Origin of the sequence: Shewanella metallivivens (assembly GCF_028750675.1) — a bacterium.
Lineage (GTDB): Bacteria > Pseudomonadota > Gammaproteobacteria > Enterobacterales > Shewanellaceae > Shewanella > Shewanella metallivivens.
Map to the genome: position 1 here is coordinate 57672 of NZ_JAQQPZ010000001.1, position 57671 is coordinate 115342.

General features: G+C 43.7%; 53 protein-coding genes (1 of these 53 only partly in view). 41 read left to right on the top strand and 12 right to left on the bottom strand.

What is annotated here, in order from left to right:
• Positions 1–401: 401 nt before the first annotated feature.
• From PQR79_RS00245 to PQR79_RS00255, 3 genes are all read right to left on the bottom strand, one after another.
• Positions 402–1403 (bottom strand): LacI family DNA-binding transcriptional regulator, encoded by a 1002-nt coding sequence (locus PQR79_RS00245; protein ID WP_238106090.1) that lies wholly within the window; start codon positions 1401–1403, stop codon positions 402–404.
• A gap of 66 nt (positions 1404–1469) precedes the next feature.
• Positions 1470–2798: a glycoside-pentoside-hexuronide (GPH):cation symporter gene (locus tag PQR79_RS00250; protein WP_238106089.1), complete on the bottom strand. Its 1329-nt coding sequence runs from the start codon at positions 2796–2798 to the stop codon at positions 1470–1472.
• An 86-nt stretch (positions 2799–2884) separates the two neighbouring features.
• The gene (locus tag PQR79_RS00255; RefSeq protein WP_238106088.1) at positions 2885–4216 is read right to left on the bottom strand and encodes a GH1 family beta-glucosidase; all 1332 of its coding nucleotides are present in this window, start codon (positions 4214–4216) and stop codon (positions 2885–2887) included.
• 346 nt (positions 4217–4562) lie between these two features.
• On the opposite strand from PQR79_RS00255, the gene PQR79_RS00260 reads away from it, so the two are divergent.
• The 8 genes from PQR79_RS00260 to PQR79_RS00295 all read left to right on the top strand — a co-directional run bounded on the left by PQR79_RS00260 (position 4563) and on the right by PQR79_RS00295 (position 14100).
• Complete coding sequence (locus tag PQR79_RS00260) at positions 4563–5876, top strand: sugar MFS transporter (RefSeq protein WP_238106087.1); 1314 nt, start codon at positions 4563–4565, stop codon at positions 5874–5876.
• Between the two features lie 9 nt (positions 5877–5885).
• Positions 5886–8525, top strand: coding sequence for a glycoside hydrolase family 3 protein (locus tag PQR79_RS00265; RefSeq protein ID WP_238106086.1), 2640 nt, complete (start codon positions 5886–5888; stop codon positions 8523–8525).
• 109 nt (positions 8526–8634) lie between these two features.
• Positions 8635–9705 (top strand): glycoside hydrolase family 16 protein, encoded by a 1071-nt coding sequence (locus tag PQR79_RS00270; protein ID WP_238106085.1) that lies wholly within the window; start codon positions 8635–8637, stop codon positions 9703–9705.
• Between the two features lie 328 nt (positions 9706–10033).
• Complete coding sequence (cysQ, locus tag PQR79_RS00275; RefSeq protein WP_238106084.1) at positions 10034–10834, top strand: 3'(2'),5'-bisphosphate nucleotidase CysQ; 801 nt, start codon at positions 10034–10036, stop codon at positions 10832–10834.
• Positions 10835–10892: 58 nt separating this feature from the next.
• Entirely contained in the window at positions 10893–11798 is a 906-nt protein-coding gene (mak, locus tag PQR79_RS00280) for a fructokinase (RefSeq protein WP_238106083.1), read from the top strand.
• Positions 11799–12218: 420 nt separating this feature from the next.
• Positions 12219–12995 (top strand): YdcF family protein, encoded by a 777-nt coding sequence (locus PQR79_RS00285; protein ID WP_238106082.1) that lies wholly within the window; start codon positions 12219–12221, stop codon positions 12993–12995.
• A complete protein-coding gene (locus PQR79_RS00290) occupies positions 12996–13670 on the top strand; it encodes a DUF2982 domain-containing protein (RefSeq protein WP_238106081.1) in 675 nt (224 codons plus the stop codon).
• A gap of 16 nt (positions 13671–13686) precedes the next feature.
• Positions 13687–14100, top strand: coding sequence for a GFA family protein (locus tag PQR79_RS00295; RefSeq protein WP_238106080.1), 414 nt, complete (start codon positions 13687–13689; stop codon positions 14098–14100).
• 14 nt (positions 14101–14114) lie between these two features.
• On the opposite strand, the gene PQR79_RS00300 is transcribed toward PQR79_RS00295, so the two are convergent.
• The 3 genes from PQR79_RS00300 to galE all read right to left on the bottom strand — a co-directional run bounded on the left by PQR79_RS00300 (position 14115) and on the right by galE (position 16158).
• A complete protein-coding gene (locus PQR79_RS00300; RefSeq protein ID WP_238106079.1) occupies positions 14115–14498 on the bottom strand; it encodes a bactofilin family protein in 384 nt (127 codons plus the stop codon).
• An 85-nt stretch (positions 14499–14583) separates the two neighbouring features.
• A complete protein-coding gene (gene napF, locus PQR79_RS00305; RefSeq protein ID WP_238106078.1) occupies positions 14584–15069 on the bottom strand; it encodes a ferredoxin-type protein NapF in 486 nt (161 codons plus the stop codon).
• Between the two features lie 66 nt (positions 15070–15135).
• Positions 15136–16158 (bottom strand): UDP-glucose 4-epimerase GalE, encoded by a 1023-nt coding sequence (gene galE, locus PQR79_RS00310; RefSeq protein WP_238106077.1) that lies wholly within the window; start codon positions 16156–16158, stop codon positions 15136–15138.
• Between the two features lie 247 nt (positions 16159–16405).
• Here galE and phhA point away from each other — a divergent pair, with 247 nt between their 5' ends.
• The 6 genes from phhA to ompW all read left to right on the top strand — a co-directional run bounded on the left by phhA (position 16406) and on the right by ompW (position 22420).
• Positions 16406–17200: a phenylalanine 4-monooxygenase gene (phhA, locus tag PQR79_RS00315; protein WP_238106076.1), complete on the top strand. Its 795-nt coding sequence runs from the start codon at positions 16406–16408 to the stop codon at positions 17198–17200.
• Between the two features lie 79 nt (positions 17201–17279).
• A complete protein-coding gene (locus tag PQR79_RS00320) occupies positions 17280–17621 on the top strand; it encodes a 4a-hydroxytetrahydrobiopterin dehydratase (RefSeq protein ID WP_238106075.1) in 342 nt (113 codons plus the stop codon).
• Positions 17622–17779: 158 nt separating this feature from the next.
• Entirely contained in the window at positions 17780–19318 is a 1539-nt protein-coding gene (tyrR, locus tag PQR79_RS00325) for a transcriptional regulator TyrR (protein ID WP_238106074.1), read from the top strand.
• Between the two features lie 240 nt (positions 19319–19558).
• Positions 19559–20545 carry a fumarylacetoacetate hydrolase family protein gene (locus PQR79_RS00330; protein WP_238106073.1) on the top strand — a complete coding sequence of 329 codons (987 nt, stop codon included), beginning with the start codon at positions 19559–19561 and terminating at the stop codon, positions 20543–20545.
• Positions 20546–20664: 119 nt separating this feature from the next.
• Positions 20665–21315, top strand: a complete 651-nt coding sequence (gene maiA, locus PQR79_RS00335; RefSeq protein ID WP_238106072.1) for a maleylacetoacetate isomerase — start codon at positions 20665–20667, stop codon at positions 21313–21315.
• A 457-nt stretch (positions 21316–21772) separates the two neighbouring features.
• A complete protein-coding gene (gene ompW / locus PQR79_RS00340) occupies positions 21773–22420 on the top strand; it encodes an outer membrane protein OmpW (RefSeq protein WP_238106071.1) in 648 nt (215 codons plus the stop codon).
• 364 nt (positions 22421–22784) lie between these two features.
• On the opposite strand, the gene PQR79_RS00345 is transcribed toward ompW, so the two are convergent.
• A complete protein-coding gene (locus PQR79_RS00345; RefSeq protein ID WP_238106070.1) occupies positions 22785–23528 on the bottom strand; it encodes an SDR family NAD(P)-dependent oxidoreductase in 744 nt (247 codons plus the stop codon).
• 336 nt (positions 23529–23864) lie between these two features.
• Between PQR79_RS00345 and metA the strand changes: the two genes are divergently transcribed.
• The 15 genes from metA to PQR79_RS00420 all read left to right on the top strand — a co-directional run bounded on the left by metA (position 23865) and on the right by PQR79_RS00420 (position 40682).
• A complete protein-coding gene (gene metA, locus PQR79_RS00350; protein WP_238106069.1) occupies positions 23865–24812 on the top strand; it encodes a homoserine O-acetyltransferase MetA in 948 nt (315 codons plus the stop codon).
• Between the two features lie 300 nt (positions 24813–25112).
• The gene (locus PQR79_RS00355) at positions 25113–26303 is read left to right on the top strand and encodes a thiolase family protein (RefSeq protein ID WP_238106068.1); all 1191 of its coding nucleotides are present in this window, start codon (positions 25113–25115) and stop codon (positions 26301–26303) included.
• A gap of 164 nt (positions 26304–26467) precedes the next feature.
• The gene (locus tag PQR79_RS00360; protein ID WP_238106067.1) at positions 26468–27961 is read left to right on the top strand and encodes a CoA-acylating methylmalonate-semialdehyde dehydrogenase; all 1494 of its coding nucleotides are present in this window, start codon (positions 26468–26470) and stop codon (positions 27959–27961) included.
• A gap of 187 nt (positions 27962–28148) precedes the next feature.
• A complete protein-coding gene (locus tag PQR79_RS00365; RefSeq protein ID WP_238106066.1) occupies positions 28149–29306 on the top strand; it encodes an acyl-CoA dehydrogenase family protein in 1158 nt (385 codons plus the stop codon).
• Between the two features lie 77 nt (positions 29307–29383).
• On the top strand, positions 29384–30166 hold the full coding sequence (locus tag PQR79_RS00370; RefSeq protein WP_238106065.1) for an enoyl-CoA hydratase: 783 nt from the start codon (positions 29384–29386) through the stop codon (positions 30164–30166).
• Positions 30166–31284, top strand: coding sequence for an enoyl-CoA hydratase/isomerase family protein (locus tag PQR79_RS00375; protein ID WP_238106064.1), 1119 nt, complete (start codon positions 30166–30168; stop codon positions 31282–31284). The genes PQR79_RS00370 and PQR79_RS00375 overlap by 1 nt, the downstream gene beginning before the upstream one ends.
• A 14-nt stretch (positions 31285–31298) precedes the next feature.
• Entirely contained in the window at positions 31299–32198 is a 900-nt protein-coding gene (gene mmsB, locus PQR79_RS00380) for a 3-hydroxyisobutyrate dehydrogenase (protein ID WP_238106063.1), read from the top strand.
• Between the two features lie 12 nt (positions 32199–32210).
• Entirely contained in the window at positions 32211–32969 is a 759-nt protein-coding gene (locus PQR79_RS00385) for an SDR family oxidoreductase (protein ID WP_238106062.1), read from the top strand.
• 148 nt (positions 32970–33117) lie between these two features.
• Positions 33118–33324, top strand: a complete 207-nt coding sequence (locus PQR79_RS00390) for a hypothetical protein (RefSeq protein WP_238106164.1) — start codon at positions 33118–33120, stop codon at positions 33322–33324.
• A gap of 23 nt (positions 33325–33347) precedes the next feature.
• A complete protein-coding gene (locus PQR79_RS00395) occupies positions 33348–34316 on the top strand; it encodes a DMT family transporter (protein ID WP_238106061.1) in 969 nt (322 codons plus the stop codon).
• A gap of 26 nt (positions 34317–34342) precedes the next feature.
• Positions 34343–35263, top strand: coding sequence for a M14 family metallopeptidase (locus tag PQR79_RS00400; RefSeq protein ID WP_238106060.1), 921 nt, complete (start codon positions 34343–34345; stop codon positions 35261–35263).
• A 276-nt stretch (positions 35264–35539) separates the two neighbouring features.
• On the top strand, positions 35540–37132 hold the full coding sequence (locus PQR79_RS00405) for an ABC-F family ATPase (RefSeq protein ID WP_238106059.1): 1593 nt from the start codon (positions 35540–35542) through the stop codon (positions 37130–37132).
• A gap of 128 nt (positions 37133–37260) precedes the next feature.
• Positions 37261–37626, top strand: a complete 366-nt coding sequence (locus tag PQR79_RS00410; RefSeq protein ID WP_238106058.1) for a hypothetical protein — start codon at positions 37261–37263, stop codon at positions 37624–37626.
• A gap of 39 nt (positions 37627–37665) precedes the next feature.
• Positions 37666–38478: an alpha/beta fold hydrolase gene (locus PQR79_RS00415; protein ID WP_238106057.1), complete on the top strand. Its 813-nt coding sequence runs from the start codon at positions 37666–37668 to the stop codon at positions 38476–38478.
• A gap of 203 nt (positions 38479–38681) precedes the next feature.
• The gene (locus PQR79_RS00420) at positions 38682–40682 is read left to right on the top strand and encodes a methyl-accepting chemotaxis protein (protein ID WP_238106056.1); all 2001 of its coding nucleotides are present in this window, start codon (positions 38682–38684) and stop codon (positions 40680–40682) included.
• 134 nt (positions 40683–40816) lie between these two features.
• On the opposite strand, the gene PQR79_RS00425 is transcribed toward PQR79_RS00420, so the two are convergent.
• Both PQR79_RS00425 and PQR79_RS00430 read right to left on the bottom strand, forming a co-directional pair.
• Positions 40817–41362 carry a DUF1415 domain-containing protein gene (locus PQR79_RS00425; protein ID WP_238106055.1) on the bottom strand — a complete coding sequence of 182 codons (546 nt, stop codon included), beginning with the start codon at positions 41360–41362 and terminating at the stop codon, positions 40817–40819.
• A gap of 17 nt (positions 41363–41379) precedes the next feature.
• Positions 41380–41985, bottom strand: coding sequence for a LysE family translocator (locus tag PQR79_RS00430; protein WP_238106054.1), 606 nt, complete (start codon positions 41983–41985; stop codon positions 41380–41382).
• Between the two features lie 189 nt (positions 41986–42174).
• Here PQR79_RS00430 and PQR79_RS00435 point away from each other — a divergent pair, with 189 nt between their 5' ends.
• Positions 42175–42735, top strand: coding sequence for a DUF4136 domain-containing protein (locus PQR79_RS00435; RefSeq protein ID WP_274408347.1), 561 nt, complete (start codon positions 42175–42177; stop codon positions 42733–42735).
• 100 nt (positions 42736–42835) lie between these two features.
• Here the strand turns inward: PQR79_RS00435 and PQR79_RS00440 are convergent, their stop codons facing one another.
• Together PQR79_RS00440 and PQR79_RS00445 are read right to left on the bottom strand one after the other, a co-directional pair.
• On the bottom strand, positions 42836–43657 hold the full coding sequence (locus tag PQR79_RS00440; RefSeq protein WP_238106052.1) for a DUF2797 domain-containing protein: 822 nt from the start codon (positions 43655–43657) through the stop codon (positions 42836–42838).
• Between the two features lie 104 nt (positions 43658–43761).
• Complete coding sequence (locus PQR79_RS00445) at positions 43762–44259, bottom strand: glycine cleavage system transcriptional repressor (protein WP_238106051.1); 498 nt, start codon at positions 44257–44259, stop codon at positions 43762–43764.
• A gap of 311 nt (positions 44260–44570) precedes the next feature.
• Between PQR79_RS00445 and PQR79_RS00450 the strand changes: the two genes are divergently transcribed.
• The 8 genes from PQR79_RS00450 (at position 44571) to PQR79_RS00485 (ending at position 54245) form a co-directional block, all read left to right on the top strand.
• Entirely contained in the window at positions 44571–46826 is a 2256-nt protein-coding gene (locus PQR79_RS00450; protein ID WP_238106050.1) for an ABC transporter permease subunit, read from the top strand.
• Between the two features lie 58 nt (positions 46827–46884).
• Positions 46885–48546: a phosphate ABC transporter permease PstA gene (gene pstA, locus PQR79_RS00455; protein ID WP_238106049.1), complete on the top strand. Its 1662-nt coding sequence runs from the start codon at positions 46885–46887 to the stop codon at positions 48544–48546.
• Between the two features lie 29 nt (positions 48547–48575).
• Positions 48576–49394 carry a phosphate ABC transporter ATP-binding protein PstB gene (pstB, locus tag PQR79_RS00460; protein ID WP_238106048.1) on the top strand — a complete coding sequence of 273 codons (819 nt, stop codon included), beginning with the start codon at positions 48576–48578 and terminating at the stop codon, positions 49392–49394.
• 57 nt (positions 49395–49451) lie between these two features.
• On the top strand, positions 49452–50156 hold the full coding sequence (phoU, locus tag PQR79_RS00465) for a phosphate signaling complex protein PhoU (protein ID WP_238106047.1): 705 nt from the start codon (positions 49452–49454) through the stop codon (positions 50154–50156).
• Between the two features lie 290 nt (positions 50157–50446).
• Entirely contained in the window at positions 50447–51592 is a 1146-nt protein-coding gene (locus PQR79_RS00470) for a putative sulfate/molybdate transporter (protein ID WP_238106163.1), read from the top strand.
• 134 nt (positions 51593–51726) lie between these two features.
• On the top strand, positions 51727–52308 hold the full coding sequence (locus tag PQR79_RS00475) for a DUF502 domain-containing protein (protein ID WP_238106046.1): 582 nt from the start codon (positions 51727–51729) through the stop codon (positions 52306–52308).
• A 184-nt stretch (positions 52309–52492) separates the two neighbouring features.
• Positions 52493–52855 (top strand): YajD family HNH nuclease, encoded by a 363-nt coding sequence (locus PQR79_RS00480; RefSeq protein WP_238106045.1) that lies wholly within the window; start codon positions 52493–52495, stop codon positions 52853–52855.
• Positions 52856–54029: 1174 nt separating this feature from the next.
• Entirely contained in the window at positions 54030–54245 is a 216-nt protein-coding gene (locus PQR79_RS00485; RefSeq protein WP_274408349.1) for a hypothetical protein, read from the top strand.
• A gap of 78 nt (positions 54246–54323) precedes the next feature.
• Here the strand turns inward: PQR79_RS00485 and PQR79_RS00490 are convergent, their stop codons facing one another.
• The gene (locus PQR79_RS00490; protein WP_238106043.1) at positions 54324–54551 is read right to left on the bottom strand and encodes a DUF1289 domain-containing protein; all 228 of its coding nucleotides are present in this window, start codon (positions 54549–54551) and stop codon (positions 54324–54326) included.
• Between the two features lie 77 nt (positions 54552–54628).
• Between PQR79_RS00490 and PQR79_RS00495 the strand changes: the two genes are divergently transcribed.
• The 3 genes from PQR79_RS00495 to PQR79_RS00505 form a co-directional block, all read left to right on the top strand.
• The gene (locus PQR79_RS00495) at positions 54629–55915 is read left to right on the top strand and encodes a methyltransferase (RefSeq protein ID WP_238106042.1); all 1287 of its coding nucleotides are present in this window, start codon (positions 54629–54631) and stop codon (positions 55913–55915) included.
• A gap of 250 nt (positions 55916–56165) precedes the next feature.
• A complete protein-coding gene (locus PQR79_RS00500) occupies positions 56166–57215 on the top strand; it encodes a 3-oxoacyl-ACP synthase III (protein WP_238106041.1) in 1050 nt (349 codons plus the stop codon).
• Positions 57216–57274: 59 nt separating this feature from the next.
• On the top strand, positions 57275–57671 hold the 5' portion of the coding sequence (locus PQR79_RS00505; RefSeq protein WP_238106040.1) for an alpha/beta fold hydrolase. The gene runs 479 nt beyond the window's last position; the window shows 397 of its 876 coding nt (coding positions 1–397); its start codon is at positions 57275–57277; its stop codon lies beyond the right edge, outside the window.

Sequence of the window (57671 nt, forward strand, 5' to 3'; positions counted from 1 at the left end):
TTCTCCATCAACGCTCTATTCATTATTTATAATCATTGCCTTATAAAACAGCTAATGTAAGCGCTTACACAAAACTAGTGTAAAATGTGATAACAGTCAACAAAAACAAGTTTAAATTATTACATTTCATTAACTGGTTGTGCTAGGGGAGGGGTGTTGTTTAAACTTTATTGTTGTTTTTATTATAGTTTATTGCTAGGTAGAGTAAGTTAAAATAAATGTAAGCGCTTTCTTTTGTTGTGGAAGATGTTACAACTTAAGGTCAGTTTGACATGTGAATGCCTACGTAATACCGCTTGGCTCATGGCGAACTTAGTGCGAGTGAAACTTATGATGATAAAAGCAAAAAACCAGCAGATGCTGGTTTTGAGGCGATAATTAATAAGGTCAAACCTATCGATTTAGTCGATTTGTTTTGCCGAAGTGCGAATAAATAACTCAGGTTTAAATGAACTGTCAACAGTCATTTCTTGGTTATTGTAAACCTGTTGTAACACCCATCGAGCCGCCATTTTACCCATTTCATTAATAGGGTTACTTACGGTAGACAACTTGGGCGAAATATACTGTGGAAAAGGGATGTTATCGTAACCAATAAACGAAATGTCATCGGGTACACGTAAACCATGCTCTAAGCACACCGCAATTGCTCCAGAGGCCATTTGGTCATTGGCACACACTACAGCAGTAATGGGGGTGTTTAATGACAACAGATGTTCCATTGCATCGCTGCCGCCAGCCTCTTTAAAATCACTCTCATAATGAAGTGATTCGTCAAATGGGACATTGTATTGTGCTAAGGCGCGTTTATGGCCTTTTAAGCGGTCTCTTACGTCGAGTTTAAAGAGTGGTCCAGAAATATAAGCAACATGAGTATGCCCAAGCGACAAAATGTAGTCGGTTGCCATAAAGCCCCCAAGTTCATTTTCAAGGTAAACACAGCGCTCTTTAATGGCGTCAATATAGCGGTTAATCAATACTATCGGGGTTGGGCCTTTGCTGAGTTCAATTAGGTAATCATCAGACACGGCTTCGACATCTAAAATCAATGCATCACAACCCCGGCTCATTAAAAATTCAACGCTGTCTTTTTCTTGGGCTTCATCGCTGTGGCCCGCGGCAATAATTACGTGTTTATTGGCGCTTCGCAGTGCGGTTTCTATTTCAGTCATCATAGGGCCGTAAAACGGACCATCAAGTTGCGACACCAATACCCCAACACTATTAGAACAATTAGATGCTAAAGACTGAGCAATCGTATTGGGGCGATACCCTAAGGTTTGCATCGCATCCAATACTTTTTGCTTGGTTCTATCGCTGACTTTGGTGTTGTTGTTCATCACTCTAGACACCGTAGCCAGAGACACACCTGCCATTACTGAAACATCGTAAATCGTTGCCATATCGCCTTTTCTAGTTAATTAATTCAAGTTAGCCTTGGAATATCAATTTGCAAGACTAGCATGCTTTTATTTTACATCTCTATTTAATTCTAAGTGAATTTCATCAACCTTTTGGTTATCGAGTATGTACCAACGCATCACAAACGCCACCAAAATAGAGCCAATAGCAGGATAAATGGTAAACGACAATAAGATACCTTGCTGGGTGGCTTCTGTTTGCGCGGTATCGGCTTGATAGCCGTAACCTGCTAACAACCAACCCGCAGCAGCACCACCAATAGCAACACCTAATTTAATGAAAAATATCACCGACGAATAGATCATCCCTGTGATACGTACGCCATTTTTGTATTGGCCGTAATCCACTACGTCAGCCATTTTTGCCCATAACAGCGGGGTTGCCATGTTAAAGGTAAAGCCCCAGACAATAAACATAAAGAACGCTAACACCACTTGATCGCTTGGGACAAAGTAACTTAATACACATAACGCCGCCGCAATAATTTGCAGGCTAATATAGGCTTTGACTTTACAAATACGTTTAGCGAGCGGTTCGGCCAAGATACAACCAAAGATATTACCGACCATACCCAAGGTGATAAACAGGGTAATTGACTCTGGCATGTTGAGGTAATACTTAACGTAGTAAATGGCTAAACTGCTGCGCAATACCATGCCAGATAACAAACATACCGCGGCAACGGCCAGTACGCGCCATTGATCATTTTTAAGCATGTCGCCAAAATCTTTTTTAAAGCTAGATTGTTGATCAACAGGCGGGTGTAAACGTTCTTTTGTGCCCCAAAAACACACTAAAAACATCGCTACGCCCAAGATGCTCATGGCGGTAATCGTCAGTTGGTAGCCTTTGGCTTGATCGCCTTGGCCTAAAAATTCAACTAAAGGTAAGGTCAGTCCCGATACCAATAACCCGCCTAGCATGGCAAACACAAAACGATATGACTGCACAGACACGCGTTCTTTAGGATCGGCAGTTAATACGCCGCCCAATGCACAATAAGGAATGTTAATGGCGGTATAGACCATCATTAATGCTGTATACGTCACGAAGGCATAAATCATTTTGCCGTCTTCGGTTAAATCGGGTGTGGTAAAAGCCAACACACTGATAAAGCCAAAGGGCAGGGCAAACCATAATAAGTAAGGTCTGAATTTACCCCAACGGGTGTTGGTTCTGTCGGCCAGTGCGCCCATCAATGGGTCGGTTACCGCATCAATTAACCGCACGGCCAAAAACATGGTGCCGACAAACGCGGGTGAAATACCGAAAATGTCGGTATAAAAAAAGGTTAAAAACAGCATAACCGTTTGGAAAACGATATTACTTGCTGTGTCCCCAAGTCCGTAAGCGATTTTCTCTTTAATACTGATCATGCGAGCCTCAATAATTGTTGTTATATTTTTTAATTTGATGCGTTGACTAAAATAAAGCCGTTCACAAGAACGGCTCAGCAGTGTGGCTATTTTCTGTTAGCTAATAAGTCTTTGTAGGCATAAGCGCTTGATTTAAGCGTACGCTTTTGGGTGTCGTAATCGACATAGACAATACCAAAACGTTTTAAATACCCTTCGGCCCATTCAAAGTTATCCATGAGGCTCCAAGCAAAGTAACCCACCACATTTACACCTAGCTCTATTGCATTGTTGACAGCATTTAAATGAGCATCATAGTAAGCGAGTCGGTCTTGGTCATCTACTTTACCATCAATGAGCTTGTCTGCCATGGCTGCACCGTTTTCGGTAATGTAGATAGGCGGCAACGGATACAATGCATGCAGTGAGGTTAATAAATCGGTAAAAGATTGCGGGTAAACCTCCCAACCAATATCGGTTTTAGGGTTATCCACCATATCAATTTGGGCAAAACCTGTAACTGCATCTGCTTTATATACTGCACGGGTATAAAAGTTAATCCCTAAAAAATCGATAGGTTGCGCGATAATGTCAAAGTCACCTTCTTCGATGACCGGCACATCTTCTGGCTCAAAGTCGTTAATAATCTCAGGGTAGCAGCGGTCAAATAATGGTTTGATGTACCATTGGTTAAAATATTGGTCGGCTTTACTGGCGGCTTGCACATCATCGGCTGAGTCGGTTGCGCTGTAACAAGGGGTAAAATTAAGCACGATACCATTTTTTGAATGAGGGCTATTTTTTTGCAGCACCTTCATTGCTAAACCATGGGCTAGTAATAAATGGTGTGCAGATTGGCGGCCATAAGATTTTTTAGCTAATCCAGGCGCATGAATACCTATTTCATAGCCTAAATACGAACTGCAAAAAGGCTCGTTAAACGTGGCGTAAGAGTAAACTCGATCGCCAAAAGCCTGGGTGATTTTGTCTGTGTAATCTGCAAAAAGATAGGCGGTTTCACGGTTTAACCAGCCGCCTTTGTCTTCAATGTGTTGTGGTAAATCCCAGTGGTATAAGGTCACAAATGGTTTAATGCCACGGCGGTTAAGCTCGTCTAATAAGTCGATGTAAAACTTGACGCCTTGGTCGTTTAAGCTGCCATCTTTGTGTAACACGCGTGGCCAAGAAATAGATAAACGGTATGCATCTACGCCGAGTGATTCAATTAAATCAATATCGTCTCGCCATAATTTTACATGTTCACAGGCTTGCTCACCGTTTGAACCATCACGAATTTTGCCAGGTGTAGCGCAAAAAGTGTCCCAAATACACGGTAAACGTGAATCAGCTGCGCCTTCGATTTGAAACGATGCGGTCGCTACACCGTATGTGAACGCTTTTGACTGCATTTTCGAATCGGCTGGTAACATTATTTTCATATTAAATTTCACTTAGTATTGATTAAGTTTAAGTCTTTTGGGGTCAAAGTTTTGCGCTGAAACACCGATGATAACGCCATTAAGTCATTCAGCTCTTAGATGAAAAATTCTGTTCAAACATCTAAAAACCGTTGACATCAGTTATCGATATGTTAAAAATGAAAGCGCTTACATTGAGATTAGTGATTAATGATACAAAGGTCAATATTTGATTTAGCGAATTAATCACAACAGGCCTGAAGGGGGATATTGTTGACCCAGTTTTATACTGAGTGAACGATTTATGGTCATGTTTAGCTCGAGTAGTAAATAACCCAATATAACGACTTATAAATCAGGGGATGTCATGGCGACTTCACACAACCAACCAGAATTAACCCATGTTGATTCTACTCACCAACAAGGGGATTTTCGCTTTGCATTAGTAGCGTTAACCTCATTGTTTTTTATGTGGGGCTTTTTAACTTGCCTCAATGATATTTTAATTCCTTACCTAAAAAACATGTTTGAGCTTAATTATGCCCAAGCAATGTTAGTGCAGTTTTGTTTCTTTGGAGCTTACTTTATTGTGTCTATTCCTGCGGGGTCGCTTGTAGGTAAAATTGGCTATCAAAAAGGGATTATCACTGGGTTAGTTATTGCATGTGTTGGGTGTTTATTGTTTTATCCATCAGCAAGTTATGGCTCATACAATATGTTCTTGTTTGCTTTTTTTGTTTTAGCATCAGGCATTACCATTTTACAGGTTTCAGCCAACCCTTATGTGAGTGTGCTAGGTCCTGCTGAAACCGCATCTTCTCGTTTGACCTTAACCCAGGCGTTTAACTCGTTAGGGACTACTGTCGCCCCTTTCTTTGGCAGTTGGTTAATTTTATCGACCGTAGAACACGATGAGAAAATCACTGAAGTGGGTGAGGTGATTGGTCAATTATCTGTACAGCAACAAGCTAGTGCAGTGCAAACGCCTTATTTGATTTTGGCTGCGTCTTTATTTGCACTTGCTGTGATTTTTATGTTGTTAAAATTGCCGCTATTGGGCAAGAAGGTGGTGTCTAGCCAAAAAACAGTGGCCGGCAGTGCATGGCAATATCCTCACCTAGTGTTGGGCGCAGTCGGTATTTTTGTGTACGTGGGTGCCGAAGTCGGTATTGGTAGCTTTTTGATTAGCTTTTTAACTCAAGATGATATTGGTGGTTTATCAGAGTCGCAAGCCGCTCATTACATTGCTTATTATTTTGGTGGCGCCATGGTGGGGCGTTTTATTGGCGCGGGCGTGATGCAAAAAATCAAAGCAGGTAAAGTGTTAGCCTTTAATGCCTTGTGTGCTTGCGTATTGGTTGTGGCAGCGATGTTCAGTGCTGGTAGCGTGGCGATGTGGGCCTTATTGTTCGTGGGATTATGTAACTCAATTATGTTCCCGACCATTTTCAGCCTAGCGCTACAAGATTTAAAACAACATACTAGCCAAGGCTCAGGCATTTTATGTTTAGCCATTGTAGGTGGTGCAGTGTTACCGCTGTTACAAGGTGTTTTGGCCGACAGTTTAGGTATTCAATTAGCATTTATCGTGCCGCTAGTCTGCTACGGATTCATTGGTTATTACGGTTTAATCGGTTGCCATGCTGCGCGCCCTACCGTTAACGCTGAGCAACAAGGATAAGGACATCACATGACAACTATTTCTGTAAATACTGAGCGTAAATCTACCAAGTTAGCGACGGTAAGCTACTTAAGTTTAGCGGTTTTGTTTGGTCTAGGTGGTTGCGGCGAAGCGCAACAAGCCGCTCCTGCAAACACCGTTGCGCCAGAAGCGGTCGCCAAAGAAGAAACTAGTACAAAAAATACGCTTGATTTATGGCCTGCATTAACGCCTGCTATCACTAAAGATGCTGAGCTCGAAGCTAACATTACCGCGTTGCTGAACAACATGACGGTAGAGCAAAAAGTGGCGCAGATGATCCAACCTGAAATTCGCGATATCACCGTTGAAGATATGCGCAAGTATGGTTTTGGTTCATACCTTAACGGCGGTGGTGCTTATCCTAATAATGATAAACACGCTACGCCAGCGGATTGGATTGCGTTAGCGGAATCGCTATATCAAGCCTCGGTTGACGACTCTGTCGATGGTATTAATATCCCGACAATGTGGGGAACTGATGCTGTACATGGCCATAATAATGTCATTGGGGCTACGCTATTTCCACACAACATCGGATTAGGGGCAGCCAATAACCCCAAGCTGATTGAACAAATTGCGGCGATTACGGCTAAAGAAGTCATGGTTACTGGTATTGATTGGGTATTTGCACCTACGGTAGCAGTCGTGAGGGATGACCGTTGGGGCCGCAGTTATGAAGGCTATTCTGAAGATCCAACCATTGTTAGAGATTACTCTTTTGCCATTGTAGAAGGTTTGCAAGGCGCCGTGAGTGGTGACTTTTTATCTGATCAGCGCGTGCTGTCAACCGTTAAACATTTCTTAGGTGATGGCGGTACAGAAAAGGGCATTGATCAGGGCGACAATATTGCCAGTGAGCAAATGTTAGTGGATGTGCATGCACAAGGGTATGTTGGTGGCTTAAATGCAGGTGCACAAAGTGTCATGGCTTCATTTAACAGCTGGCATGGGGTTAAAAATCATGGCAATAAATATTTACTGACCGACGTACTAAAAGATCGCATGGGCTTTGACGGTTTTGTGGTGGGCGATTGGAATGGTCACGGGCAAATTCCGGGCTGTACTAATGAGTCATGTGCCCAGGCGGCCAATGCGGGTTTAGATATCTTTATGGTGCCTACTGCGGCATGGAAACCGTTATTTGAAAATACCGTCGCACAAGTCAACAGCAGCGAAATTAGTCAAGCTCGCCTAGACGATGCGGTGTCGCGTATTTTACGCGTTAAATTTAGAGCTGGTTTGTTTGACAAGCCAAGCCCTGCTAACCGTCCATTATCAGGTAAAACCGAGTTAATTGGTCATGCAAGTCATCGCGAGGTTGCCCGTCAGGCGGTTCGTGAGTCGCTGGTGTTACTGAAAAACAATCAAAATATATTACCGTTATCGCCTAAGTTAACGGTTTTGGTTGCAGGCGATGCCGCCGACAATATTGGTAAGCAGTCTGGTGGTTGGACGATTACCTGGCAAGGTACAGACAATAAAAATGCCGACTTTCCAGGTGCAACCTCGATTTATGCCGGTATTGAGCAAGTGGTTAAGCAAGCTGGTGGTCAAGCGCTGTTAAGTCCTACTGGTGAGTTAAGCGCACAACAAAAACCAGATGTGGCTATTGTGGTGTTTGGTGAAGAGCCTTATGCCGAAGGTAACGGCGACATTGATAATCTAGAATACCAACGCGGAGATAAGCGCGATCTTGCCTTGTTAAAGCAACTAAAAGCTCAGGGTATTCCTGTGGTGTCGGTATTTATCAGTGGCCGTCCAATGTGGGTTAATGCTGAATTTAACGCATCCGATGCGTTTGTCGCAGCTTGGTTACCTGGCTCTGAAGGACAGGGCATCGCCGATGTGTTGTTTACCGATGTAGACGGTAAGGTACAGCATGATTTTGTGGGCAAATTGTCATTCTCGTGGCCTGCTACACCACAACAAACAACGGTTAACGTGCCATTACCAACAGAATCTGCTGAGATCAAAGCGCAATATCAGCCATTGATCCCATTTGGTTACGGGCTAACTTATCAGTCGAAAGCAAGCGATGCAGTAGTGCTCGACCATTTGTCTGAAGACAATTTAGCTGCTGAGCAAACATTAGCTGATTTGCCATTGTTTGAAAGAGCCGTTAAGTCACCTTGGTCAATGTATATTGCCACTCGTGCAGAGCGTCAGGGGTTGTCTAGCAGTGTGGCGCAAAACAGTGCGTTAACGATTCGTACCATGGATCGCGTTGTGCAAGAAGATGCCCGTTTTGTGTCATTTAATGGTAGCGAGCAAGGTGTTGTTGGCTTAATTAGTAACTTCCCTCGTGACTTTAGAGCCTACAGTAATAGTGATTCAGCGTTGTCGCTAAGTATTAAATCGACCACATCATTACAAAAGCCACTTTGGTTAGGCATGGCTTGTGAAGGTGATTGTCTTCAGCAAGTTGATATTGCACAGCAAGTGAATAGCAAGTTGGGTGAATGGCAGAGTTTAAGTTTCTCATTGGCGTGTTTTGCTCGCGCCCCAATGGACTTTGGCAAAATTACTATGCCGTTTTATCTTGCGACAGAGGCTAAAGGTGACATCAGTTTCAGTGATGTAGTGATTCAAGCTCAGCCGAGCGACAACACGATTCAATGTAAAGAGTAAGTGACTCAAAAAAGCTCAGTCAGACTGACAAATCTGTAAGTCAGTTTGGCTAAGCTTGAATTTACATCTTGATGGATCCGAACATAAATTAAACAAGGTGAGCCCAAAGATGAACCGAGCCATAAATCAACACTCATTTTTACCGGGCTTAGCAGCATTGGCATTGTCTGCGTTAACCATAACGGGATGTCAATCGACTGATCACCTCCCTCAAATCCATGCGACTTCAAATCAATCGACTTTAGGTTGGCAAATGGTGTGGCAAGATGAGTTTGATGGCAATGAAATCAATGCCAACAAATGGAGTTTTGCGGTTGATTGTTATGGCGGCGGTAATCATGAAGCACAGTGTTATACCGCGAGGACTAAAAATGCGTCAGTTGCCGATGGTTTACTGACCATTACCGCGATTAAAGAGCGTTTTTCTGGGCCTGCCGTCAATGACGCTGACCCGAGTTATGATGTCAATGATACCAGTAAAACCATGGAATATACCTCGGCGCGTCTGGTGTCAAAAAATAAAGGCGATTGGAAATACGGTCGTTTTGAAATTCGTGCTAAGTTGCCTCAAGGCCAAGGTACTTGGCCAGCTATTTGGATGTTGCCGACTGATTGGGTTTATGGGCCTTGGGCGGGTTCTGGCGAAATCGACATTATGGAAGCGGTAAATCTTAATGTCGTTGTTGAGGATAGCGCGCCGGTTTCAGCCGTACACGGCACATTACATTATGGCAAACAATGGCCTAATAATGTGTATACAGGTCAGGAGTATCATTTAGCGAATAATGCTAATCCCGCAGATGATTTTCATGTTTACGCAGTTGAATGGCAACAAGATGAAATACGCTGGTATGTGGATGATGTTCATTTTGCCACGCAACGTTCATCTGGCTGGTATAGCCAATATGTCGATGGTAAGGGCGAAACCGTTAACGCGCCCAATGATGCGCCTTTTAATCAAGCATTTCATCTGTTGCTAAATCTTGCTGTGGGTGGCGATTGGGCAGCAAATGTGCATAACAAAGGCATTGATCCAGCAGTATTTCCACAATCGATGTTAGTGGATTATGTTCGGGTTTATCAATGTGCAAATTCACCAAGTACTGGTGCAGGCTGTGAAACCATTCATGATAATGCGGTGTTGGTTTCTGGCAAAACGTTAGCCAGCGCAGCACTATAGCCTTGATTATTGCTATTGGCACTCATTTTTTAGCCGGTTAACTATATCGCGACCCCAGTGCTTTTGGGCTTTCACGCGATGAGAATAGCGATAGCGGGATTGAATACGAATGCAAAGATGCACTGTTTGCTTTGAGCAGAGCTAGGCTTAGATTAGTATCGAGCAACAATGCATAGTGTTACTGATTTGTAATCATATGAAGTTTTTAACGACAGATTTGAGCGTTTGGGTTTAACTGCGAGCAAATGATTATATCAATTTATGATGCGAACGATGGCATAATAATGATTAATGAAATCGGACCGCTTATTATTTTTAAGGAATTGATTTGTCGAACATTACATTTACATCAGCTGATTTACACAACATTGTTGAATTGGCCAAAGAGGCTGGCAACGCCATTATGCAAGTATATGCCCAATCCGATTTAGGGGTTGAGGTTAAACAAGATGACAGTCCGGTGACCGCTGCCGATATCGCCAGTCATAACGTGATTGTTGCAGGATTAAAGCGCCATTTTGCTGATATAGCGGTGATGAGCGAAGAAGCGGCTGATATTAGTTGGGCCGAAAGACAAACATGGCAAACCTACTGGTTAATTGACCCTCTGGATGGCACCAAAGAGTTTATTAAACGCAACGGCGAGTTTACCGTCAATATTGCGCTTATTCATCAAGGCAAAGCGATTGCGGGTGTGGTTTACGCTCCTGTGTTGAAAAAGTGTTATAGCGGCATAATCGGTCAAGGTGCTTGGCTTGAACAAGATGGCACGGTTACCACACTCGATATTAGCGAGCGGAAGATGCAAACTCCACCCATTGTTGTGGGCAGTCGCTCGCACATAAGCCCAGATGTTGCTCAGTATTTAGAGCACGTCGGTGAACATAATATGCTCAGTGTTGGCAGTTCATTAAAGTTTTGTATGGTGGCTGAAGGCCAGGCCGATGTGTACCCAAGATTGGGGTTAACCAGCGAATGGGACACCGCAGCCGCGCAAGCGGTTTTAGAAAGTGCAGGTGGGGTTGTGTTGGCCTATCCAGCCATGACACCACTTGAATATAATCAAAAAGAAAATATTTTAAATCCATATTTCATTGCCGCGTCGCCGGCGTGGTTTGCGAACCATTAGGTGTTACCTAAGTTGCTGATATGGGAATAACTTTACATTAATTATGGAGAGGCTAGTTATGATGCGCATGGGCGTCGATCTCGGTGGTACCAAAATTGAAATAGTGGCGTTAGCCGAAGACGGCGCTGAAATATTCAGAAAGCGTATCCCAACGCCTAAAAATTATCCAGGCACCGTTGAAGCCATTGTCAGCCTTGTTACTGATGCTGAAACAGCAACAAAACAAACTGGTTCAGTGGGTGTCGGTATTCCTGGTGTGGTGTCACCATTTACCGGTTTGGTAAAAAACTCCAACTCTACCTGGATTAACGGCCACCCGTTAGATAAAGATTTAAGTGACGTATTACACCGTGAAGTACGCGTGGCCAATGATGCAAACTGTTTTGCAGTATCAGAAGCCGTCGACGGCGCAGCAGCGGGTAAGCGTGTGGTATTTGGCGGTATTATTGGCACGGGCTGTGGTGCGGGTGTGTCGATAAATGGCGCGGTACATGCGGGTGGAAATGGTATTGGCGGTGAGTGGGGGCATAACCCGCTACCCTGGATGACACCAGATGAATTTAACTCCACCACCTGTTTTTGTGGTAATCGTGACTGTATCGAAACCTTTATTTCTGGAACGGGCTTTGTGCGTGATTTTCGCGCGGCGGGTGGCGATGCAACCAGTGGGATTCAAATTGCAGAAATGATGCAGCAGGGCGACCCATTAGCGACAGCCGCATTTGAGCGCTACATTGACCGTTTAGCACGTTCACTGGCACATGTGATTAATATGATGGACCCAGACATGATTGTATTAGGTGGCGGTGTGTCAAACATTGATGCCATTTATACCGAGCTGCCTAAAGTGTTGCCTAAATATGTGGTTGGCCGTGAATGTGAGACCCAGGTCGTTAAAAATAAATTTGGTGCATCATCAGGTGTCCGCGGTGCCGCATGGCTGTGGGGCAAAGACGAAAAGTAGTCATTCCTTGCTCTGTATTTAATAGGTATATACACAGACGGCACTCAATAGTGCCGTTTTTGTTTTGCGTTGATTAAATTCGCCCTTCGGGGTTGCGTCACAACCCCCATTACGGCTTCAAATGACGCAGCCTAAAATAGATCACATTCTAATAAGGATTGGTATTACACTAGCGCCAATATTAGAATGACAGACTAAATAACCTGAGCTCGGGATAATAAATGCCTTTCAAACAGTCCTTTGCCCTGCTCACTGCGTTGAATCGACTTACAATAGGCTAGCTATTGACGCGTCAATTCGCCTTGTTAGCAGAACAAATGACAAGCTTGAAAGTGAGAATGGATAACATGTTGATTTTAAATAGTATAAGTTCATCCCTTATCCCGAGCTCAGGTTAAATAAGGGGTGAGTGAAACATTCATGTTTTGGTTAAAAAAAGTTTTGTCGCAATTGGTGATGCCCATTCCGTTGACTGTGTTGCTATTACTGTTAGCGGCCTGCTTGTGGCGCAGTCAACGTCAATGGTTTCTTAAGCTCGGCAAAATCAGCTTATCACTCGCCATCGCCGTGTTGCTGTTGTGCAGTCAGTCGCAAGTGAGTTATTGGTTAGCTCACTCACTAGAATCACGTTATGAAACGAATAACCTGATTATGGTAGAACCCTGTGTGGTGATGGTATTAGGCTCAAGTCATATTGAAAAGCCTGGCTTAACCGCAGTGCAGCAGTTATCTGCCACGGCATTAGCGCGCTTAAGTGAAGGCATAAGGCAACTGAGTTTGGGACAACAATGTAAATTAGTGGTGAGTGGTTACAGTGGCGGCCTACAACCGACACCACATGCCAGTATCATGGCCAAAGCTGCGATTGAGCTTGGGGTAAATCCCACCAATATCATTAAGTTTGACCAGCCAAAAGATACCATTGAAGAAGCATACGCATTGCAAGAATTGATTGGTCATCATCCGTTCAAACTGGTGACATCAGCAACTCATATGCCGCGGGCAATGAGCATTTTTAGGCAGTTAGGCATGCAGCCGCAGGCGGCACCAACGGATTTTATTGCTCGCCAAGGTTTTTGGTGGCGTTTAGATGCCGATCAGTTATTGGCTGCTCAGCGCGCAATTCATGAATATGTTGGCATGTTATGGCTGAGCATTAAAGGTTTAAAGCAACACACCTCTAGGGAGACACTCTAAATGACCGATGAGTTATCGATCAGCCCTTTTTCTAAACGCAACGGTATTAGCTTAACTTTGTTTGGCGCGTTTAGCATGTGCATTAGTTTGACTATTTTTATTGGTTTTAGCGGTTTATTTGCCCTAGGGATGATGTTTTTTGCACTGGGGTCTGTTGGCTTAATTTTAGGTATCGCCAAAGTCTATCAACCCGCTATTAGCTTTAAGTTAACCGCCCAAGGAATGTGTTTTTATCATCGTCGAGGGCAAGTGTTTATTGAGTGGCATAATATACAGCGGCTTGATAATGTGAGAGTTAATCAAAATATGGAGTTGATTGAATTACCTTATATTGGGGTAAAACTTAAACAAATTAATCCAATTTTAGATTGTATTTCACCGCGTTTAGCGACAGGTTTATTAACCGAGCAGCGACCACTGCTGATGACCGCAGCAACACAAGATGAAGACTTACAGAGCCTTGAAGGCTATTTGGGCGCCGAATACACGCCATTAATTGTTAATGGCGATCGTTATCGAGGGGTGCTGGCGATGTTTGGTCACCGCTGCCAAACTTTAAATGAACAACTGGGTTACCATCTTTACTTGTCGACAGACAGTGTTGACCGCGACCCAAAAGAGTTTGTTAACTTATTACGCAAGTTTCAGCAACAAGCGAGTGTTTCTAAAGCGTAGTAAACAAGGAGGCCTGATGAAACAAGCCATAATGTTACAAGGCGGGTGTTTATGTGGGGCGATACGTTACCAAACCCATAGCATGCCATTTGATGCCGATCATTGTCATTGTAGCCAATGCCGAAAAAGTGCTGGTGCGGTTGTAATGAGTTGGATGGACTTTAACACTGAACAGGTAACATGGCTGCAAGGGCAGGTGACAGAGTTTGCTTCTTCTGCTCAAATTCGCCGTGGTTTTTGTCAGCAATGTGGTACCACTATGACCTATAGGCATGTTGATTACCCACAGTATTGCACGTTGTCGATAGCATCGCTTGATAACCCAAACAAAGTACAGCCCACATATCATATTTACACCAATGAGCAGGTCAGCTGGTTAACTATTGATGATATTTGCCAACGTTTTAAAACCAATAAAACCAGCAACTAGCCTAAGTGTTAACCTTAAGCATTATTAGCGATGTTGGTGTCAGTATTGGCCAAGGTTGCCAAAAGTGGGTCACGGTGCCGATAACCTAAAAATTGACCGCCGTCTAATATTTCAATCTGTTCGCAATAGGCATCGCCCTCAAAAGTACCCTGTTCATGTAAGGTCATTTTTTTGCAACGTGCTTCACCTGACGATTGCCCTGCAATCATTAATTCGCGGCATAAAATATCCCCATCAACGGTACCACTGGTTTCTATGGTGACATTACCTTGGGCCTGAATATCACCGCTAACATGCCCAGCAATCAATACATCGCCACTGAAAATAAGTTTGCCTGTTAAGTGACATTCTTGAGCGATAAAGCTTAACGGATTTACAGGCTTTTTTTGACCAAACATCTTAGTGCCCTTGGGTATATGGTTAAATATGGGTGCTAATATAGCGTTAAAGACAGCATAACAAAACGACAAACTGTGGGTTTTGTTAACCCGTTTGCATCAATGTAATCGCATCAGCTGGACAAGGTGACACACATGCACCGCAGCCGGTACAGGCGTCGATATTAATCACGGGTTTTGGTACTTGGCCCACTGCCATGCTAAAACTTATCGCCCGTGGCTCACAGGCATCTTTACAGCTTTGACACCACACACCTGTCGCGGTTAAGCAATTGTCTTTTATGCTAGCAAAATAAGTCCATGGTTGTGCCAAAGAGGTATCAAATACTGGCTCAGGGCAAACCTCAACACATTGTTTACAAAAGGTGCACTCATCATTGCTGAAATCGATTTCAGGGAATCCACCTTCACCACGTTTAATGATTTGCGTGTCGCACGCAATAATGCATTTATCACAACGGGTGCAATTATCGGTAAAGGCTTGCTCAGGTTTACTCCACGGCGGGCGGATCACATTGGATTTGCGGCGGCTAAAGAGATTTCGGCGACTTTGGTTAATACCTTGGGTCATTATTATTCCAATAGGCTTTTATTCATTACTGCAGCGCATATTAGCATTAGCTGCAGTAAAAAATTGTTAAGCACTTGGCAATTTATACCCATCAGGGTTATTTGATTGCCATTTCCAACTGCTGCTTGCCATGTCTTCTACGCTATGGGTTGCGCGCCAGTCTAATTGTGCAGCGGCGAAACTTGGGTCGGCATAACAGGCCGCAATATCACCAGGGCGGCGCGGACTGATTTGATAAGCAATGGTTTTGCCACAGGCTTTTTCGAATGCTTTCACCATATCTAACACACTATAGCCAATGCCGGTGCCTAAGTTATAAGTCACTAAGCCTGGTTTAGTTTGCAGCTTTTTAAGCGCTTGTAAGTGGCCAATGGCTAAATCGACCACATGAATATAATCACGTACGCCAGTACCATCTGGGGTGTTGTAATCATTACCAAATACACTTAACTGTTCGCGTTTACCTACAGCAACCTGAGCAATAAACGGCATTAAGTTATTGGGGATGTCATTCGGATCTTCACCAATTAAGCCGCTGTCGTGAGCGCCAACAGGATTAAAATAACGTAAGCGGGCAATGTTCCAGCTGTTATCTGACTGATACAAATCAGATAAAATATGCTCTACCATCAGTTTTGATTGGCCGTAAGGGTTAGTGGCGCCTGTAGGAAAATCTTCTTTAATTGGTAAGCTTGCGGGGTCGCCATATACAGTTGCTGATGAGCTAAACACTAGATTTTTGACGTTATGTTCAGCCATTACCTGGCACAAAACAATGGTGCCAGTGACATTGTTTTCATAATACTTAAGTGGTTTTGCAACAGATTCGCCAACGGCTTTTAAGCCCGCGAAATGAATAACTGATTCGATATTATGATCGACAAACACTTTTTGCAGTAGGGCTTTGTTGAGAATATCACCTTGATAAAATGTGACATCTTTACCCGTAATGGTACGAACCCTTGCTAATGCCTCAACACTTGAATTTGATAAATTGTCTACGATGACCACTTCCTGTCCAGCATTTAGCAGCTCCACGACTGTGTGCGTACCTATATAGCCAGCGCCACCGGTTACCAAAATTGCCATAGTTTAATCGTCCTCTGAATAAATGTGTCATTTCTGGCTACATTGTAAATTATCACAGTCCAAGTGCCAGTGAATTTTGGTATTAGTCCCTAAATTATTGCTGTTTACTAAAGGAGTTATCTGACTTTGTATTTATTTGTTTACAATTAGTACTGCATTATTGGCAGACAATAAACTGTGAAGGAGTTAACAAAAGCACAACGTTAGCACACTATGTAGGGAGTGAAGTTTACGTAAAGTGGAACCTATGACAGCAACAAAGTATATTGCCCACCAACCCAATGCCCAAGGTTACATTGATTACTCAGAACATGAGAATCAATTATGGCAGCAGTTATATCAACGCCAAGTAACCAATATGCCTGGGCGTGCTTGCCCTGCGTATTTGCAAGGGTTAGATGCATTAGCCATGTCGGTAGACCGCATTCCGCAACTACCTGAAATAGACAAGGTGTTATTTGCGGCTACCGGCTGGAAAACTGCTGCGGTACCCGCACTAATCTCATTTGGTCGATTTTTTGAATTACTCGCCAATAAAGCGTTTCCTGTGGCGACATTTATTCGCACTAAAGAAGAGTTTGATTACTTGCAAGAACCTGATATTTTTCATGAAATATTTGGTCACTGCCCATTACTCACCAACCCATCATTTGCGAACTTTTCGCATATGTATGGTCAGCTAGGTCTTGCCGCAACCAAAGAACAGCGGGTATTTTTGGCACGTTTGTACTGGTTTACCATTGAGTTTGGTCTGGTGCAGGCTAAAGATGAACCATTACAAATTTATGGCGGCGGCATTTTAAGCTCGCCCGGTGAAACCATGTATGCGCTTAGCGATAAACCAGAACGCAGAGCGTTTGATTTACTCGATGTACTGCGCACTCCCTATCGCATTGATATTATGCAGCCCATTTACTACGTGATTGAAAGCATTGATTACCTCGATGAGATCGCTCAAATGGACATTATGGGGATGGTGAAACAAGCACAGCAGTTGGGCATGTTTGAGCCTAAATTCGCCCCCAAAAGTAAAGCCAGTTAACCGATGACGCTTGTTGAGCAAAGTAATAATGAGCTGAACCCACAGTCACTACAGCATTACATTTAGCTAAGGAGTACTAATGAACGCATTAACCGAGATGAAGTGTGAAGCCTGTCAGGCTGACGCGCCAAAAGTAACCGATATAGAGTTAGCCGAACTTATCCGCATGATCCCTGATTGGGGAGTTGAGGTGCGTGACGGTATTATGCAATTAGAGCGAGTTTACAAGTTTAAAAACTTTAAATTGGCCATGGCTTTTACTAACAAGTTGGCCGATTTAGCCGAAGCGGAGTTTCATCACCCAGGTATTTTAACTGAATGGGGGAAGGTCACTGTGACTTGGTGGTCGCATTCTATAAAGGGATTACACAAAAATGATTTCATTATGGCTGCCAAGACAGACCAGTTATTAGATGAGTAATATTGACACTTATTTCAGCATGTTACGTTAACGTAATGTGCTGAATAATTTGTCTGTTACAATTCTACTGTAAACTTCACTTGCCACCGAAGCAATATCCCTCTAACGTTGTGACAAATTTCCGCAACAAAACATTAATAACTAGGGAATCGTTACATATGCGTTTGGAAGTCAGTTGTATCGATCGCGTGGGTTTAGCGAAAGACATCCTCGTCGTGCTTGAAAAACATGGCATTAACTTAATTGCCATTGATGCCAGTAATAAAGGTTTCCTATTTCTGCAATTTGCAGAAATCAGTTTCGAAACCTTACGAGAATTAATGCCGCAAATTCGAAAAGTCGAAAGCGTACACGACGTTCGTACCGTGTCTTTTATGCCGTCTGAGCAAGAACACTACGCGTTAAAAACATTACTCAAAACCTTACCTGATTCGGTATTTTCAATCGACACCAAAGGCCGTATTCGTATTGCCAATGAGTCTGCTCTGCTGACTTTGGATATGGCTGAGCATGAGGTGGTTGAAGAATCATTAAACCATTGGGTGCAAGGTTTTAACTTTGCTCGCTGGATGAGTGAAACCCCTGTACTGGCACAAGCTACACGGGTGCAAATTAATGCTAATGAATATTTAGCAGAAATGCTGCCAATTTATTTACCTGACGATAACGATACCACCATTTTAGCGGGTGCAGTGGTGTCACTTAAATCACCTGCCAGAGTCGGCAAGCAATTTAATGCGCTGCAAAATCAAACCACAGGTTTTGATAACGTTTTAGCGATGAGCGATAAAATGAAGGACGTGTTAAAACAAGCCAAACGTATGGCTCAATTAGACGCGCCGTTATTGATCACCGGCGAAACAGGCACCGGCAAAGAGTTAATGGCCCGTGCAAGCCACGATGCTAGTATGCGCCGCGAGCACCCCTTTATTGCCATTAACTGTGCGGCATTGCCTGACAGTGTCGCCGAAGAAGAATTGTTTGGCTTTGTGAGCAATGGCACTGTGGTTAAACGTGGTCTATTTGAAGAAGCCAAAGGCGGGACGGTATTTTTAGATGAAATTGCTGAAATGTCCAAAGCTGCCCAAGTTAAGTTATTACGTTTATTGCAAGACGGTACCTTTAGACGCATTGGCGGCGATGTAGAAGTCAGGGCGGATGTGCGTATTATATGCTCCACTCAGAAAAATCTCGCAGAGTTGTGCCAAACCGGTGAGTTTAGAGAAGATTTATACTATCGCATCCATGTATTAAGTTATCACATGCCGTCTCTGCGTGAGCGTCGTGTGGATGTTATTCCGCTTACCGAAATGTTTTTAGAGCACTATAGCCAACAGCTATCAAGTCCGTTACGTCGTATTTCAGCCAGTTGCCGTGATTATTTATTTACTTACGCTTGGCCGGGGAACGTACGCCAGTTGAAAAATGCGATATTCAGAGCTGTGTCGATGTGGGATGGCTCTACCGAATTGACCGTTGAGCAACTTAAACTGCCATCATATGCCGAAGGTTTTGGATACTTCGATGAAGAATTTGAGGGCACATTAGACGAAGCCATGAAAGACTATGAAGCGGGTTTATTGCGCCGTTTATATCCCGCTTATCCAAGCACGCGACAGTTAGCGAAAAAGCTTGGGGTGTCTCATACCGCCATCGCTAATAAACTGCGCGACTACAACATTAACAAGAAAAAGTAATGTAACGATTTAATGCCAGCTAATGTGTTGGCATTTTCGCCATTTCAATGCTCAAAACCAGCATTGGCAAGGCCTTTTATCGTTTGTAAATAATAATGTACAAATCATGACTTGCATCGGTAAAGCGTGATTTGCTACGCGCTATAGGATTTAACGTCTTTGTATGGACACAATAAATCCGCTAAGCCATTCATGCTATAAAGACGCAGCGCGAATGCCACCCAGAATTTAGGAGCAATAATGAAACTTGCAAGTTACCACAACGGCCGTCGCGACGGCCAATTGATGTTAGTCAGTAAAGATTTGAGCAAAGCGGTCGCAGTGCCTGCGATTGCCAAAACAATGCAGCAATTACTCGATGCTTGGGATTTATTGTATCCACAACTCAGTGAGTTATATGAGGCGCTCAATGATGGTCAAATGGATAACGCCATTGCCTTTGATGAGTCACGTTGTTTATCGCCATTACCCCGAGCCTATCAATGGGCTGACGGCAGTGCTTATGTTAATCATGTCGAGCTTGTTCGTAAGGCGCGCGGTGCTGAAATGCCAGAATCATTTTGGACTGACCCTCTAGTGTATCAAGGTGGTTCAGACAGCTTTATTGCACCGAAAGCAGACATTGCAATGGCCAGTGAAGAATACGGCATTGACTTCGAATCAGAAATTGCCATTGTCACCGATGATGTTGCCATGGGAGTATCGACTGACGATGCCGCAAAGCACATCAAGCTGCTCATGTTGGTGAATGATGTGTCATTGCGTAACTTAATCCCAGGAGAGCTGGCTAAAGGATTTGGCTTTTTTCAATCAAAGCCATCAAGCGCGTTTTCACCAGTAGCGATTACGCCAGATGAGTTGGGTGACAAGTGGCAAGACAGCAAAGTGCACTTACCGTTAGTAACTCATTTAAACAGTGAGTTGTTTGGCCGCCCAAATGCTGGCGTCGACATGACATTTAACTTTAGCCAATTGGTGTCGCATGTGGCTAAAACTCGCCCACTTGCTGCAGGTGCAATTATTGGTTCGGGGACCATTTCAAACTACGACCGCAGTGCAGGCTCAAGCTGTTTAGCTGAAAAGCGTATGTTAGAAATTATTGCCGACGGCAAAGCCTCAACACCTTTTATGCATTTTGGTGACACAGTACGCATTGAAATGTTTGATGAAAACGGCGTGAGTATTTTTGGTTCTATCGACCAAAAAGTTGTTGAATATAAAGCTTAAAAATCGATAACGATATTTTTTAGAAGGCAGTAACGTATCATCGTTATTGCCTTTTTTGTTATGGATGGTTCAACAAATTGAAAAGTAAAAAACGATAAAAACAATAAAGAGGAGAACACATGAAACTCTATGGTTATTGGCGCTCAAGCGCTGCATATCGCGTGCGTATTGCATTAAATTTAAAGCAGTTATCGGCAGAGCAGGTTTCAGTACATCTGGTTAACAATGGCGGTGAGCAGCATTCGCAAGCCTATCATCAATTAAACGCTCAACATCTTGTACCCACCTTGGTCGATGAGGGGGCTGAGGGGGAGTTGAACTTATCGCAATCACTGGCGATTATTGAATACTTAGACGAAAAATATCCGCAAGCCGCATTATTGCCGAGCAATATTGAGCACCGCGCTATTGTGCGCAGCATGGCACAGGCGATTGCGTGTGAAATTCACCCGCTCGACAACTTGCGAGTACTGCAATATTTAGTGAACGACATGGGCGTGTCTGATGCCGATAAAATGCGCTGGTATCATCATTGGATTATTGTTGGTTTTACCGCATTAGAAGCACAATTAAGCCAGCATAGTGGTCGTTTTTGTTTTGGTGATACTCCCACACTTGCCGACATCTGTTTGGTGCCACAGGTATACAATGCAAAACGCTTTAATGTGCCGCTTGATGATTTTCCTCATATTGTACGGATTGATCAGGCGTGTAACCAATTAGCGCCATTTGCCGATGCCGCGCCAGAGTTGCAACACGATGCCAGCTAATTGAGGCGTGATGTCTTTTGCTAAAAATCGCACCTAACCCGTATTAGGTGCAAAACTGCAGCCTTCAAATCGTATTATTTTTAGTCTATTGCGCCCCACATAAACTTCAATGCTCCGTCATCACACACGCCAATAGGTATAACTATTGCTTCAAAAAAGCACACAACGATTCGCAAAATAATGCGTTTATCCACATCAGTCACTTTGCGTCGCCGGCTTACATGTTTACTTGTGCTATCCCACTATAAGCCAACTATAAAATACACCTTTAGTCTCTTTTGTTGTGTGTTTTGTGATCTAAATCAAGCCTGTGATATCTAGTTGGGTACTCAAATATAGGTAGAGAGGTTTGTTTGATCTAAATCAATGTTGCTAATGAATAACTTGGGTAGGTTGGCGGAAATTGTTAGGGATGTTAATAAATTGCATCTATTTATTGTTGTCATGGAGTCTGAAAATGAATAAGAAAATTACCCTAAGTTTAGTTGTTGCATCATTACTATCTGCTGGCTTATCTTTTGGTGCAGTAGCGCATCAAGCGGGCGACATTATCGTGCGGGCGGGTACTGCAACGGTATCACCTAATGAATCAAGTCCAGTTGTGGCCGGTGTAGCAGAGTTCAGTGTTGATAGTGATACCCAATTAGGTCTTAACTTTGGCTACATGTTGACAGATAACATTGGCATAGAGCTTTTAGCTGCCACACCCTTTAGCCACGATGTGTCACTGGGCGAACTTGGTAAAATTGCTGAAACTAAACATTTACCACCAACCCTTGTTGCTCAATATTATTTTGGTAATGCACAGTCTGCACTGCGTCCATACGTTGGGGTGGGGGTTAACTTTACGAACTTTTTCGACAATGATTTTACTCAAGATGCTAAAGATTTAGGTCTAGATAACCTGTCTATGTCTAACTCTTGGGGCGTAGCGGCGCAGGTAGGGCTTGATTACCAAATTGATAAAAAATGGCTCGTGAATGCTTCGGTATGGTATGCACAAATTTCTACTGACGTGAGTTTTGATATGGGCGCAGACCATGTCGTGGTTGAAACCGATATCGACCCATGGGTCTATATGGTGAGCGTGGGTTATACGTTCTAAATACCGCTGATTCGGGTTACTGGTATTTGAAGCCATTAACGATGTATTGAAATAAAACAGGAGCCATCAGGTTCCTGTTTTAGTATTTGCCATTGAGCTTATACCATTGCGCGTTAGTAAATGATCTCTCAGCGAGAATTTAAAAGGGCTTAAACAAGGCGAATGACTGAATGAATAGTTGTTCTCTTTCGAAGTCATGCAACGCAGTGTAAGCCCTTTTAAAACTCGCCACAAAGGAATGCCCCAGCCGCTTTTGCTCTGCGTTCTCGCTATTTGAAAGGGAACAACCATTACTACATAGCGACACCTTAATCAAAAACCGCTGGACGCATTCTGAGTGGTCACTTATTAATTCGGAATGGTATTAACCGCGTTTCTTTTTCGGCTTCCAATGGCGGGTATTGTAAATATACTCTGGTAAAAGTCGGTTTATCCACGCCACAATACGCCAACGTTTGGTGACATATACTCGGCGTTTACCTTTTTTAAGTGCCGTTAATATTTGCTCGGCTACTTTATCAATGGGCGACAATAACATCTGAGTATTTAAATGCACCGCTTTATCAAATAACCCTAACTGAATATCACTTATGGTGACAGGCAGTTTTAAACGCTGGGCATGCATGCTTAAACCTTGGAGATAATTCTCGGCAAAGGCTTTAGAGGCATGGTAAGCCACATTTGGGCCACCACGTTGACCGGCTATTGAGTTTATTGCCGCTAATTGACCGTAACCTTGCTCGCACATCAATTTGAAAATACATTGACTGGCCGCAGCAAAACCCATCACATTCACATCGATGGTGTGCTGATCTATGTTCCATGGCAAGGCAGGATCGTAATCATTAACACCAGTATTCACAATCACCAAATGGGCGCCGTTATGGGTGATCCAAGCTTCATTAAGTTGTGCTATCACCGCTTGTGGTTGGTCAATGGTCAGTGGATACACGGCTACTTCGCCAGGAAGGCTTTCAGCAAATGGCTTGAGAGACTCGGGATCGTGTACAAATAGCACTAATGACACTTGTTGTGCCGACAATTGTTTCGCAAGGGCTTGGCTGAGCTGCGAGCCCGCACCAATGATCATTGCTGTTGCGACTGACATAGTTAACCTCATAATTATCAATGGCTCATAATAGGAATAACGCCGATTGATAACAAGAGAGAAAAAAAATCAACTTAAGACGTGTAGACTTCTAGACATCCTTGTGTATGATTGATGACATAAATGATAGCTTGTGTGACTATTGGTTTATATCGCGTGTTATCAATGTTTAGCGTTAATTATTGATATTGCTTGTTTAAGATAAGCTCAATAAAGGTGTCTTTTTACAGAATGTTGAAACTGTGATCGGCTAAACATAATGATTGATAGCGCGAGACTCATTTATCGCGCTATCAACAAGCTGTCTGTGTTTAATTAATCAAAAAGGTGAGTCGTATGCCGGTTCGAATTCCAGATAATCTCCCCGCTGCAGGTATTTTAGAGTCTGAAAATATTTTCGTGATGTCTGAAACCCGTGCAGCCAATCAGGACATCCGTCCTATGCGGGTGCTGATCTTGAATTTAATGCCTAATAAAATCGAAACCGAGACGCAATTACTGCGTTTACTCGGTAATACGCCATTGCAGGTGGGTGTGGATTTATTACGGATCCACGACAAAGAGTCCAAACACACTTCGATTGATCATATGAATACCTTTTACCGTGATTTCGAAGATGTGCGCAATAACAATTATGACGGCCTTATCATCACTGGCGCACCACTTGGACAAATCGATTTTAAAGATGTGGTTTACTGGGACCACATTCGCGAGATTATTGATTGGTCCCAAAACCATGTCACCTCGGTCCTGTTTTTATGTTGGGCAGCCCATGCCGGTTTGTATCACTTATACGGTTTAAAGCGCCAACTGTTACAAAATAAACGTTCTGGCGTGTTTAATCACAGTCGCACCAGCGACCCGCATCCGTTACTGCGCGGTTTTGACGATGAGTTTTATGCGCCGCACTCACGATTTGCCGAAATGAATGTAGAAGAATTACGTCAGCACCCTGAAGTCGAAGTATTGGCTGAGTCTGATGAAGCTGGTGCTTATATTGTTCTTAGCCGTGATAATCGCAATTTGTTTGTGATGGGACATCCAGAGTATCAAAAAGGCACGCTAAACGATGAATACACTCGCGATGTTGGCCAAGGGTTAAACCCTGATATACCACAAAATTATTACCGTAATGACGATCCAACTCAAGACCCTATCGCGCGTTGGCACAGTCATGGCAGCTTATTGGTCAGCAATTGGCTTAACTATTATGTTTACCAGTTAACGCCCTATGACTTAAATGACATGAGTGCGAAAACGCCCTGGGAAAACAAAAAACCGTAATCCTTCTTCAAATTCATAGCCGTAATACCAAAGGTATTGCGGCTTTTTTATACCTGTAGACTAAAGTTTAATGCATTCTTAAGTGCATTTCGTCATTAAAATCTTGATGGTTTTATCGCCATTAAAACATCAGCTTACCTATAAATTTTTTAATTTAACTATCAAGTGTAAATCTTCAATGACAACCTCATGAGATGAACATCACAAATTTGATCATTTTTTACTTGCTTTACGTTAGCGTCAACGTCAAAGTGGTGTGATATTGGTTTTGATTTTATATGCGCAAAAAATGGAGTGGTTATGAGTACAGAGCAAACAGGTCAAGATATCGTTATTGTTGCCGCCAAGCGAACCCCTATGGGTGGGTTTCAAGGTGCACTGTCTGAGGTCGCATCTCCCGTGTTAGCCGCTACCGCGATTAAAGGTCTTTTAGCGCAAACAGGCATTAGCGGTGACAGCATTGATGAAGTGCTAATGGGCTGTGTATTACCAGCCGGCCTTGGCCAAGCGCCAGCTCGCCAAGCAACATTGGGCGCAGGTTTGCCATTAAGTGTTGGCGCAACAACGGTCAATAAAGTCTGTGGCTCGGGGATGAAAACCGTCATGTTAGCCCATGATTTAATTAAAGCCGGCAGCAGCAATGTGGTTATCGCAGGTGGCATGGAAAGCATGAGCCAAGCACCTTATCTACTCGACAAAGCCCGTGGTGGCATGCGTATGGGGCACGGTAAAGTCATGGACCATATGTTTTTAGACGGTCTTGAAGATGCCTACACCGGTGGCGCGATGGGCACATTTGCTCAAAAAACGGCTGATGATTTTGGGCTTACGCGTGAGCAAATGGATGCTTTTGCACTCAGCTCACTCGACAAAGCCAATGCCGCCATTCGCTCTGGCGCTTTTAAAGATGAAGTGGTGCCGGTGACCATTAGCACTCGTCGTGGAGATGTTAGCGTCGATACCGATGAACAACCAGGTAATGCCCGCCCAGAAAAAATTCCAACTCTGCGTCCAGCCTTTACAAAAGACGGCACCATAACCGCAGCTAATTCAAGCTCCATTTCAGACGGCGCAGCAGCCTTAATGTTAATGACTCGCGACAAAGCAAATGAATTAGGCTTAACCGTTATGGCGACTATTAAAGGCCACGCTACTCATTCGCAAGAACCGTCATTGTTCACAACAGCGCCTGTCGGCGCAATGCAAAAGCTATTCGATAAAGTGCAGTGGAGCAAATATGACGTCGACTTGTATGAAATCAATGAAGCGTTCGCCATGGTGACCATGTTAGCGGTATCTGAGTTAGGGCTAGATGCCAGCAAAGTCAACATTAACGGCGGTGCGTGTGCTTTAGGGCACCCCATTGGTTGTTCGGGCGCACGTTTGTTAGTGACCTTGATTTATGCATTAAAAGCACACGGGCTTAAGCGTGGCGTCGCATCACTGTGTATTGGTGGCGGCGAAGCCACCGCCATGGCGATTGAAGTGTAAAGAGACAATACAAGTTAAGTTCAACAAGACTACTGTACAGGTAGAAGCAAATGCAGCCACATAACATGTGAGACTGACAACCAAAAAAATCGCATCACCTGTACAGGTACCCCATAGCAGTGAGCCTGACTCACTCAAGATGTTCAAGGATCGAGGAAAGCAACATGATCACACAAGTTAAGCATTACATTGATGGCGAATTCACTCATGGCAGTGGCGAACGTCATATTGATGTGACGAACCCCGCTAACAATAGCGTTATTGCTCAAATTAACTGTGCTACTACTGCAGAAGTTGAGTTGGCAATCGACAGTGCCAAACAAGCATTCAAAACTTGGAAAGAAGTGCCAGTGTCTGAGCGTGCGCGGGTCATGTTGCGATACCAACATTTATTAAAAGAACATCACGACGAGCTCGCGATCATTTTGGCCCAAGAAACCGGCAAAACCTTTGAAGATGCAAAAGGTGATGTCTGGCGTGGAATCGAAGTAGCAGAACATGCTTGTAATGTTGCGTCGTTGATGATGGGGGAAACCGTTGAAAACGTCGCCCGTAATATTGATACCTACAGCTACACGCAACCCTTAGGTGTGTGTGCGGGTATTACGCCGTTTAACTTTCCGGCTATGATCCCATTGTGGATGTTCCCATTATCAATCGCGTGCGGTAACACTTTTATTTTAAAACCTTCTGAACAAGATCCCATGACACCACAGCGTTTAGTGGAGTTATTTGTCGAAGCCGGTGCGCCAAAAGGTGTGTTGCAGCTTATTCATGGCGACAAAACCGCAGTAGATATGCTGTTAACCGACCCCGCAATTAAAGCGATTTCGTTTGTGGGCTCAGTGGGTGTGGGTCAATACATTTACAAAACCGCAACCGATAATCTAAAACGTGTACAAGCCTTTGCTGGCGCTAAAAACCACTGCGTGATCATGCCTGATGCCAACAAGCAACAAGTCATTAATAACATGGTTGGGGCTTCAGTTGGCGCTGCAGGTCAGCGTTGTATGGCCATTTCAGTGGCAGTATTTGTCGGTAAAGCCAAAGAGTGGATCCCTGAGTTAAAAGAAGCGTTAGCCAAAGTGCGTCCTGGGTTATGGGACGATAAAGACGCCGCTTACGGCCCTGTTATAAGCCCTGCAGCCAAAGAGCGCGTATTAAAACTCATTGCTCAGGGTAAAGCTGAAGGCGCGGAATGCTTACTTGATGGAAGCGATTTCACTGTCGATGGTTATGAGTCGGGCAACTGGGTTGGACCAACCATGTTTACCAATGTCACCACAAATATGAGCATCTACAAAGAAGAAATTTTTGGCCCTGTACTGTGTTGTATGGAAGCTGAAACATTAGACGATGCCATCGAGCTTGTGAACAACAGCCCATACGGTAACGGGACTTCAATCTTCACCGCATCAGGTGGCGCCGCGCGTAAATACCAGCACGAAATTGAAGTGGGTCAGGTAGGCATTAACGTCCCAATCCCTGTGCCATTACCTTTCTTCTCATTTACCGGCTGGAAAGGCAGTTTCTATGGCGACCAACACGCCTATGGTAAACAAGCCGTGCGATTTTGCACCGAAACCAAAACCATCACTACCCGTTGGTTTGACTCAGAAGCCGTTAGCGGTCCTAACATGAGCATTAACTTAAAATAAATATGCTGTTATGAGTCTTTGTCGCGATACATCATCGGTATATCGCGACAATTTTTGCTAAACACAACAAGACAATCTTGACTCACACCATTGCTTTTATCGCACACAATGGCCAAGCAACTTAAGCTGCAGTGATCAAGTAACTAAATGACCCAAGAGTCATACCCAATAATATTAGGAGTCCGACATGGATTTTAATTTAAACGAAGATCAGCGCCAGTTTGCTGACTTAGCCCGCCAATTTGCCGCAGAAGAACTCGCTCCATTCGCCGCCAAATGGGACGAAGAGCATCACTTTCCTAAAGACGTGATTCAAAAAGCCGGTGAACTGGGATTTTGTTCATTGTATTCGCCAGAATCAGAAGGTGGCATGGGCTTATCTCGTTTAGATGCGTCAATTATTTTTGAAGAACTCGCCCACGGCTGTACCGCCACCACCGCTATGCTAACCATTCACAATATGGCGACATGGATGGTGACCACCTGGGGCACAGAAACACTGCGTAAACAATGGTCAGAAGGGTTAACCACAGGGCAGCTATTAGCCTCTTATTGTTTAACAGAGCCAGGTGCAGGCAGCGATGCGGCGTCATTGCAAACCAAAGCGGTACGAGATGGCGACGACTACCTCATTACTGGATCTAAAATGTTTATCTCTGGTGCCGGTGAAACCGAGCTCCTAGTGGTGATGTGCCGCACTGGTGAAGCTGGCCCTAAAGGGATTTCAGCCATTGCAGTACCGGCTGATACCGCTGGCATTACCTATGGCAAAGCCGAAGATAAAATGGGCTGGAATGCCCAACCGACAAGGTTAATTAGTTTTGAAAACGTGCGCGTGCCTGCCGCTAACTTACTGGGTGATGAAGGCCAAGGGTTTACCTTTGCCATGAAAGGTCTTGATGGTGGACGCATTAACATTGCCACCTGTTCTATTGGCACCGCACAAGCGGCATTAACGCGTGCAACGCAGTACATGAATGAGCGTAAGCAATTTGGCAAACCATTAGCGGCGTTTCAAGCACTGCAATTTAAGCTAGCTGATATGGCCACCGAGTTAGTGGCAGCACGCCAAATGGTACGTCTAGCGGCATTTAAACTTGATACCCAAGACCCGGAAGCCAGCGCCTATTGCGCCATGGCAAAACGCTTTGCGACTGATGTGGGGTTTCAAGTGTGCGACAGCGCGCTGCAAATCCATGGTGGTTATGGTTATATTCGCGAATATCCATTAGAGCGACACTTCCGTGATGTGCGGGTGCATCAGATTTTAGAAGGCACCAACGAAATTATGCGCCTCATTATTGCCCGTCGTTTGTTAGATGAAAACGCCCACCCAATCTTGTAATGGGTTGAGTACAGGTAATCTTAACGACTATTTTGACGGCACAACCTGCAATCGGGTTAACCTAAGGACAGTAAATAATGACAACAAACACCGCAATAATTGAACATATTATAGGTCACACGGCCATATTAACGCTTAATAACCCGCCAGCGAATACATGGACCGCAGACAGCTTACAACTGCTAAAGCAAACTGTTATCAAGTTAAATCAAAACAAAGACATTTATGCGTTAGTGATTACCGGGCAAGGAGAAAAGTTTTTCTCAGCAGGCGCCGATTTAAATTTATTTGCCGATGGTGATAAAGGTACAGCCGCCTCCATGGCAAAACATTTTGGCGAAGCTTTTGAAACCTTAAGCGCGTTTCGTGGTGTATCAATTGCTGCCATTAACGGTTACACCATGGGCGGCGGCTTAGAGGTTGCATTAGCCTGTGATATACGCATCGCTGAGGCGCAAGCACAAATGGCGCTACCAGAAGCCACCGTTGGCTTATTGCCCTGTGCTGGTGGCACGCAAAACCTCACCGCCTTGGTGGGTGAGGGCTGGGCTAAGCGAATGATTTTATGTGGTGAGCGCGTAGATGCCGCTAAAGCGGAAAAAATAGGCTTGGTTGAAGAGGTCGTAGAAAAAGGCCAGGCCCTTGATGCCGCTGTCGCACTAGCTGCCAAAGTGGCAAAACAGTCACCCAGCAGTGTTAGCGTATGTAAAACCTTAATTAATGCTGGGCGAACAATGCCACGCAGCCAAGCACTGCCGCTTGAGCGTGAATTGTTTGTAGGTTTATTTGATACCGACGATCAAGCTGAAGGTGTCAACGCCTTTTTACAAAAACGCGCCCCAAATTGGAAGAACAGCTAATGACTCAAGAAGTAATATTTCAAACTCTCGGCACACTCTCTGGACAGTCCATAGGTATCGTGACGCTTAACATCGAAAAAGCGCTTAATGCGTTAACCCTCGATATGGTTGCTGCAATGCAAACCCAATTAACCCGTTGGCAAACTGACGACAGCATTGCCTGTGTGGTGTTACAAGGTGCTGGCGAAAAAGCATTTTGCGCTGGTGGCGATGTGCGCGCCATTTATCATGCATCCATTGCCAACCCAAATAATATCACCGATGAAGCGTGTCGTTTTTTTACACAAGAATACCAACTGGATTATTTACTGCATCAATATGGCAAACCGGTATTAGTGTGGGGTGACGGCATTGTGATGGGCGGCGGGTTAGGCTTAATGGCTGGCGGCAGTCATCGCGTTGTGACTGAGCGCAGCCGAATTGCCATGCCTGAAGTCACCATTGGTTTATACCCCGATGTGGGCGGCAGTTACTTTTTAAATCGCATGCCAGGTAAAACAGGGCTGTTTTTAGGCTTAACCGCTTACAACATGAACGCTGCAGATGCGCTTTATGTTGAACTGGGTAATCATTATTTGCCGAGCGATCAACAAGAACCATTATTTGATGCCATGGCCGATCTCAATTGGAGCCATGACACTGCGCAAAATCATCAGCTGTTAACTGATTTGTTGACCAATATGTCGGCAGCGCATCGTGCCACATTGCCAATGAGCCACTTACAGCAATTTCAAGCTCAAATCGATTTATTAATGGCTGGTGATATTGAAGATGTACACCATCAATTATCGACCTTAAACACTGAACTTGAATGGTTACAACGGGCGCAAAAAACGGCTTTAGCTGGTAGCCCAATAAGCTGGCATTTAATTTTTGCCCAAGCTCAATTAGGCACACAACTGAGTCTGGCGCAATGCTTCCAATGGGAGCTTGGCGTCAGCGTTAACTGTTGCTCAAATGGAGATTTTTGTGAAGGGGTACGCGCATTACTGATTGATAAAGATCGCCAACCTAAATGGCTATTTAGTGATGTTGAAGCAGTAGAACAAGGCCGAATAGATCTACTGATCACATCTCCATGGGACGCGATTAATCACCCATTAGCAGACTTTACTTAATAAGGATTATTATCATGGCAACCGTAGCATTTATTGGTTTAGGTAACATGGGCGGCCCAATGGCGGCCAATTTAATTAAAGCGGGTATGACAGTCACGGTGTTTGACTTAAACCCAGCGGCAGTTGAAGCGCTCACCTCACAGGGTGCGCTTAGCGCCAAAACCGCTTGCGGCGCAGCGTCCTCAGCAGATGTTGTGATTACCATGCTGCCAGCAAGCAAACATGTGCTCGGGTTATATTTAGGCGATGCAAATAACAAAGGCTTGCTGGAGGTTGTCTCAAAACAAGCCTTATTAATTGATTGTTCTACCATTGATGCAGACAGTGCCCGTATTGTTGGTAAAAAAGCCGCTGAAATGGGGATTGAGTTTATGGATGCGCCAGTATCGGGCGGTACAGCTGGCGCAGCTGCAGGCACCTTGACTTTTATTTGTGGTGGCTCAGATGCTGCCTACGCACAAGCGCAAACCGTGTTGACCGTAATGGGGGGCAATATTTTTCATGCGGGTGCCGTTGGAGCGGGGCAAGTTGCCAAAATTTGTAATAACATGCTGCTGTCGGTATTGATGGTAGGTACTAGCGAATCAATTCAATTAGGTTTAGATAATGGCTTAGATCCTAAAGTGTTGTCTGATATCATGAAAGTCAGCAGCGGCGGCAATTGGACGCTAGAGAAATACAATCCTTGTCCAAATGTGATGGAAAACGTGCCGTCGTCTAATGGGTATCAAGGCGGCTTTATGGTCGACCTCATGGTAAAAGATTTAGGCTTGTCGCAACAGGCGGCAATGGCCTCTAACTCGAGCACGCCGATGGGTTCACTTGCACGCAGCTTGTATGTTAATCATGCGCGTCAAGGTAACGGTAGTCGTGATTTTTCGAGTATTTTTGAACAGTTTTCAAAGAAAAAGTAAAGGATTCAGTTGATGGAATTAAAAGATAAGGTTGTCGTCATTACTGGCGGAGCGGGTGGCTTAGGTCTGGCAATGGCACACGATTTAGCTGCACAGGGAGCTAGGTTGGCGCTTATCGATGTTGACCAAACTAAGCTAGAACAAGCTTGTGCTGATTTAGGGGCAACAACTGAAGTACAAGGTTATGCGTTAGATATTACCGACGAAGAAGATGTGGTTGCGGGTTTTCAATATATTATTGAAGACTTTGGTCAGGTGAATGTACTGATTAACAATGCTGGCATTTTACGTGACGGTTTAATGATTAAAGCCAAAGAGGGCATTGTCACTGAGCGTATGTCTTATGAGCAATTTCAATCGGTTATCAATGTTAATTTAACCGGCAGTTTTTTATGTGGTCGTGAAGCGGCAGCGGCAATGATTGAAACCAAACAAGCAGGGGTCATCATTAATATCTCTAGTCTGGCAAAATCGGGCAACATGGGTCAATCAAATTATTCAGCCTCTAAAGCGGGTGTTGCTGCGATGTCGGTGGGTTGGGCTAAAGAGCTAGCGCGTTACAACATTCGCAGTGCTGCGGTGGCACCAGGTGTGATTGCCACTGAAATGACCGCTGCCATGAAGCCTGAAGCGCTAGAGCGTTTAGAGAAAATGGTGCCAGTAGGGCGTTTAGGTCAGCCAGAAGAGATCGCATCAACGGTGCGTTTTATCATCGAAAATGATTATGTTAACGGCCGCGTATTTGAAATTGACGGTGGCATTCGCCTCTAGAACGATGGTGTTTGTCTATAGTGCGGTGGTATTTTACTTAGTCAGTTTGCTATGATGTTGTCACGCCGAGCTCATTTGCTCGGCGTGACTTTTTTATTTTTTAGGGATCGAACACGTGGCAAAATTAGAACTTATCTTAAAAAAAATCATGCTTATCGTGGGTATCCTAGGTGTGGTCATTATTTATGGCGGCTTTTTGTATTTGTTTTTTTCAGGGCGCTCAACCGCGTCACTGCCGTGGTTTTTACTTATTTCACCATGGATTTGTGTGTATTTTGGCTTAAGCCATGTGCAGCAAGTGGCGGTGATTAGCTGGTTTGCGAGTAAATTCAGCTTCAGAAAGTCATCTAAGTAATGCTCTCTCTGTAAGGTTAACTTATGGCTTCTGCCACGCCGCTATCTCGCACAGCACTGACATTTTACACCTTAGTCGCCTTAATTGCGTTTGCGGCTAATTCGGTATTTTGCCGCCTTGCACTGTCAAATGAACAAGCTGTGCCACTAATCGACCCGAGTAGTTTTACTGCTATCCGATTAGCATCCGGTGCGTTAATGCTGGCGTTATTAATGCGCCTGACCTCAACAAAAAACCGTACAACACTCGATAAGTCCTCAGCACAACCTCATGGCAGTTATCTGGCTGCGGTATTGTTGTTTGTCTATGCCATTGGGTTTTCGTACGCTTATGTGTTGCTAGACACCGCAACAGGTGCATTAGTATTATTTGCCGCAGTGCAAATGAGCATGATGCTGATGAGTTACATACAAGGTCACCGCTTAAACCGGCTTGAAATCCTTGGCGCGCTTGTCGCATTTGCAGGCTTTGGCTATTTAGTTTGGCCGAGCGTGGGGGTGACTAATGGCGAATTATCAATCAGTGGCATGGTACTCATGGCCATCAGTGGTTGTGCATGGGGCGGTTATACACTATTGGGTAAAGGCACTGCTAAGCCATTGTTTGCCACAGGGTATAATTTTATTCGTACCATACCGATAGTGCTATTGATGCTTGCTCTTGTATGGCTGTTATCAGGTTTGATGCCCGTCGATGCAATGCAATCAACACCAGCAAGGCTGGCGTTTAATGTCAGTGCGCAAGGCGTGTTACTGGCGATACTTTCTGGTGCGTTGGCCTCGGGCGTAGGTTATGCATTATGGTATCGAGCGCTTAGCGGGTTAAGCGCCAATCATGCTGCGGTATTACAACTGTTAGTACCGGTCATTGCCGCTGTTGGTGGCGTCATCTTTGTAGGCGAGCAACTGAGTGTTCATCTGATCATTTGTGCCAGTATTATTTTGTTTGGCATTGCGCTCGTTATCTCAGCTAAAACAACCTATAAACTTTAACTATAATTAACGATAAAAGAGGTTTCATGACAGATTCGACCCCATACCACATCGGCACACCAGGGCAAAAATGGACCGATGCAGATAAAGCCCAATGGCTTGCACAAGTGACCATAAAGCGCTCATATCAAGATGAAGTGGTTAGCAAATTAAGCCCGCTCGCCAAGGAGTTTGAACAAGTGCAATACGGCGCGTTATCTTATGACGTCGATAAGTATCCGTTATTTGCTTTTAAGTCTCGCAACTGGGACAACAGCAAAAAGACCCTTTTAGTCACAGGCGGCGTGCACGGGTACGAAACCAGTGGTGTGCATGGCGCAATCCAATTTTTAGCCACAAAAGCAAAACATTACAGTCAGTTTTTTAATATTGCCGTGGCACCGTGTGTCAGCCCATGGGGATATGAAACCATTAACCGTTGGAATCCAAAAGCGATAGATCCAAACCGTTCATTTTACGCCAATAGCCCGGCAGAAGAGTCGGCGGCATTAATGGCGTTTGTTGCTACCCTCGGTGAGGTGTATGCCCACATTGACTTGCATGAAACCACCGACACCGATGAGTTAGAGTTTAGACCGTTACTGTCGGCTCGTGATGGCGTTGAATATGAAAAAGGCATTATTCCGGATGGTTTTTATTTGGTTGGCGATAGCGATAATCCCACCCCTGAGTTTCAAAAAGCCATTATTGATGCTGTGGCAAAAGTGACTCACATTGCACCAGATGATAATGGCCAATTGATTGAAGTGCCCATTGAACAGTTTGGTGTGATTAATTACCCAGTTAAAAAGCTCAGCCTGTGCGCCGGCATCACTCACAATCACTTTAACACCACCACCGAAGTGTACCCCGACAGCCCTCATGTTACCGCTCAACAATGTAACGATGCGCAAGTCGCCGCCATTACGGGTGGATTAGATTACATTGTGGATTATTTAAAGGCTTAAAAAAACAGTTAAACAATTAATGCTTTGCTGTTGCGATTTTCATTGCACCCACAGCAAAGCATTATAATTGGGTATAGGTTGATAAATAGACCAAAAATCCTTACAATGTCGCGCTTTATATCTACCCCTTCGGCAATGCCGTATATCAGTTTAAATCTCATTATTTTTGCTTAAAATTTGTTTAAGGGCTGACTTGAGTCATACAGATGTCAACTCGAACCATTAAGTTATAATGTGATACCGGTTTAAACACACAACACGATTTGGAATTTCATTTTGATTACAACAGCTAACATCACAATGCAGTTTGGCGCTAAGCCACTGTTTGAAAATATCTCTGTCAAATTTGGTGGCGGTAATCGCTACGGTTTAATTGGCGCGAATGGTTGTGGTAAATCCACCTTTATGAAAATCCTTGCCGGTGATCTAGAGCCATCGAGCGGTAACGTTTCGTTAGATGTTAACGAGCGTATGGGTAAACTTAACCAGGACCAGTTTGCATACGAAGCTTTTTCAGTTGTAGACACTGTGATCATGGGCCACCGCGAGTTATGGAAAGTAAAGCAAGAGCGTGACCGCATTTACTCGTTACCCGAAATGAGCGAAGAAGACGGCATCAAAGTGGCCGAGCTTGAAATGGAATTTGCTGAAATGGACGGTTACACCGCTGAATCGCGCGCGGGTGATTTACTATTAGGCGTAGGTATTGCAACCGAGCAACATTTTGGTTTAATGAGCGAAATCGCTCCTGGTTTTAAATTACGAGTCTTGCTAGCGCAAGCCCTGTTTTCAGATCCAGATTTATTGTTACTTGACGAACCAACCAACAACTTGGACATCGATACCATTCGCTGGTTGCAAGATATGCTGAACCAACGTAACAGCACTATGGTTATCATCTCGCATGACCGTTACTTCTTAAACTCAGTGTGTACCCACATGGCTGACTTAGACTACGGTGAATTACGAGTTTACCCAGGTAACTATGACGAATACATGATGGCTGCACAGCAGTCGCGTGAACGGTTAATGAGTGATAACGCCAAGAAAAAAGCGCAAATTGCTGAGTTGCAAACCTTCGTTGCACGTTTCTCGGCTAACGCATCTAAAGCGAAACAAGCCACATCACGTGCCAAACAAATTGATAAAATCAAGTTAGAAGATATTAAAGCGTCTAGCCGTGTTAACCCGTTTATTCGTTTTGAACAAGAAAAGAAACTGTTCCGTAATGCGTTAGTGGTTGAAAACTTAGCCAAAGGTTACGACACGACACTATTTAGCAAGTTAGATCTAATGGTTGAAGTGGGCGAACGTATTGCCATTTTAGGTCAAAACGGTGTGGGTAAAACCACCTTGCTACGTACCCTAGTACATGATATTCCACAAGATGAAGGGACTATTCACTGGTCTGAAAACAGCAACATTGGTTACTACGCACAGGATCATGAAGCCGATTTTGCTAACGATATGACCTTGTTCGAGTGGATGAGCCAATGGCGCAAAGAAAACGATGACGACCAAACTGTACGTGGTATTTTAGGGCGTATGCTGTTTGGCGCTGACGACATTAAAAAGTCAGTTAAGGTGTTGTCTGGTGGTGAAAAAGGCCGTATGTACTTCGGTAAACTTATCATGCAAAAGCCAAACATTTTATTACTCGATGAGCCAACCAACCACATGGACATGGAATCAATTGAGTCTTTAAACAACGCACTAGAAAAATATGAAGGTACGCTAATGTTCGTGTCTCATGACCGTGCATTTGTATCGTCACTGGCCACACGTATTCTTGAAATCACGCCACAAGGCATTAATGACTTTAAAGGCAGTTACGATGAGTTTCTTGCCAGTAAAGGTATTGAAGGCTAAGTTAAATAGCGCCTAATACTTTCTAAACAACTTAAAAGCCCTGAACAAATGTTCGGGGCTTTTTGTTTTTATATTATTGTTTTAGCAATATACTCAAGCCATTAACCCAATTCTAGGCAGACAAAGATATGAGCATTACCCTCGAACAAGCCGCAAGCACCTTGAATGAACTGAAATGTCGAACTAACTTTAATATTAAGAATGTCACCGAATACATGCTACCAGAACTCAAAGAAGCGGTGTATTTGCATGTTGAAGGCAAGATACCACTGTTGATAATCCGCCCAGCATTTGAAGTGTTCTCTACAGAATTAGCCACCATTGAAGGCGTACACGCCAAATATGACTATTATCACAATGCACAAATGACTCGTTTTCCGACTAGGCAATACAAAGGTCTAAACGAAACCCACTACGGATTGGCGTTTAGATTTGATAATGTAGAGGCTATCGAGTTGTTTATAAAACGATTAATTCAAATTGTAAAAGGGTAACCAACCTCATTCAGGTTGCAATTAGGAGATCTTCTCGCCATGACCGAGCAATTTAATATCAATCAGTTTAATTGTTCCATTAACGGTATAGGCCAAACTTTGGTGTGGGCACACGGATTATGTGGTTGCATGCAAAGTGAAGATGCCATTGGTGTTTATGCATGGCATCGGTTTCCTAAAAAATTACAACTAATCCGTTACGATGCCGTTGGTCATGGCTTATCAATGACAGCTGACAGCGTTGATGGTTACCTTTGGCCAAACCTTGCCCAGGATATGCTTAACATTGCTCACCATTATAAAGCGCCTAAACCGTTTATTTTAGGTGGCCAATCAATGGGTTGTGCCACCAGTTTATTTGCTGCATTAGCAAAGCCCGATAATGTAAAAGGACTGGTGCTAATGACACCGCCAGTAGCATGGCAGGCAAGGGCTGCAAAAGTGGATTATTACCATAAAATAGCCAAAGCAGCGCGGATTTTAGGGGGTAAGGGCCTTGCGCAAATGAACGCCAAACATTTAGATAAAATGCTCCCAGATTGGTTAATCGATGCGCATAAACATAGCGTGTTAGGCATGCTAGATGGGCTAAAGTCAATGAAGCGTCAAACCTTAAATCAATTGTTTACCGCAGCAGCCTACAACGACTTACCCACTAAACAACAACTCGCTACGATATCGGTGCCCACATTGATTTTGGCTTGGCAAGGTGATGAAGCACATCCTGTAGCAACCGCAAAAGCATTACACAAAGCATTGCCCCATTCGACTTTGCATGTCGCTAGCAAAATGGACCATGTCGATGACTGGCCTGAGCTTATCAGTGAGTTTTGTCTTGGTTTGCAGTCTTAGCAGACTCAATGAATGACATCTTAAATCATTGAATGAACCGTCTATCTCTTTGTGGGTATATAACGATAATTAGATCAACAAGGGCTAATTTAGCTGTGAGCAATGTCTGAGTTTAGATTGTCAATTAATGTAAATTTTTTTAATTCGTTTATGGTTATTGCAAACATGACTGAGTATTAAATCATTTGACATAAGGCCCCAATATGAACTGGCAATGGATTAGCAATCTTAAAATATCGCGCAAACTTGCCTTACTGGTATTACCGCCATTGTTTATCAGTATTGTATTTGGTGGGTTATTCGTCAGTAGTAAATACACTAGTAAACAACAGCTTGAGCTAGTAATAGATCTGTCTAATGTGGCTATCATTAATAGTGCATTGGTGCATGAGTTACAAAAAGAGCGCGGTATGAGCGCTGGATATATTGGTTCAAAAGGTCAGTCCTTCAAAGACGCACTTCCTAATCAGCGTAACCTCACCGACGCCCAAATAGCTCGGTTTAAGCAATTCGCTCAACAAGATGACTTTCCTACACAATTACAAGCAGCATACGATCAAGTCGCTTCATCATTAACCCAAATCACCGCCATGCGTCGAAATGTGAGTAATTTAACCATTACAGTGGCTGAGCAGGTGAGTTATTACACTCAAATGAATACCTTACTCCTGTCTATGGTCGATGCCGCAGCCAGCCAAAGCTTGGAAAGTGAGTTGTCGATGAGACTCAAAGCATTTGCGGCTTATTTGCAATTAAAAGAGCGTGCAGGTATTGAGCGTGCCGTGTTAAGTACCACTTTTGGCCATAGCGAGTTTGCCCCTAATTTATATCGTAAATTTGTTACATTAGTCGCCGAGCAGCACACCTATGGTGAACGCTTTATGGCGGCGGCACACAGCAGTAATATTGAGTTATTTAAACAAGCCCAACGCACTAAAGCGATGGCCGATGTACAAGCATTACGCGAAGTGGCTTTTGCACAAAACAGTGCCGCAATGCTTGCTCAAAATCCAGAAGATTGGTTCAAAATATCGACCGCAAGAATCACGATATTGACCCAGTTAGAAAAACAATTAGCAGATGATTTAACGCGCTTGAGTCAACAAAAACTTGACCAAGCAACAGAGCAAATGTATTTCAGTATCACGGTATTAATCGCCGCATTAACATTTGTGATTTTTATGAGCTTAGCGGTAACTCGCTGTTTACATGACAGTTTAGCTGTTCTTCACAAAAAAATTATTCATGCAGGCAACCAATTTGATTTAACCACCCGTTTGCCACATCAATCTGAAGATGAGTTTGGCCAAATATCACAAGCCTTTAATCAAATGATGACAGAGTTCGAAGAGGTCATCGGTCAAGTGCGGATTAATGCGGTTAATCTTGTGAATGCCGTTGAGCAAATGAACGGTTACACTCGTTCACTGCAAAGCGATGTTTTACAAGGTTCGTCAGAGGCAGAACAAGTTGCCTCAGCAATGACAGAAATGAGTGCCACTGTTCATGAAATTGCCGCTAACGCTGTACAAGCATCAGACGCTTCAGCTAAAGCTAACTTAGAAGCTAAAAATGGCGAAATGGGGGTTAATAAAACCAGCGATGCTATTCAAATTTTGGCGCATGAGATTGCAGATGCCGCAGACGCCATTGGGCGTTTAGATGCCGATGTTCAAAGTATTGTGACCATTCTCGACGTGATTAGCTCTATTGCAGAACAAACCAATTTGTTGGCACTAAATGCTGCAATTGAAGCGGCAAGGGCAGGTGAGCAAGGCCGCGGCTTTGCGGTTGTTGCCGATGAGGTACGGACTTTAGCCCAGCGTTCACAAACCTCCACTGAAGATATCAAAAACATGACTGAGCGTTTACAAACAGGGGCCGCAACCGCCGTAAGCGCAATGAAGCGTGGACAGCAACAAGCACAAGTAAGTGTTGATGAGTCTAAACTTGCTGGTAACGAGCTTAAACTTATTGCAGATCATGTTAGCGTGATTGATAGCATGAACGAACAAATTGCCGCCTCCACTCACGAACAATCTGCTGTCGCTGAAGAAGTTAATCGCAATGCGATGAAAATCACTGAGATTTATCATCATACCCAAGACATTTCACAGCAGCTTGCTAGCCTCAATGACAACCTACTCAGCGATGCCAGCAATATGTCTCAACAAGTGAGTAAATTTACGTTATCAAAACAATAAAAGCCCCAGCAACATCTGGATCGTCCCGGTAACGCTTATAAATCCGGGATCTAAGCATTCGAGGATGACGTGCTAGAACCTAGAACCTAATCCCTTGATTTCGCAAGCGAAGCGTTTCGTATACCGTTATCAGTCTATGATTTAGTGCAGTGCTGTAATAACGTGACAAAAAACTCACTGCCTTTGCGCTGTGCAAAAGCAATATTACGTTCTGGGATGGATTCGGGGTCATTGTAGTTTGCTAGGGCAATTTCCATACTGGCTTCGCGAATGATGTGCAGGGTTGGGTAGGGCGCTCGATTAGTAAAATTGGCTGCACTGTCTTGTGCTTCGCCATCAAAACAGTAGTCTGGATGAAACGTTGCAAGTTGGTACACGCCTTCATAATCCTGCTGTGCTAATAAATCAGTAGCATCATCGACTAAATCTAAATAGGCATAAAATCCTTCAAACCCACGCGGCAGAATAAACAGAGTGGTTTCGACTTCTGGGTGTTTATCAAGGTATTGGCATTCATTAAGCAATGCTTTTAATACAGCCTTGACCTTAGTTTGTTCAATAGCGACATAACGGATACTGGCGCGTTCTACTTCTCTGCGAGCAAATGGGCAAATATTGTATTTCATGATGACATCAATAACCCAGCGTTCGGTGTGGGCTATGCATTCATGTTGTTCCATAAAAAACCTTCACTCAGTTACTGTGGTGCTGCCGGTAGCATCATCGGGATAATTGACGCCACTAACAGCAGCGCCATAGAGACATTAAAAATACGCTGTTGGCGCTCATTTTTCAGTATACGTTTTAACGCTACACCAAAGCTAAGCCAGACTATCGCACATGGAAAGGCCACACATAAAAATACACTGGCAATGGTGAAAATTTGGCTGTTAAGTTCTTGATGAACAGTGGTAAACGTCGCTATTGCGCCTACAGCCATAATCCAGCCTTTTGGGTTTACCCATTGAAATGCGGCGGCTTGTATAAAGCTAAAAGGTTTACTGACTTGTTTGCCTTCCATTTTGTTGCTGCTATTAGCTATCAACCATGACAAATATAATAGGTAGGTAATGCCGACCACTTTAATCACAGTGTGGATTACTGGATAAGCCTGAAATAGAGTACTTAATCCTAGTCCAACGGCTAAAATCATTGTTGGAAAGCCTAGGCTAATCCCTAATAAATGCGGAATACTGCGTTTAATGCCAAAATTTACCCCAGATGTCATCAACATAATGTTGTTAGGTCCAGGCGTAATGCCAGCCGAAAACGCAAATAATGCTATCGCAAATACCAATTCCATATTGTTATCTTTTTGCCAAGGTATGATTAAAATTTGTTGGCATTCTATCGGTTAATGTTACGACAATCTAATAAAAAAGTGATTGCTGATTCAGATTGAGATTAAACATTGTGATATCTGATTTTACGGGGTAGCTTGACCTTAATATTGATAAGGTTTTTGGCGTATTTTGAAATAGGACATATTTCCATGATAAGTAGCTTAAGCAAGATGATTGTTATGGTTAGCATTGTGCTGCTAACGGCATGTACAACCCATGATATTACGCCGCCAGCATCGCAACGTATAACCATGGTGACTAGCGGTGATTTATCGCTATTATCGAAAACTTACGCGTGGCACGAAAGTCTGTTTGTTGTGCATACGGCCAATAAAATGGATGAACAGGCGTTACGTAATCAGTTAGTCAAGTCGGTGAATAAAGTCATGGCTGATAAAGGCTATCAATTGGTGTCTATTAACGATTCCCCGCACATGACGGTGGGGTTTGGTATGGCTTTAGCCACTGAAATGAGCGATAACGACATTTTAGCAAAGGTCGGTCTTGTACCTGGCCTTGCCACTAAAGATGCTAATGCACAGCAGCATAAAGGCTCGGTATTATTGGCTTTTTTTAACCCCCATGTTCAATCACCCTTTTGGCGAGTGTTAGCACAAGGATTTACAGAGCCAGAGCATACCATCGAAGAGCGAGAAGCTCGGTTTGATAACTTGATAAAAATGATGCTCAACGATGTCCCAGCGATGTAAAACGTAAGCCAATAAAAAAGACGCTAACTGCGTCTTTTTTGCTAGTACATGCATTACTAACCCATTAATGACTACCACATTAATTGGCTATCAAGAAAGATTAGCCGTGTGTAACTTCGACTTCATACGAGCCAAATTTACGGATGTTAATCACGCCAGTATCAAAAATTAAATATTGGCCTTTAATACCTTGTAAGGTTCCTGTGACCTCAGGCACTTTATCAAAATTATGCGATTTCACTTTGGTCGGAAATTCAGTAATCGGATAACTAATGGCCTGAATGTTGGCATCAAGGCGTTCAATTTCAATGTCTTGATGTTCGTTTGCTAACGCTTGTAGTTTGTCTTCTATCAGCGGAATAAGTTTTGCCGCCTGCTCAACCAAATCAATGTCATCATTGTGACCTTTCAACATGGCCTGCCAGTGCGTTTTGTCATTGATGAATTTGGCTAGCTCTATTTCAATTAACCCTGACATTTTACGCGTTGATACCTTAAAAATGGGCAAACCTTGAGTGGCACCCTGGTCAATCCAACGTGTTGGGATTTGGCTGTGACGGGTAATCCCCACTTTGATCCCTGAAGTATTAGACAAATAAACATAGTGGGGTACAAAGCAATGTGACATAGCCCATTCAGGCTCACGGCAAGTGCCTTGATCGAAATGGCAGGTTTCTGGTTTCATTATGCACATATCGCAACTGGCTAACTTTGACATGCACACATAACAGTGGCCTTGAGAGTAGCTCTTTTTGGTTTTTTTACCGCAACTACTGCAAAAAATATTACCAGTGTGAGTCATGGTAAGGGTTTTACCGATTAATGGGTTTAGCGCCAAGCGCTCCTCACCTACAGGTAAATGATACTCCACCTCATGGTTATCATTGAGGTGGGTTTTCAGTTTTGATAGCGTTCCAAACATGGTTAATCCATTTTTCGTCTTTATTTGCAGGCAGTTTAGCAGATGATGAAAACGGATTTTAGCCTTAATTTAGTCACCAAGATGAAAGGTATGGAATGTGTTGATTAACTCAATTTATCTAATACCACGTCGTCACCCATTTCATACAGTGAGGTGGCAATCATCTCTTCTTGTGATAGATCGGTTAGGCCCAGCGCCATGGTGGCTCTAAATAAATCAATGCCGGTATGGCTTGCTGTTTCATACTGGCTACTAAATTGTTCAATATTAATGCCTAATGCATTCATTTTATTAGAAATATGCAAAACAATGCCTGGGCGATCGTAAGCCACAAGGTTATAGCGTAATTGTTTAATGGGTTTTGCACTTAGGCTGGTTTTAGAAAAAGTCAGAGTTAAGCCATCAATGCACTCTAATGCGTCTACCAGCTCATCCCATTTTAGCGCAGGGACTTCTAATTGTAATATTGCGGCAAAAACACCATCAATATGGCGCATTTCAGAATCCAGCCAGTTACCATTATGACGACTAACTACATTGGCTATTTGTTCTACTAATCCTTTTCTATCAGGTGCTTGCAAAGTAATAAGGTAACGCATCATACGATATTTCTCCTATAAATATTAGCTGTAACACAACTGTCATCTTTACGTCATATAATCGCAGCCACTTAAGATTGCGTTGTTGTTTTACTGTTGATTACGATAATTTGAAAAATCTATTAACGGTTAACATGAGTGGTCAACTGAAACACAGACAACCCCTAAGTTAATGGGGCGTATTGTGGTTAAGAAAATCACTTACTATATTTGTGAGTAAAGCCGCGGCATAGTCATAAATATTTATTGTTAACACAGTAAACTGCACAATCAAAGCGCTAATTATGGCATCGATTAATTATTAGAGGTTCTTAATGGAAAGTCAGGTAAATCAACCTGGTTCTGCTGAAAAAAGTTTACTCGTTGGTAAACAAGCATCACGCAGAGCATTTAAGGATAAAGCAGCTGAGTATGGAATAACCATTGGCGGCACCATGGTGTTTGTCGCCTTGTTATTGATTTTTTTCTACTTGCTGTATGTCATCAAACCTATTTTTGATGGGGCACATATAGAACCGATTACCAGTGTAAGTTATCAAAACACTGATGCAAAAACCTTAATGGTGGGTGCCGACGAGCAAAATGAAATTTTGTATCGTGTTACTGCTCAAGGCATTGTTGATTTTTACTCATCAGCGACCGGGCAATTGATTTCATCATTTACGCCTAAATTGCCTGAGGGGACAATCGTTATTAGCAGTGCCAAATCTAGCCCAAATGAACAACGCTTTGCACTAGGGTTGAGTAATGGCCAAGTGATAGTCGTGGGTGTAGATTTTTCTGTGTCTTATCCTGATAACCAACGCCTTATCACGCCTAAACTAAACTATCCAATTGGTGATGAACCGTTAACGATTAACCAAGACGGTGCAGTGTACAACATGGTGTTTGACTACAGTGGTAGTCGCATGAGTTTCGCTTATCAAGACGCTAATGGCGCTTGGAAGTTAAATCGCCAAGAAGGCGAAGAAAACATGATGACCGAAGAAGTTGAATGGACGGCGTCGGAAGTGTTCATTGACGATGCACCTAAAGAAGTGGTTTCGGTATTAATGACGCCAGATCACCGCCAATTGATTCTAAGCACCACTCATCGTTTATTTGTTTATAACACCCGTGATGCTGATGCGGTCGAACTGCTACAAGTTCTTGATGTTAAAAAAGGTCACGCCAAAATTAAACAAGTTGATTTATTGGCAGGCGCAAGCTCAATTATGGTCAGCTACGACAGTGGCGTAATCAGCCAGTATTTCCAAGTAAACGGTGAAAAAGGTCGTTTATATGAGCTTATTCGTGAGTTTGACGATGTTGCGCCAGTGAGCTCAATGGCCACTGAGTTTTATCGTAAGAGTTTCGCCGTATTAAGTGCTGAAGGTGAGTTAACACTTCTGTATACGACCAGTCAACGTAACTTGTTTGACGAAAAATTTGAGCTGAAAAAACCAGGTTTAATGGCCTTTAGCCCACGTTCAAATGCCTTGATTATTGAAGCAAACAACAAGCTGAACTTGCTTTCAGTTCAAAACGACCATCCTGAAGTGTCTTGGAGCGCCTTGTGGCAAAAAGTGTGGTACGAAGGTTATCCAGAACCTAAGTATGTTTGGCAGTCAACATCAGGTTCAGACGACTTTGAAGCAAAGCTAAGCTTAATGCCATTAGCATTTGGTACTATGAAAGCCGCTTTTTACGCCATGTTGTTTGCTGTGCCATTAGCCATTGCTGGTGCAATTTATACCGCTTATTTTATGTCGCCAAAAGTGCGTAACGTGGTTAAACCTACCATTGAAATTATGGAAGCATTACCGACAGTTATTTTGGGTTTCTTGGCTGGTTTATGGTTGGCGCCACTGATTGAAGATCATTTGCCCGGTATTGTGGTGTTGTTGATGTTATTACCCACATCAATACTTGCCACAGCATTTGCCTGGAGTAAATTGCCTGAAACATGGAAACACCGTTTACCTGAAACTTATCAAGAACTCATGCTAATACCAGTGATTATATTTATTGGCTGGTTCTCTTTTGAGATAAGCCCAGTCATTGAAGTGGCATTATTTGATGGCAATACTCGTCAATTTATTACCAATGATTTAGGCATCACTTTCGACCAACGTAATGCGCTGGTTGTGGGTATTGCCATGGGATTTGCGGTCATTCCAACCATATTCTCGATTGCTGAAGATGCGATTTTCTCTGTGCCGCGTCATTTATCAAACGGCAGTTTGGCACTCGGTGCAACAAACTGGCAAACCCTGACCAAGGTGGTATTACTGACCGCCAGCCCGGGGATTTTTTCGGCCATTATGATGGGCTTAGGGCGTGCAGTGGGTGAAACAATGATTGTATTAATGGCAACGGGTAACACTGCAATCCTCGAGTGGAGTGTGTTTGAAGGCATGCGTACTCTGGCGGCTAACATTGCCGTAGAGATGCCTGAGTCGGCCATTGGTAGTACGCATTATCGTGTATTGTTCTTAGCGGCCTTTGTACTGTTTATATTCACCTTCTTCTTTAACACCATTGCGGAAGTGGTACGTCAGCGTTTACGCGAACGTTATAGCTCACTGTAAGGAAAGATGATGACTCAATATTTGATTAATTCGCCAATCGCCTTGAGAGGTTTGTGCAATGGGTAAGTGGTTTAAATCAGGTTCACCGTGGATTTGGATGACCGGTGGTGCCGTAAGTATCAGTTTAATAGCCGTTCTTGGTTTATTACTGTTAATCGCATGGCGTGGCCTTAGCTACTTTTGGCCTGCTGATGTCTATGAGTGGCAGCTTGAAGATAATCAAGGTGTAAAAAGCACTTTAATCGGGGAGGTTTATGACCGCGAAGAAGTGCCAACCGAGCGTTTATTGTCAGCGGGGCATACATTTACTCAACACCCTGGTGAGTTTGTGACACGTTATCTTGTTAAAACCGGTAACCGTGAGTTTGTTGGTTTAGATTTTCGTTGGATTTTAGCAACTGATGTTGTGAGCCGTACTCAACCAACTGACATTGCTAAATTTGAGCGAACTAAGAACGGTAATTTTTACGGTTACCCTATTGCGGTCATCGAAGACGGTAAGCGTTTAGCATTAAACAGTGATACCGACATCGAAACCTCATTGGTGACTCACATTGAGCGTGCCGTTGAGATTTCTGAGCAAGCCGTTGATTTACAAAAATCTGACATTGGTGCAATTAACTATCAAATTGAACGTTTACGCTTAAAACAACGTGGTTATGAGCTTGATGGTGAGCTAACCGATGCGCGTAAAGCCGACATCAAAGCGCAAATTGATCAGTTAAACAAAGACTATTTAGTCCTTGAAAAAGACTTATTTGCACTGCGAGATAAAGCAGCCCGAGACTCGGTCGTTATTCGTGACATGCGTGGTCAAGAAGTGGTTCTAAAGTTAGACTCTATTTTAGATGTTAGCTATGTCAACCACATGAGCTTGCTGCAAAAAGTCGGTCATTGGTTTGTGGGTATTGGTCGTTTTATTAACGATGACCCACGTGAAGCCAATACTGAAGGTGGAGTGTTCCCTGCTATCTTTGGTACCGTGTTTATGGTGATGTTAATGGCCGTTATTGTGACACCGTTTGGTGTTGTGGCTGCTATCTACTTACATGAATATGCTAAAAAAGGCCCAATTACTAAGATGATCCGTATCGCGGTGATTAACTTAGCGGGTGTACCGTCGATTGTTTATGGGGTGTTTGGTTTAGGGTTCTTTGTTTACATGATGGGTGGTTCAATTGACCAATTATTTTTCCCTGAAGCCTTACCAGCACCGACATTTGGTTCACCAGGGGTTATTTGGTCTGCATTAACCTTGGCTATCCTCACATTGCCGGTTGTGATTGTGTCAACCGAAGAAGGCCTTAGCCGTATACCTTCAGCCGTTCGTCAAGGTAGCTTAGCCTTAGGGGCAACCAAAGCAGAAACCTTATGGCGCATTGTTATCCCAATGGCGAGTCCAGCCATTATGACCGGATTAATTTTAGCTGTGGCACGTGCAGCTGGCGAGGTTGCTCCGTTAATGTTGGTGGGTGTGGTTAAACTTGCCCCAACATTACCGATAGATATGAACTTCCCGTTTGTGCATTTAGAGCGTAAGTTCATGCACTTAGGTTTCCATATTTACGATGTGGGCTTCCAGAGCCCTAACGTTGAAGCGGCACGTCCATTGGTGTACGCAACCTCGTTTTTATTAGTATCAGTAATTGTTGCACTTAACTTAACCGCAATCAGCGTGCGCAACCATTTACGTGAAAAATTCCGTTCGCTAGAACACTAATTAGCGATATCCTGAAGGAAAGACAAAAAATGATTTCTATTGATAGTTCAGCAATGCAAACAGAAACAGTTGATTTAGTTAACTTACCCGCGCAGGATACCGCACTTGAGATCCGTAACCTTGATTTACGTTACGGCACTAAACAAGCGCTATTTGATGTGTCGATGAAGATCCCAAAAAAGCAGGTGACCGCTTTCATTGGCCCAAGTGGTTGTGGTAAATCAACGTTATTACGTTGCATTAACCGCATGAACGATTTAGTTGATAGCTGTAAAATTGAAGGTGAAATTTTACTTCATGGACAAAACATCTATGACAAAAAAGTCGATGTTGCCACACTGCGTCGTAATGTGGGTATGGTGTTCCAGCGTCCTAACCCGTTTCCAAAATCAATTTACGAAAACGTGGTATATGGCTTGCGTTTACAAGGCGTGAATAACCGCCGTGAATTAGATGAAGCTGCAGAACGTTCTTTACGTGGTGCCGCAATATGGGACGAAGTAAAAGACCGTTTGCACGATAATGCCTTTGGTTTGTCTGGTGGTCAGCAACAACGTTTAGTGATTGCGCGTGCCATCGCTATTGAACCTGAAGTATTATTACTCGATGAGCCCACTTCGGCACTGGATCCTATTTCAACCTTAACGATTGAAGAGTTGATCACTGAGCTGAAAAAACAATACACCGTAGTGATTGTGACGCACAACATGCAACAGGCTGCACGCGTATCTGATCAAACGGCCTTTATGTACATGGGTGAATTGGTAGAGTACGCCAACACCAACACGATTTTCACTACCCCTAAAAAGCGTAAAACAGAAGATTACATCACCGGTCGTTACGGTTAATTTTGTGAATTTTTGCGAATAACGTTTTTGATTAACTTTCTGAATTAGGTGGGTATTATGGACAAGATGATTTTAAGTAAACACATTTCGGGTCAGTTTAATGCTGAACTTGAAGATATTCGTAACCGCGTATTGGCCATGGGCGGTTTAGTTGAACGTCAACTAGAACAAGCGTTAGATGCACTGGCAACGTTAGACACTGAACTGGCACAAACGGTTATTAATGGCGACCACAAAGTTAACGGCATGGAAGTGTCGATTGACGAAGAATGCACTCGTATTATTGCTAAGCGCCAGCCAGCTGCAAGTGATTTACGTATGATTATCGCCATTACAAAAACCATTGCCGATTTAGAACGCATTGGTGATGCGTGTGTGCGTATCGCTAAAGCGGCACTTGAAAACCGTGCCAATAACCAACAGCCATTACTGGTCAGCATTGAAAATATGGGCCGCCATGCAACACGCATGTTGCATTCAACCCTTGATGCTCTAGCGCGTATGGACGCTGATCAAGCACTTGAACTTCATAAAGCGGATGCCAAGCTAGACAAAGAGTACGAAGGAATTATCCGTCAGCTAATGACTCATATGATGGAAGATCCTCGCTCAATTCCTGGTGTTTTAGATGTGTTATGGGCAGCACGAGCAGTTGAGCGTGTTGGTGACCGTTGTAAAAACATCTGCGAATATGTCATTTATTATGTAAAAGGCAAAGACGTACGCCATGTGTCGTATGAAGAAATGGAAAAAGGGTTGTAATTTTTTGAGTGATAAACTCAAATAGCAAATACCAGAGTTAATCGTTACATTATGTTTGTTAAAGCCCCTTTCGAGGGGCTTTTTTATGCCTTATGAATGAGGTGAAGTTAAAGCTGAACATATCAACACTGATTGGACATAATGACTGTTCATAAAATCGTCATTGGTTCAAATTGTCCCTACAATTCAGCCAATGTGTTATTTAGAGAATTTTTTTGAGATCTGTGTCTCATTTTAAATTTGGCATTGTAATTGCTGTAATCGAGTATCTATTACCTACGGCAAGATTTATGAGATGTGAAATCAATCGTTTCGACAACGTCAATAAGATTTCAGGTGAGCTTAGTGGCGCCTTTGCAGATTTAGGCACCTTCCTTCCTTTAGTATTAGGCTTAATCGCCCTTAATCACTTTTCTCCTCAAGGGATATTCTTGGGGTTCGGTTTTTTCGCCTTATTTACCGCATTTTATTACCGCAGACCCATGCCGGTACAACCAATGAAGGTGATTAGTGCGTTAGTGATTGCAGAAGGTATGTCTCTCGGAATGCTCCAAGCATCGGCCATTTTAATGGGTATCATCCTGCTTATATTCGCTTATAGCGGCATTATTCAATGGATGGCGAAACAGTTATCGCCAGCAATCAGTATTGGGATCCAGCTAGCAATCGGACTTCAACTTATCTGGCTTGGTGGCGTTATGATGAGCGAAACTTGGTTCATTGGCCTACTAGCCTTTGGTTTATTGTTTGCTAGCCGTTATATGCCAATGCAATATTTGGTCATGCCGTTAGTGATAATCCTCGGCATTACTTGGCAATATACCAGTGGCACAGCGCCTAGTTTTAATTTTTCCCAAGCCAGTACATGGCAATTAAGTTGGCCAAACGCGGATGAGTGGGGCGCTGCTGCAATGTTACTGGTATTGCCGCAGTTAGCGTTGACCTTGACGAACGCAGTGATTGCAGTATCAGCTATCGCGAAAGATAAATTTCCTCAAGATGCTGCCAAATTTGAACCGCAACAATTCGCTAAAAGTTCTGGTTGGGCTAATTTATTGCTAGCCCCCTTTGGGGCAACAGCAATGTGCCATGGCGCAGGTGGACTTGCAGTGCAATATCACTTTGGTGCTCGCACATGGTTAGCCCCCACCATTTTTGGCAGTACATGTATATTGATTGCCCTCTTTTGGGGCCAAGGTATTGCCAGTGCGCTTTCATTAATACCTCTTGCAATTTTAGGTAGCCTTCTTGCCATCGCTGGGACGCAATTAGCATGGTCAAAACGTTTTATAGATGGTAAGCCTTTTTGTATTTTTGTGATTTTTTCAACGGCAATAACATGCTTATTAATTAATACAGCCGCAGGCTTGGCTGTTGGCGTACTATTAGAGTTAGGTCGTCATCAATGGCTCAATGTTGCCAATACGAATAAGTAATCCGTCATTTAGTGTTTGTGACCGGCGATGTAACATGGCCGTTAGCAAGTTCAATACAGTGAATAGATTTGAAGTGACTAATAAGCAAACTGTGTTAACATTTTTATTCTGTTCTTTCTTCTTTTATGTGATCAATGAAAAAAACACTTGCGCGCGGATTAACCAACTTATTGCCAATGGTATTGTCCATTTGGTTGTTTTGGTCGTTATTTATTTCTCTTGATGGACTCGGTCAATTACTGCTTGAAATTGTTGGCGTTAAGTCAGTTTTTGTCGGGGCAGGTTTTTGCTTAGTCGCGAGTTTAATTTTTGTTGCGGGGCTACTTTTTTCAGTGAGCCCGATAGCATGGGTATATGGCTGGATAGAAAACCAGCTAATGAAGTTTCCTTTGTTTAAGTCGGTGTATGGCAGTATTCGTGATATTGCCAGTTTGATGAACCGTGATGGCGAGCCTAAAACGCAAAAAACCGTATTAGTTAAACAAGCCAATGGTGGCTATGTTGTTGGTTTTATTATGAGTGAGTCAGCACCTCAACCATTGGCAGATGCATTACCTGAAGGTGACTGGGTACCAGTATTATTTCAACTCAGTTATCAAATGGCTGGGGTCACCAGCTTGGTTAAACGTGACGATCTTATTTATGTTGACTGGTCATTTGAAGATGCCATGCGCTTTAATCTAACCGCAGGTATCGCTAATATCAAAGCGGTTTAATGTGTGTTCTATTGCTAAGTATTGCAGATATCGTGACCCAGTATGAACGTAACTTACATTGTCTGTATTTATCGAATTTTGCTCAAATAGCTGAATAATCGTCAAATAACAGCGTATAAACAATTGCCCCAAGTGATAACAGTGATTATCCTTGGGGTAATTTTTTTGTCTGAGTGAGACTTGTATGTCAACGAACCAAAACCAAAGCAAACTCGATAAAGTGCTAGCAGAAGCCCGAGAGTACAAAGCCACCCGAGAAAAGGGCTATCGTGAACAAGCACTTAAACTATACCCATGGGTTTGTGGCCGTTGTACACGCGAGTTTACTCATAAAAACCTAGCCGAACTGACCGTACACCACCGCGATCACAACCATGATAATAACCCATCAGATGGTTCAAATTGGGAACTACTTTGCTTGTATTGTCACGACAACGAGCATTCACGCTTTGAAGAGTTAATACGATACGGCAGCACCAAAGAAGCAAAACAAGAAGCGGCAACCTACAATCCATTTGCAGACTTAAAAGCCATGATGAAAAAGTAGGGCGTACCCATCGTTTGGACTATGCCCGTGAATAGGTTGTTCAAACAACGCAAACGTTATGTGAACACTCGGTTTCAAACAACATCCACTAACACGTTGTTTGCTCATTCATAGTCAAACACTGCCCACTACACCGTCGTTCCGGCAATGCTTTTGAGCCGGAATCTAGGTGTTGGCTTTTGCTCTTATGTCTTTTCTTGCAGGACGAAGTCCGTCCTTGTCGCTTGCAGAAAGCGCCCTTGATACTTAAAAGAAACACCTGGATCCCCGCCAAAGGCATGCGAGGATGACCTGCGAGTGGCGCATGACAGCGATGACCATAGCTGCATCATCCAACCCCGCCCACTACTCCGTCATTTGCTCATTCTTATTCAGATGCAGCCCACTACTCCGTCGTTCCGGCAGTGCTTTTGAGCCGGAATCCAGGTGTTTAGTCCGTCATTCCAGCAATGATGCTACTCCGTCATTTGCTCATTCTTATTCAGATGACGCCCACTACACCATCGTTCCGGCAATGTTTTTGAGCCGGAATCCAGGTGTTGGCTTTTGCTCTTATGTCTTTCTTGCAGGACGAAGTCAGTCCTTGTCACTTGCAGCGTCGCGCCCTTGATACTTAACAGCAACACCTGGAACCCTGATAAAAGCACTCAGGGATGACGGCATAGAGCAACACCTGGATCCCCGCTAAAGGCATGCGAGGATGACGTGCGGGTGGGGCATGACAGCGATGACCATAGCTGCATCATCCAACCCCGCCCACTACACCATCGTTCCGGTAATGCTATTGAGCCGGAATCCAGGTGTTGGCTTTTGCTCTTATGCCTTTCTTGCAGGACGAAGTCAGTCCTTGTCACTTGCAGCGTCGCGCCCTTGATACTTAAAAGAAACACCTGGATCCCCGCTAAAGGCATGCGAGGATGACGTGCGGGTGGGGCATGACAGCGATGACCATAGCTGCATCATCCAACCACGCCTACTACTCCGTCATTTGCTCATTCTTATTCAGATGACGCCCACTACACCGTCGTTCCGGCAATGCTTTTAGCCGGAATCTAGGTGTTGGCTTTTGCTCTTATGTCTTTTCTTGCAGGACGAAGTCCGTCCTTGTCACTTACAGCGAAGCGACCTTGATACTTAAAAGAAACACCTAGATCCCCGCCAAAGGCATGCGAGGATGACGAGCGGGTGGGGCATGACAGCGATGACCATAGCTGCATCATCCAACCAAGCCCACTACTCCGTCATTCCAGCAATGATGCTACTCCGTCATTCCAGCAATGATGCTACTCCGTCATTAGCTGATTCGTATTCAGATGCCGCCCACTACACCGTCGTTCCGGCAATGCTGTTGAGCCGGAATCCAGGTGTGTCTTTAGCACATTTGCATTGACTTGCAGGACGAAGTCCGTCCTTGTCACTTGCAGCAAAGCGACCTTGATACTTCATCTTAGTCACTTTGAATACACTTTTACCGCTTTAAACGCTTTTCAGCATCTAACCATTTGGCGCGAGACAGGGTTTGGTTATTAGTCTCACCCAAAAACTGTTGTTTTCTGTCGGCTAATTTATCAATAATCTGTTGTTGCTGTTCATCAGAAGCACTCGACCAAGTTACAATTTCATCAATATGACGAAAACATCCCATACAAAAATCTTCTTCATTAAGGCCACAACGGGCGACACAAGGCGAGTGCATAGTTTACAATCCGATCCAACTTATCATGACACGCATCCTAACATTTCAATCAGCTAAGGTTAACCGTCAGCAAAAATATGGCAGCAATCGATTATCAACATACGTTCAAATCACTCGACTCATTGCTCGAAGCATTAAAACCCTTATGGCAGCTGGTCGCGTTTGAGTGTGACCACTTACCTTGGCAGCACGCATTTCCTTGTTTAGCGCAAACCGTATGGCAATTAAACGATGTAGAATTAGATAATATCGATGCTGACCAAGATAAACTTGTGCAAACGTTATTACCAAGCCTTATCCTGGACATTGAACAAAGTGATAATCCTAATGCTGATAAACTGATAGCGTTATTAAGCTTGTTAGTCATCACTTTGCCTACAAGCAGGTGTACTGCTGAATCACATGGCCAAGAACAAACCGACTTAGCGCATTTTAGCGCCCACATTAAAGGACGAAAATGGCAGCAAATAACCGCTTTTGCTGAACATGTTAACCCACAGCAACAGCCGCATTTAACACCGTTACCCATACTAGAGTGGTGTGCCGGGAAAGGTCATTTAGGGCGGCTAGTTGCCAAACAACAACAGGTTCAGGTGACCAGTCTAGAATGGCAAGCCAGCTTATGCGAACAAGGCCGGGCATTTGCCACACAATGGCAATTACCACAGCGGTTTATATGTGCCGATGCATTTGCGCCATTAACCTCAAAGGATAAGGTGTTTTTTCCGCAACAACATGCCATAGCATTGCATGCATGCGGCGACTTACATGTGCGATTAATCAAATTGGCAACCGAAGCGAATACCCAAGCGATTTCAATTTCGCCTTGCTGTTATCACTTAATCCAACACTCATATTATCAGCCACTTTCTACTCAGGCTAAAGCCAGTAAACTCAAGCTTGCAAAGCATGACTTACAATTACCACTGCAACAAAGCGTGATTGCCAGTTCTAAACAGCAAGCATTGCGTTTGCAAGAAGTGGCATGGCGTTTAGGTTTTGACAGTTTACAGCGCTCCATACGTGGCATTAATGCTTATTTACCTGTGCCGACCATAAAACAAAGCCAACTGAGCGGCAGTTTTGCTGGCTTTTGTGCCTGGGCGGCAGAGCAAAAAGGCTTAACCTTAAACAATGACATCGATTTTGACGCTTTTTTACAGCGCGGCATCACAAGGCAGCGACTCACCAAGCGCATTGATTTAGTCGCACACTTATTTCGACGAGCCTTAGAATGTTGGTTATTGCTAGACCGAGTGTGTTTTTTACAACAACAAGGGTATCGTGTTTTGTTGAGTGAATTTTGTCCAAACAGTGTTACACCACGAAACGCATTAATTCAAGCAATTAAAACAGCGACTTAAGCGAGATAAAATTTAAATTACAGTTAAGCCTTTGTTTAATAGTCTGTATTTTATTGAATGTGATAACAATCAAAGACGTTGTTAATCAACCAGCTTAACAGTCTGGCAAAAAAAATCTGAAATAACCCGGCTTGGCTGCGGTTTTTGATTGAATAATGAAGCCATTCTTGTTCAAATGGCGGGTTAATAACGAATAACAACTATTCTAGGGGCTTTTGGCTAACTAGAGCGAAGCGAATTATACGGTTTAATGAAATATTCACGCGTCTTTATCAATAGTCTGGCCTATGAGCTAGCACCACAAGTAGTGTCGAGTAGCGATTTAGAATCTCGCTTAGCACCGCTTTATCAAAAGTTCCGAATTCCAATGGGACAACTTGCCGCATTAACCGGTATTACCGAGCGTCGCTGGTGGCCGAAAGGCCATCGTCTGTCTGATGGTGCTATCGCAGCCGCACATAAAGCGGTGAATGAAACGGGCATCGAAGTTAGCGATCTTGGCGCTGTGGTTTACACCGGTGTTTGCCGCGACCAACATGAGCCCGCGACAGCTTGCCGAATAGCCGCTGAATTGGGAGTGTCAAAAGACACCGCAATATACGACATCAGCAATGCCTGCTTAGGTGTGTTGTCGGGGATTTTAGATATTGCAAACCGTATCGAGCTTGGTCAAATCAAAGCAGGTATGGTGGTTTCATGTGAATCGGCACGCGACATTGTTGATGCTACCATCGAGCACATGCTTGCTGAGCCAACAATGCAAAACTTTGCCCAATCACTTGCAACCTTAACCGGTGGCTCAGGTGCCATAGCTGTGATTTTAACCGACGGCAGTTTGCCGCTTAAAACCACGCGCCAACATCAGTTACTCGGTGCAAGTCATTTATCGGCACCAGAGCATCACCAACTGTGCCAATGGGGCCTGCAAGAAGCAGGGCACTTGCTATATCGCGAGTTTATGCGCACTGACGCGGTGACCTTACTAAAAGAAGGCGTTGAACTTGCCAAGCACACCTGGGAGCATTTTTTAGCTCAACGCGATTGGGTGGTTGAGCAGGTTGATAAAGTCATCTGTCATCAGGTGGGCGCCTCAAATCGCAAACAAGTGCTTAATGCACTGAATATTCCGCACGAGAAAGAATACCCGACCTATCAAAAGCTGGGCAACATGGGCACGGTATCATTACCCGTGACTGCAGCCATAGCACACGACGCGGGTTTTTTACGTGTTGGCGATCAAGTCAGCTTTTTAGGGATAGGCAGTGGCTTAAACTGCATGATGTTAGGAATTAAGTGGTAAGCCTGAGGCTGCACTGACGTTTTTGCATTTCATTATAAAAATAGTTTACAGGATGCATCATGCTAGACAACTTACTGCCCTTTAACAGTCATTATTTAGACCGTAATGGCAATAAACTGCACTACATCAACGAAGGCCAAGGTGAGCCTGTGGTGATGGTGCACGGTAATCCTAGCTGGAGTTACTACTACCGTAATTTAGTGAGCGCGTTGAGTGATAACCATCAATGCATCGTACCAGACCATATTGGATGTGGTTATTCAGACAAACCTGATGATCCACAATACGACTACACGTTAGCTAATCGTATTGACGATTTAGAAGCTTTGCTCGACAACCTAGACGTCAAACAAAACATCACCCTAGTGGTGCATGATTGGGGCGGAATGATAGGCATGGGCTTTGCTGCTCGCCACCCTGAGCGCATCAAACGCATTGTGTGTTTAAACACTGCAG

Coding starts and splice junctions, on each gene's coding strand:
- PQR79_RS00245 (WP_238106090.1), bottom strand. CDS start 1,403: ATGGCAACGATTTACGATGTTTCAGTAATGGCAGGTGTGTCTCTGGCT.
- PQR79_RS00250 (WP_238106089.1), bottom strand. CDS start 2,798: ATGATCAGTATTAAAGAGAAAATCGCTTACGGACTTGGGGACACAGCA.
- PQR79_RS00255 (WP_238106088.1), bottom strand. CDS start 4,216: ATGAAAATAATGTTACCAGCCGATTCGAAAATGCAGTCAAAAGCGTTC.
- PQR79_RS00260 (WP_238106087.1), top strand. CDS start 4,563: ATGGCGACTTCACACAACCAACCAGAATTAACCCATGTTGATTCTACT.
- PQR79_RS00265 (WP_238106086.1), top strand. CDS start 5,886: ATGACAACTATTTCTGTAAATACTGAGCGTAAATCTACCAAGTTAGCG.
- PQR79_RS00270 (WP_238106085.1), top strand. CDS start 8,635: ATGAACCGAGCCATAAATCAACACTCATTTTTACCGGGCTTAGCAGCA.
- mak (WP_238106083.1), top strand. CDS start 10,893: ATGATGCGCATGGGCGTCGATCTCGGTGGTACCAAAATTGAAATAGTG.
- PQR79_RS00285 (WP_238106082.1), top strand. CDS start 12,219: ATGTTTTGGTTAAAAAAAGTTTTGTCGCAATTGGTGATGCCCATTCCG.
- PQR79_RS00290 (WP_238106081.1), top strand. CDS start 12,996: ATGACCGATGAGTTATCGATCAGCCCTTTTTCTAAACGCAACGGTATT.
- PQR79_RS00295 (WP_238106080.1), top strand. CDS start 13,687: ATGAAACAAGCCATAATGTTACAAGGCGGGTGTTTATGTGGGGCGATA.
- PQR79_RS00300 (WP_238106079.1), bottom strand. CDS start 14,498: ATGTTTGGTCAAAAAAAGCCTGTAAATCCGTTAAGCTTTATCGCTCAA.
- napF (WP_238106078.1), bottom strand. CDS start 15,069: ATGACCCAAGGTATTAACCAAAGTCGCCGAAATCTCTTTAGCCGCCGC.
- galE (WP_238106077.1), bottom strand. CDS start 16,158: ATGGCAATTTTGGTAACCGGTGGCGCTGGCTATATAGGTACGCACACA.
- phhA (WP_238106076.1), top strand. CDS start 16,406: ATGACAGCAACAAAGTATATTGCCCACCAACCCAATGCCCAAGGTTAC.
- PQR79_RS00320 (WP_238106075.1), top strand. CDS start 17,280: ATGAACGCATTAACCGAGATGAAGTGTGAAGCCTGTCAGGCTGACGCG.
- tyrR (WP_238106074.1), top strand. CDS start 17,780: ATGCGTTTGGAAGTCAGTTGTATCGATCGCGTGGGTTTAGCGAAAGAC.
- PQR79_RS00330 (WP_238106073.1), top strand. CDS start 19,559: ATGAAACTTGCAAGTTACCACAACGGCCGTCGCGACGGCCAATTGATG.
- maiA (WP_238106072.1), top strand. CDS start 20,665: ATGAAACTCTATGGTTATTGGCGCTCAAGCGCTGCATATCGCGTGCGT.
- ompW (WP_238106071.1), top strand. CDS start 21,773: ATGAATAAGAAAATTACCCTAAGTTTAGTTGTTGCATCATTACTATCT.
- PQR79_RS00345 (WP_238106070.1), bottom strand. CDS start 23,528: ATGTCAGTCGCAACAGCAATGATCATTGGTGCGGGCTCGCAGCTCAGC.
- metA (WP_238106069.1), top strand. CDS start 23,865: ATGCCGGTTCGAATTCCAGATAATCTCCCCGCTGCAGGTATTTTAGAG.
- PQR79_RS00355 (WP_238106068.1), top strand. CDS start 25,113: ATGAGTACAGAGCAAACAGGTCAAGATATCGTTATTGTTGCCGCCAAG.
- PQR79_RS00360 (WP_238106067.1), top strand. CDS start 26,468: ATGATCACACAAGTTAAGCATTACATTGATGGCGAATTCACTCATGGC.
- PQR79_RS00365 (WP_238106066.1), top strand. CDS start 28,149: ATGGATTTTAATTTAAACGAAGATCAGCGCCAGTTTGCTGACTTAGCC.
- PQR79_RS00370 (WP_238106065.1), top strand. CDS start 29,384: ATGACAACAAACACCGCAATAATTGAACATATTATAGGTCACACGGCC.
- PQR79_RS00375 (WP_238106064.1), top strand. CDS start 30,166: ATGACTCAAGAAGTAATATTTCAAACTCTCGGCACACTCTCTGGACAG.
- mmsB (WP_238106063.1), top strand. CDS start 31,299: ATGGCAACCGTAGCATTTATTGGTTTAGGTAACATGGGCGGCCCAATG.
- PQR79_RS00385 (WP_238106062.1), top strand. CDS start 32,211: ATGGAATTAAAAGATAAGGTTGTCGTCATTACTGGCGGAGCGGGTGGC.
- PQR79_RS00390 (WP_238106164.1), top strand. CDS start 33,118: ATGCTTATCGTGGGTATCCTAGGTGTGGTCATTATTTATGGCGGCTTT.
- PQR79_RS00395 (WP_238106061.1), top strand. CDS start 33,348: ATGGCTTCTGCCACGCCGCTATCTCGCACAGCACTGACATTTTACACC.
- PQR79_RS00400 (WP_238106060.1), top strand. CDS start 34,343: ATGACAGATTCGACCCCATACCACATCGGCACACCAGGGCAAAAATGG.
- PQR79_RS00410 (WP_238106058.1), top strand. CDS start 37,261: ATGAGCATTACCCTCGAACAAGCCGCAAGCACCTTGAATGAACTGAAA.
- PQR79_RS00415 (WP_238106057.1), top strand. CDS start 37,666: ATGACCGAGCAATTTAATATCAATCAGTTTAATTGTTCCATTAACGGT.
- PQR79_RS00420 (WP_238106056.1), top strand. CDS start 38,682: ATGAACTGGCAATGGATTAGCAATCTTAAAATATCGCGCAAACTTGCC.
- PQR79_RS00425 (WP_238106055.1), bottom strand. CDS start 41,362: ATGGAACAACATGAATGCATAGCCCACACCGAACGCTGGGTTATTGAT.
- PQR79_RS00430 (WP_238106054.1), bottom strand. CDS start 41,985: ATGGAATTGGTATTTGCGATAGCATTATTTGCGTTTTCGGCTGGCATT.
- PQR79_RS00435 (WP_274408347.1), top strand. CDS start 42,175: ATGATAAGTAGCTTAAGCAAGATGATTGTTATGGTTAGCATTGTGCTG.
- PQR79_RS00440 (WP_238106052.1), bottom strand. CDS start 43,657: ATGTTTGGAACGCTATCAAAACTGAAAACCCACCTCAATGATAACCAT.
- PQR79_RS00445 (WP_238106051.1), bottom strand. CDS start 44,259: ATGATGCGTTACCTTATTACTTTGCAAGCACCTGATAGAAAAGGATTA.
- PQR79_RS00450 (WP_238106050.1), top strand. CDS start 44,571: ATGGAAAGTCAGGTAAATCAACCTGGTTCTGCTGAAAAAAGTTTACTC.
- pstA (WP_238106049.1), top strand. CDS start 46,885: ATGGGTAAGTGGTTTAAATCAGGTTCACCGTGGATTTGGATGACCGGT.
- pstB (WP_238106048.1), top strand. CDS start 48,576: ATGATTTCTATTGATAGTTCAGCAATGCAAACAGAAACAGTTGATTTA.
- phoU (WP_238106047.1), top strand. CDS start 49,452: ATGGACAAGATGATTTTAAGTAAACACATTTCGGGTCAGTTTAATGCT.
- PQR79_RS00470 (WP_238106163.1), top strand. CDS start 50,447: ATGAGATGTGAAATCAATCGTTTCGACAACGTCAATAAGATTTCAGGT.
- PQR79_RS00475 (WP_238106046.1), top strand. CDS start 51,727: ATGAAAAAAACACTTGCGCGCGGATTAACCAACTTATTGCCAATGGTA.
- PQR79_RS00480 (WP_238106045.1), top strand. CDS start 52,493: ATGTCAACGAACCAAAACCAAAGCAAACTCGATAAAGTGCTAGCAGAA.
- PQR79_RS00485 (WP_274408349.1), top strand. CDS start 54,030: ATGACGAGCGGGTGGGGCATGACAGCGATGACCATAGCTGCATCATCC.
- PQR79_RS00490 (WP_238106043.1), bottom strand. CDS start 54,551: ATGCACTCGCCTTGTGTCGCCCGTTGTGGCCTTAATGAAGAAGATTTT.
- PQR79_RS00495 (WP_238106042.1), top strand. CDS start 54,629: ATGGCAGCAATCGATTATCAACATACGTTCAAATCACTCGACTCATTG.
- PQR79_RS00500 (WP_238106041.1), top strand. CDS start 56,166: ATGAAATATTCACGCGTCTTTATCAATAGTCTGGCCTATGAGCTAGCA.